Origin of the sequence: Acinetobacter sp. 226-1, assembly GCF_030329325.1 — a bacterium.
Classification (GTDB): Bacteria; Pseudomonadota; Gammaproteobacteria; order Pseudomonadales; family Moraxellaceae; genus Acinetobacter; species Acinetobacter sichuanensis.
The window spans coordinates 1-57,671 of sequence record NZ_JACANU010000002.1 but is presented as its reverse complement, the minus strand read 5'-3'; the positions used below and the strand labels follow the sequence as shown (position 1 = coordinate 57,671).

The following is a 57,671-nucleotide window of genomic DNA, read 5'->3' as shown; positions in this document are numbered from 1 at the left end:
GTTTACGCCTATTAGGTCATGACATTGTGACCCACCAAGAGCCGAACTTAAACAACAAAGGCACACATGCTCGATATGAATTAAATGAGGTGCAAGCATGAACCCTTCTATTTTTAATTTTAATGAACACGGCGTTCGAGTTGTTTATGGTGCAAATGGTGAACCTTTGTTTTGTTTACCTGATGTTTGTAAGGTGATGAATATTTCTCGCTCATCTGACTTGGTACAAGTATCAAAGGGGTATGTTAAAAACGAAACCCCTAAGCGACAAGGAGCATTAAACCCTACTGGAGTGCATAAAATTCGCATTTCAACTAATGGCGGTATGCAAGAACTCGCTTTTATCAATGAAGAAAACTTATATCGAGTTATCTTCCGATCTAACAAACCCGAAGCATTGAACTTCCAAAATTGGGTATTTGCAGAGGTATTACCAACAATTCGTAAGACTGGCAGTTATTCAGCACGACAAACCGCTTATGAGGAATTAAACCGCCTTTGTATGCAAGAAAAGGTATCAAAGGATAAAGGTACTTTTCACAGTCATGGTATGCACCGCCGTAAACATGAAAAACACTTAAATGCCAAACGTATTGAAACATGTAAGGCAAATATTCAACTTGGTTTTGAGGGGTTACACAATGACTGAGCATGTAAACCCTGAGTTTTTCAAAGCCTTTGACCACTACAAAGCAATGCTTAAACAGTATGGGGAACGCCACCCCATCACTGAACAGGCTTTTATGATGACCTTGCATTACACGCCTGAACACATCAAAGCGGAAATGAATGCCAAAGCCAAAGAATTAAACCTACTGCCACCGCCAAGCGGATACACCGATGAGGGCGACCCAATGTATAGCCTTGAAGATATTGCCAAGCATTTAGGCATAAGTTTTGAAGAAGCTGAACAGCAGTTATTAAAAATGATGGATAACCGTCAACAGGTGGGGTTATCCAATGACGGCATTTTGATTAATTCAGACATTCATATTAACCGTGTGCAGTAGGTGAAAGTATGAATCAAATAATAGATTTTAAAGCCAAAACTCAAGCCTTAGATGCACTCAGATTTGAGCGTATCTATTTAGATATGAGCAAATTTGCTCACATTTATTCTGACAGTATTTTAAATCCTATGTGGGTATGCCCAAAACTGGACACACCCCTACAATATTTTGAGGCATATAACATGCTGTTTTCAAAGATTAATCCAAAATTGGCTTTACGCTTAAACATGAAAAATAAATCACTTAATATTGCCAACATGCCAAAGTATGGTTATAGTTCCCTTGCTTTGAGCAAAATCTCAAAGTTAGCTTTGGTCGGCTATGATTCAAACGGCGCACAGTCCGAAAGGGCTTTTTTTGTGCGTAATATCTCTATGCGTTCGCATTTTATGGTGAAGCTGTGGAGGGACACGTTTACGTGTGTAGGTATCCGTTTGAACCTATCGACCAACCCTTTACAGCTTTGCCACCCTCATTTGGTCGTGAATGGTAAAGCTCCTTTAAACTCAAACGGAGCGCATAATCATGCCTAATCAAAATAACACCCAAAAACCGAATCCAATCAATAAAGATTATTTTCCATTACTTTGCCTCACAAGCGAATTTTTTGTACCCCATAAAGATGCCAATCACTTGAATGCTCAGGATGTTATTTTTGATCTTGTGAACAGTGCCAAGAACATGTCTATAGCAACATGGAACTGTTTTGAAGATGGTGAAAAATTGGTTATGAAAGGTGAAATTGTTGCCAATCTTATATCTGAGATTCAAACAAAATTAGAAATGATTGAAAAAATCCTACCATTGGCTTTTGAGGGAGATGAAAAAGATAAAAAGGCGGTGACACTATGAATATCACCACCTCCACCATCAAACCCGATTCGATTCTAGCAAATTGTACGTTGCTTAATCCATCGGATGACACATATTTAAACCATCCCATCATTGAACGCTTTGGCAGTCCATCACAGCCGATCTATGTTGATCAATGCAAGGTAGACATTAACGGTGTGATGTATGAACAGCCTTTGATTCTACCAATCTATAACGCTCAATTGGAACTCGTACAATGTGCGGTATTACAGGATAAACAGCGAGTTCAAGTCATCCCTGATGGTTTAGCAAAAGGCTTTGCCTACTATGGTCATTTGCACCAGGATAAACCTGTCATTATTACCCATAATGTAGAGGCATTTTTTAAAGTGGCTCAGACAGATTATGCCGTTGTTTTGGTCATGTTGCCTAATCTCACCAGTAAGAACTTAACAAAACTCAAAGCATTTGATTTTGAACAGATCCAGTATGTCATTCAGCAGTTGTCTAATGCAGGCTATCAACAGTTATATATGCCTGTTAGACCTGAACATATACAGCTTGAGCCATTCAAGCAGCTTGAACACAACACGCCTGTCCGTTTGCTCAATCAATATATCAAGATTGGTGAAAGCGAGTTTTTTACTGAGTTCAATAAAGATAATGACATCGAGGAGGTATTAGCATTTATTCATGAGGCAATTTCTTTGTTGCCTAAACAGAACCAGTGGGGCGAGTTATTGCCCTTAGTACAAAATGAAGAATCCGTTAATACACCTTATCCTATTCATGCCTTGCCACCATTGGCGAAAGAGGCTGTACTTGCCATTGCTGAATATGTGCAAGCCCCTATTGCAATGGCTGCCCAATGCGTCATAGGTGCCATGTCCCATATTGCCCAAGCCCATGTCAATGCACCACACCCATTTAATGCTCAAGGTGAACCATGCAGTCTGTATTTACTCACTGAGGGACAAAGCGGAAGTCGTAAAAGTACCAGTCGAAATATGGCAGATAAAGCCATTATTCAACATGAACGTAAACAATATGAACAATACCGCCGTGACCTTGAGCAATGGAAAAGTGGACAAGCCTCATTAAATAAAAAGGATCGTGAAGCCTATTGCGCTGAGAATCCGCCACCACATGACCCTAGTACGCTTTACAGTGATATTACCCTTGAATCTATTGCGGGGCTTTACGTGGACGGTGTACTTAATAACGCTTCTATCGCCAGTGATGAAGCAGGTCAATTTTTTGGTGGCTATACCATGAAAGGTGACACACGTACTCAAGCCATTGGAGGCTATGCCAAGTTGTTTGATGATGGTTTTGTAGAGAGAACGCGCTCCAAGTCCAATTTAAACGGTAGTGGTCGTGCTTATGACGTTCGCTTGACGTTTAATCTACAAGGGCAACATGAAGTATTAGCTGATGCCCTCAAGGACCCAGTACTACGTGGACAAGGATTTTTACCTAGATTTATTTTAACCATTCCTGAGAACTTGGCAGGAACACGCCTACAGGATGCAATCTATCAAAATAAGAATGCCAATATGGACCATCGCTTAATTGCTTACTGGACACGTTGTGAATACTTATTAGATGACTGTCCGCGTCCTCATGCCGATCAAGAGCTGTATAACGGTCGCTACGTCATTCCAATGAATGAACAAGCAAGAGAAATTGACCTTGCCTTTTACAATATGTTTGAGGAATTACAGGGTAAAGGTAAACGTTATGAATACCTACAGGCGTTTGCCAGTCGTGCGAGCCAATTAGCACGGCGTTTGGCTACCGTATTTGCTTATTTTCAGGGTTTACAATGGATTGATGCCAGTACCCTAAAAGGAGCCTGTGAAGTCGTTAAGCACTCATTAAATGAATGGGCAATGTATGCAGATATTGAGGTCAAAACCGAAAGTGATGCAGAGAAGTTGATTAAGTGGTTCGCTAAATATTGTTCTAACAAAAATATAGAAAGAATGACTTATTCAAGTTTTATGAATAGCTGTCCTCGTCCAATGAGAGGTAGTAAGCAAAAACTAGAGCCTGTATTAGATGAACTTATTGATAGCCACTATCTAAAAGTAGAGGAAATATCCAAGATTCGTTATGTTTCAATTAACCCTATTTTGCTAGGAAGTATGGCTTAATGGCTTAATGGCAATGAAAGCCTTTCTATCAAAGGCTTTTCATTAAGCATGATAGTATTTTATATGGTGGCATAATGGCTTAATGAGTGAATAAATCATCATGATTAAGCCATTATGCCAATCGCTTTTTAGGATGTTGGCTAAGTGAAAAACCTTACCACATAAGGGTTACAGCTCAATTAAGCCATTAAGCCAAGATTTCTAAGAAAATATATAAAAATGAAAAAATTAAACGGATGTTGGAGTCATTCAACGCATATCAACTAAATGAGTTAGACCATTATGTTTTATGACATAACAGTGATTAATTTCCATTCACTTTATGACAAGGGATATTCATCAATTTTTTATTTTGGTTTAAAACTTATTTTTATTGGATCATTGGGACCTCCTAGTGTAGCTGAATAAGGACCAAATTTAGGATTAAAGCTTGGATGCCAAGCCAGTATTTCAGTATCTGAAATCCATTCTAATTGCAAATCACTTAATGGCATTTCACTATAAAATTTAATATAAGTATTTACTGATGATTGGCATTTTGAACTACCTTCCGATGGTACAGCAATTTGTAGTTTCGCAGTTCCCCAAAATGAACCATTTTGTTGACATTGTAATACCTCAATACGATAAGTTTTGTCTGGTGAAGGTAATACAAGTAATAACTTATTATGTGTACAAGCTGTCATTAAAATTGCAGATAAACCTATAACTAATTTTTTCATAACACCATTCCTTATTTATGTTAAATATCCTTATCACCATGATAGTCAATTAAGTTTTTATATCAAAGCGGTGCAGATCGGGAGATAGTCGAAGTTCGGGCGGATGTATTGCAGTTAATTTAAAAAAGAAGCTCCTTAAATATGAGGAGCTTTTTAGTATCTGCATGGTCATTTTAACCATTCAGGTTTTAACTTGCTGAGATTCTAAATGTGACCAAGTTGATCTATCACTGAAATCATGATGATTGAAAGCTCGTCTTTTTTGACGACCTTAATAAATTGCAAAACGCAATTTTACGCTTTGCTTTAAAAACAATAATTTGATTCTTAATTTAGGTTGACAGACTACAAATCAAAACACACCCAAAAGAGCCTTAAGCGATTACATAGAAAGGCTTTCAGTTATTTTGCATAACATGCGTTTTGTCAACGTGCGTCAACGTAAATTATTTAAATTTAGCAATACAGCACCTTTGGAATTTACCTTGACAGCAACTCGCCAAAAAAGACTATAAAACTCGACCAAACCCTTGTTAGACAAGCATTACAGCTATTTTATTAAAACTGCATTCCATCAAGGTACATCAAGGTAAATAAATTAATTTCGTATCACTACTTATCACAAAATCTTGCATGACAGACCCTATTATATTTGTTTGACAAGGTACTCAGAAAAACAACCATAAAAACACGCTAAAAGCCAAGCTATATAAGGCTTACATCATTTTTCATAAATATTCGTTTTGTCATGCTACGTCAAGCAAGATTCACCAGTAATCAATAAAACAGCACAGCATAAAAACATGAATACTTTTCTATTTCATCAACGTAATTTTTTTGTTTTACGAGAAAACCTTATAAATATGGCTCAAGCCTATATACATCAATGCTTACAGTGGATTTTTAAATATGCCATCCGTAAAGCTACGTAAAACAAGATTGATTTAATGACTGGTGCAGTATGGTGGATATGTGCAACTAGATTGGCTGTTTTGTGCATACTATGAGCGTGTTTTATTTTGCTTTACAGCCTCTATTAATAATTCTTATAAAACTACCCTCTAAGCCATACACACCAATGCTTTCACACACTTTTATAAATTTGCATTTCGTATAGCTACGTATAGCAAGAACACGCCCTATTAGATTTGAAATCTCAAAGGGTCACATTTCAAATGGCATCCTTATACATACCATGTAGGTACATGCCAAGGGGGTACTATTTTGATGAACCACAAATAAAAACAATTAAAAGCACCCTATAACCTATATACAGCAGGGTTTACGCTTAATTTGACGATTACTTATCTCATCAAGATTCATCAAGAAAACTGGTGTAATTACACCTAATTAAAACCTATAGATATTTTCCTTGATGAGCTATCAATTAATAACGGTATAAAACAGCCTATAAGCTATACGTGGCAAGGTTTACCACTATTTTAAGTAAATCCCATTTCATCAAGGAAATTCAAGGAAAACTGTCATTAAGCGAGTTTAAATCAAGCAAATAACTAGCTAAAAAGTCAGTGAAAATGTCAGAACATATTTAATATTAATCAATTATTTACATAGTTTTTTAGCTAGTTTGTGTCAGATGTTGTGTCGAACTAAGCAAGATTTCACCTGAGTTAATCAAGCAACAGGTAAGTATGTTTTTACCATCATCGATAGGTTTAAATATGGTGAACTCGCTGTTATGTGCTATTTCCATCATTTCCACAAGGTACAACAAGGAAGAATTGTAAAAAATAAAATACGAAATGTAATTCACTTCATCCAAGTACATCCAATAAGATCGAAAAAAGCACTGCCGATAAAAGGTACTGCTATTATCTCATCCTCCATTTGAGGGAGCAGCTTGGATATGCCTGTCCATCTTTTTTGACGACAAGCTTTTAGGCGGTTGTTTATAGTTGTCATCGCCTACAGATCAAAGCAGTTGAACTCGCCATTTGAAATGTGAAAAAACATAATGAACCTGAACAAGTCACCAGTAGAATAAAACGCACTGGAGCGCATGAGGCAGAGCAGCCGAACCATTCACCCATCATTCATCAAGTCAAGACCCTCAATTTTTAATCTCGAGCGTATAAAAATATGTTTATAGAGTTGGTCATTAATTTTAAGGCATGGTTATTTTGACCATCCCCCTACCTTTTTCAAATCTTTAAATTTATGGAACATTGGTTCATCTCCCAAATTGACCACTGAATTGATATTGTTGTAATGATTATTTTTATGTGAGTTTGACTTCCATTATGTCCACCAAACTGAGCTAAAAAATGCCTAGCAACAGACAATTTGTATCCCCATATGTATCCCTATATTTTTATATAAATTTTAATCATTAAATAACAATATCTTAAATACTCAGTTCAATTGTCGCCATCGCAAAATATGCCAAGTTTTAAAGATAAAAGGCTTGATTCTAAAGGGATTAAGCCTTTTTTCTTGCCTGAACATAACCAAACATAAATAGTTATAGTGTACATACACCGTGTACACTGTCTTGTACATTACACATTTTATTTATTCAACTTCACCTGTCACAGGGTTATAGCTCCCCATCATTCGTCCCGAAGGATCATAAAGTACAATTTCTTCAACACCTTCAAACTCAGCATAACGTTGATTTACCAAACGAAATAATCTGTTTGGATCATAAGCCTCTATCTCATCTTCAATTTGTTCGACCTCATAATCAGAACATGTTTTTGTAAACTCCAGTAAAGCTTGCTCCAAACGTTCTGCATTCACTTCATAATCTGGGTTAATACCACCACGTAAATCCGCACGATAAGGTAACCAATCCGTTGCATAGGTTGACAAAATAAATATTACTTTATGGTTTTTAAAATAAGTGTTAACAAAGAAACCATCCTCTACAAAAATTTTATTGCTATTATCCAACAACAGAGTCAAGCCACTAATATCAACTGTAAATGGAATTTTTTTTTCTGCATGATTAAACTTATAAAATAATTGATACCAATAGTTACTCTGCTTATAATCATCCTGATCTGAAACTGAATATTTTTCAAAATTATAATCAATTGAAGAACTTTCTTTAGTTTCTGCATTATCATATAGTTCTATAAGTTTTGGAAAAAAAACCCCATACTTTTCTAATATTATTAGCAAGCTACATAAGTTATTAATTAATTGATCTTTAATAGAATCATCTTCTATCGAGTTTATTTCTTTCGTAAACACCCATGTTCCAAAAGGTTTTCCAAATATTACCATTGTGTTTTCTCAACTAAAATTAAAACCATAAATCTCTTTCACCTGACTAGAAAAACTCCTTGCTGTTCATTTATCTTCTAAAAGTTTGATACAGTGTATCTTGATTTCAACCAAACTACGTCGATGATAACCAGACCATTTTCTCCAAGGTGATCTTCCAAACCTTTGACTATTTTCAATAACTCATTCCGCTCTATAGATCTCGCTTGCTCATCTTTTCAAGGCTTTGCATTTTTTTTGGTGAGCTATTTTGACCAATATTGTTTGCTGATTTCTTTGGATGGTTCGATTGTTCAAGTCACATGAGAATGTATTCAAAATACCTCAATTTTTATTCACAGACATAAAAACAAGCCCGATAAATATCGGGCCTTTCTAGACAGCTATTTATTAATGTGAATGCCCTGCCCCCACATTACCTTTTGGTCTTGGGCATAACCAAATGATTAAACCTGCGAAAATAAAAACCATCGCAAAGATTAAAAACACATGATTCACTGAAATGGTTAAAGCTTCTTTATCCACCAAGTTTGAAATTGTACCAAGTGCCATTTCTGGGCTAAAGCCGCTATTGACCAAATTCCGCTGAGTCTCTTCAACATGCATTGTAGAAACAATTTCGCTGCGTGCTATTTTGGTATGATCATCCCAAATCGTTACCGCAATGGATGCCCCTATCGCTCCTGCCATCGTTCGCATAAAGTTCATTAAACCTGCTGCTGAAGCAACTTCATCAGGGCGTACCACACCCAATGCAATATTTGAAAGGGGAATAAAGAAAAATGGTACCGCAAAACCTTGAATAATTTGCGGTAATGCCAATGCCATAAAGTCAGCATCACTGGTCCAGAATGACCGCATCAAGGTCACACCACCCAAAATCATAAGACCAAAACTTGATAAAGCACGTGGGTCATATTTGGTCGCTAACTTCGCCACAATAGGTGACATCATCAAACTACCAAAACCCATGGTTGCAGTCAGATAACCTGCCCATGATGCGGTATATCCTAAGTTAATTTGTAACCATTGTGGAATGAGTACAATGCTGCCAAAGAATGCCGCGAAGGCAAAAGCAAGAGATAAGGTCGCAATGGTAAAACCACGATATCTAAAGATTTGAATATTCACAATTGGATGTTTTTCGTAATATTCCCAAATAAAGAAAGCAATAAAACCAACCACCAAAATAACGGCTAAAGCACAAATTAGACCACTACTAAACCAATCTCGTTCATGCCCCAAATCGAGCATTAACTGTAAAGCGCCGATCCAAACAATCAGCAAAGCCAAACCAATCCCATCAATCGGCAATTTTGCAGTTGGTGTTTCCGCAACTTTGAGCAGACGCATAACACCTACAGCACACAACAACCCGACAGGAATATTGATAAAGAAAATCCAATGCCATGACCAGTTATCGCTGATCGTACCACCTAAAATCGGTCCTAAAATTGGACCTACGACAGTCGTCATTGCCCACATTCCCATGGCTTGCGAATGCTTTTCGGGAGGGAAAATATGCATCAGTAAAGTTTGGCTGAGCGGCATAATCGGTCCACCAAACAAACCTTGACCAATACGACAAATTACCAACATTGCTAAACTATTTGATAAACCACATAAAATTGAAAATGTCGTAAATCCAATCAAACAAATGCTAAAAACGTGAACAGCGCCAAAACGCCCTGCCAACCATCCAGTTAATGGAACACAAATTGCTTCAGCAACCGCATAAGAGGTAATCACCCAAGTTCCTTGTGAACTTGAAACTGCCAAACTGCCTGTAATATGAGGAACAGATACATTGGCAATGGTCATATCTAAGACGACCATAAAGTTTGCCAATGCCAAGAAAAAGGCAGCCAGTAATAACTTAGCGCCCTTTAACTCACCTTGAAATGTTGAGCTGTTCATAGGCGATTACTTCGCTGATGAGGTATCAACCTCAGCTGTCATCGATAATCCGACACGTAGAGGATGCTCGGCTAACTCTTTAGGATCTAACTTGATACGCACAGGTAAACGCTGTACTACTTTAATCCAGTTTCCTGTGGCATTTTGCGCAGGAATCAAAGCAAATGCAGAACCCGTCCCCCCAGAAAAACCGATTACAGTACCGTGATATTCAACTTTTTTACCATATAAGTCTGAGGTTAGAGTCGCTTTTTGCCCGACTTTCACATTTTGTAATTGGCTTTCTTTAAAATTTGCATCGACGTACAACTCAGATAATGGCACGATTTTCATTAGACTTGCACCCGGTGCGATACGTTGTCCAACTTGAATACTACGACGCGCAATCACCCCATCCAATGGCGCTTTGATCTCTGTACGCTCTAAATCTAAAAGTGCCTGATCAAGTTTGGCTTGAGCCACTAAAACATCTGGTGTTGATGTTTGTGATGTACCTTTAATGAGTGCTTCATTTGCATCTAAATTACTTTGTGCTGCTTTACGTTTTGATTCTGCTTGAGCTAAAAAGGCTTTAGCAACATCGACACTGGCTTTTGCATTATTCAAAGCACTTTGCGACTTGGTAAATTCTTCTTTAGAAATCGCTCCTGAAGCACTTAATTGTTGACGACGGGCAAACTCTTGCTGTGCTTGCTGATAACCCACTTCAGCTTGTGCCACTTGTGCTTTTGCACTGTTAATATCATCAGCACTGACTAAAATTTGTGAAGATAATGAACTGCTATTTGCTGAGCTTTGTGTATATTGACGTTTCGCTTTCGTCAACTCTGCCTCTGCCTGAGCAACTGCGATTTTGGCATCACGATTGTCAATAATTGCTAAGACATCCCCTTTCTTAACTTGCTGTGTATCACTCACCAGCACTTTTTCAACTTGACCACTGACCATTGAGGTAATTTCAGCAGTTTCAGCCCCAACATAAGCATTGTCAGTTTCAACCTTATTTCCGAAAAAAAATGTCCAAAGTGCATATAAGATGCCAATAACAAGCACCAATAATGCAAATATTTTCAGCATTTTTTTACGTTTTTGTTTTGCTTCATCATCTGCTGGAGATGGAGTTTCATTTGGGGAGGCATTCGTCATCTGCGCTTCAGTCATCGCATATTCCTAGCTTTTAGGAACCTCATCACCACATTACATCAAACTAGAGATCGAACTGAATCATGGTTTTAATGTTCAAAATCACTTGAAATGATGCCAATGAAAGCGTCAAGGTTGTTTTAAAAATGTGGGGGTCAATTTTACAGGTAAAAATCATAATATGAGAATAAAAATATTTACTCTAGAGTTTATCGGTTGATTTTATAGAAAACTATTGATATTCATCTTATTTTTTTGCAAGACTCAGTGATCAAAATCTAAATTTCGACCACTTATATTGACAAAATAAATACAATGTGTACTGGGCAGTACACTATTTTTTAGTAAGCATATGATGCAATCGCTGTTGCTATCGCCTTACCTTCATCATTCACCATGGTCATACGCATGGTGCAGCCTTTACGCCCCATTCTCAACGTTTCAGCTTTAGCAATAAAAAACTTTCCACGACCTGGTGATAAATAATCGACACGCATATCTACAGTGGCTAAACGAGAAACCTTCTTCAATGTATCTGGCAATTGATCAGGTTCAGCTCTTTTATATAACTCACCCATTGCCACAATTCCACCAATACTGTCGAGTAAAGTTGCAGCGACGCCACCATGTAAAATTTGAAATGCAACATTGCCAATCAAAAAAGGTTGCATCTCAATGTAGCCTTCGATTTCATCATTGACCACACGCATTTGCATGGTGTTATGTGCAAAATAAGGTGAACTATTAAATGCTTTGGTTAACTGTTTCAGAACAACATTTAAATCAGCTTTAGCGCCTAGATGTAAATTTCCAGTCCACTTTTTTTGTGACTCGCTCGAGGTCGAATCAATTTTAGGAGAATCACTCATAATAAATACAAAACCAATCTTAAGAAAAAAATGCAGCTTTTCCCCAAAAAATATGTGAAAGGGCTACAATAATGCTTAGTTTAATACTGAATATTGAGATTGTTATGACTTATACGTTCAATCGTCCTGCTTTTCCAGCCACTCGTATGCGCCGTATCCGTAAAAATGACAAGCTCCGTGCCATGGTCAGAGAAACTCAACTCACAGCAGATCATCTCATTTATCCAGTATTTGTACTTCCTGGGCAAAATCAAACCCAGGATGTACCTAGTATGCCAAACGTACAACGTTTATCTGCGGATTTATTGTTGAAAAAAGCAGAAACTTTGTTAGAACTTGGTGTATCTAAACTCGCATTATTTCCAGTAACACCACAAGAAGATAAAAGCTTAACCGCCGAAGCTGCATGGCACGAAGACGGTTTAGTGCAAAATACCTTACGTTTACTAAAAAAAGAACTACCAGAAATGGTTCTAATTACAGATGGCGCATTAGATCCGTACACAACGCATGGTCAAGACGGTATCATTGATGATACAGGTTATGTACTGAATGATGAAACCGTACAATGTCTAATTAAACAATCACTTAGCCATGCTGAAGCAGGTGCAGATGTTATTGCACCAAGTGATATGATGGATGGACGTATTGGTGCAATTCGTCAAGCTTTAGAAAGCAATGGTCATATTTATACGAGCATTATGGCGTATTCAGCAAAATATGCATCTAGCTTCTATGGACCTTTCCGTGATGCTGTTGGTTCTTCATCCAACCTTAAAGGTGGTAATAAATATAACTATCAAATGGATGTTGGTAACCGTGCAGAAGCTTTACATGAAATCGCTTTAGATATTCAAGAAGGCGCTGACATGGTGATTGTTAAACCTGGTATGCCTTATCTTGATGTTGTTCGTGAAGTCAAAGACACTTTTGGCGTGCCTACTTTTGTTTATCAAGTCAGTGGTGAATATGCGATGTTGGCTGCTGCCATTCAAAATGGTTGGCTTTCTGAAAGCGTGATTATGGAATCACTCATGTGCTTCCGCCGCGCAGGTGCAGATGGAATTTGGACGTACTATGCAGAACAAGCAGCACGCCAATTAAAAGAGATGAAGTAAGACTTTCTACTTCTTATTTTTTAATTTAAATTCTACTCAGTATTTAATTCGCGGTAGGTGGCATGGATGCCACCGTTGGACTGGGGGAAAAGGAATTCCCCTCAGTCCAACAAAAGATTTTTGTTACTTTTCATCTCTGAAAAGTAAGGAATTACCTACGCAAAGGTACATGCCCTCAAATCAATATTTGTGGTTGTACTCATTTTTTAGTGTTATGAGTTGAAATCTAATCCAGATCATTTCAACTTAAAAAAGTGGTATTGATTTTCATGCATATCGCCATCATTGGTGCAGGAGTAAGTGGCTTACTCACCGCCCTCGAACTTGTTGAACAAGGTTGCACAGTCACCATATTTGACCAACAACATGCAGGTCATGCAGCCTCATGGGCAGGTGGAGGAATTCTTTCTCCAATGTATCCTTGGCGTTATCCACGAGAAGTGAATCATCTCGCACAACATGGTAAACAACTCTATCAAGATTGGAATCAAAAACTTTTGCCTGAAACAGGTATTGATTTTGAAATTCATGAAACAGGAATGTTGATCTTTGATGAAGCTGATTTTGAAATTGGTTTGAATTACAAAGATCAATACCAAGAACCGATGCAACATTGTGAGTATTTACAACGTGAATCACTGGAAGCCGTTAACCCACATATTGCCGAACAATTCCAACATGCGATTTATTTCCCATACTTAGCAAATGTACGTAATCCAAGATTACTCAAATCATTAATTTCATATTTAAAACAGCATCCTAATGCCGAAGTGATTGAAAATACTTGGATTGAAAAGTTTAATCTTCAAAATAATCAAATTCAGTCTATTCAAACCTCAAATGGTCAACATTTTGCAGCAGATCAATTTGTGATGACGACAGGTGCTTGGTCAAATACATGGTCAGCACAACTAAAATGCAGCATTCCTGTTGAGCCTGTACAGGGGCAAATGATGCTTTTTAAAACCCCTGAAAACTGGTTACCGACCATGTGTATGAACAATGTCATGTACCTTATTCCCCGTATGGATGGACATGTTGTATGTGGCTCAAGCATGAATCATCTTGGTTTTGACCAACGTCCAAGCATTCAAACACAGCAAAATATTTATAAAGCCTGCCTTGAAATGGTGCCTGAACTCGCCAATTTCCCAATCGTAAAACAATGGGCAGGCTTGAGACCAAGTTCACCTACAGGGATTCCCTATATCGGGCAAATGCCAAATATAAAAAACCTTTGGGCAAACTTTGGGCACTATCGTAATGGGCTTTGTATGGGACCTGCATCAGCACGTTTGCTACGTCAGATGATACTCAAACAAGATACCTTGGTCGCCCCATATGCGTACTCAACTCAACGCTTAACCCAACTTGACACAGTATGATGATGCCAAACTATGAATGGATCGTTTGTTTTAACGCACTGTCCAAGTCTGCATATTGAAATTTAAAGCCTTCATTCAGTAAAGCTTTGGGTTGCACATATTGACCATTTAACACCAATTGAGACTGCTCGCCCATCAAGAGTTTCATCACAAAACTCGGTAATGGCAAAAATGGTTTACGCTTGAACACTTTGCTAGCAACATTGACAAATTGCATTTGATCAATATGATCAGGTGCAACCACATTATAAATTTTTTGGTCTGATGCGCTTTGAAATAAAAATAAAATCGCTTGAATCACATCATCAATATGCACCCAAGTCATCGGTTGACGTCCTGAACCAATTCGCCCGACTAAATTTAATTTAATTGGCAATAACATTTGTGGAAGAATGCCGCCATTTTTACCAAATACGACGCCTAAACGCATGATTTTGGTGTTTTGCAATGGATCAGACAACGCTTCAGCTTCCCATTTTTGGCAAAGTTCAGACATAAAAATCGCTTGAGGAGATGAAGATTCATCACAAACATTTAACCATTGCTCATTCAAATCAATCCCATAATAGCCAATCGCAGAACCTGAAATAATACATTTAGGCTTAATTTGATATTGTGCGAGCGCTTGATACAATTTTTTTGTGGTATCGACTCGGCTCTGAATCAGTTTTTGTTTACGTGCTACTGTCCAACGACCTTGACCAATACTCTCACCTGCCAAATTCACCACATAATCTAGTGAAATATTTTCGAGTGCAGTGAGTGAATCAATCCATTGTAAATTTACATGGTTTGAAATATGCATTTTCCGTGACAATGCAATGACCTGAAAATGATGCTGTAACAAATAGTGCAACAAATGGCTGCCAATAAAACCTGTTGCACCAGTGACTAAAACGGTCTGCATGAATTAAATACTCTTTTGATTATTATAAATTCCATTCAAGCATACTTTTTAAACACTCATAAAGCTGCATTATTTACCTATGAAAACATTTTTGCTGCCATACGTTGCGCCTGTTTACCATAAAACCAGTAAGTAATCAGAAATAATGGAATCGCTAACATTAATAACATCATTGCCGAAATCATTAAAAATTGTGGGCTTTGCATATAGAGTAAAAAATTATTCCAGACTTCAGCATCATGACGTGCAAAAATCATCACCCCAATGAAGATGCCAATAAAATTATATGTCCAAAAAATCAGACTAAACCCGATAGAGAATTTTTTTTGTTCTGCTTTACTTGGAGCGCGCTTTTGCTGCTTTAGAAATAAGTGTAAAACAATAATCATAGAAATCAGATAAGGTAATGCGGTTAAAACACCTGCAACCTGACTAGGTAATAAAGCGACCAAAACGCCAACCACCATTGTCAACACCAAACAAAGTACAAAAAACCATAAAAAATATTTACTTAGTGATGTCATACGGGAATTTCCACAACTCAAAAATACATTATAGGAAAATTTTTTAATTTTTTTTCACTTTCTTGTCAACCAAAGCAAAAGAGCTGTCGTTATATAAGTATAAGGTTGCAGCAACCGCGAACAATTTGCACTGGCATCCGCAGATTTGACTCGGTAACCTTCTATCCCATGAGACCTATAAACTCATGCTTCTTATAATTTGATTTGGAACAGCAGCCTAAATCAAATTAAGCGAAGTATTTTGACCGACGATTTATTCATCACTCGAATCGTCGGTTTATTTTTGTCTGTAAATTCTGTTTTTTGATGCTCAATCATTTTCTCATCGAATCACTCAAATTCAAAGATTAAACAGCTCAGTTCTCATTTTCTAAGAACTTGACCGTATAAAGCGTTGCCGAATTTTTCGATTTAAAGGTGCTGAATAATATTTTTCGATCATCCAACTTAAAATAAACACCAAGATAAAATAAATCGGTAATAACATTAATTTTTCAGCAGGCAGCGTTTCTTTAGGAAAATAAACCACTTTAAATAACCCTAAAACAATTAAATGAAATAGGTACATTTCATAACTGCGTTGCCCAATCCAGACCATCGTTTTTGAGGTGATAGAAGATGCTTTTGATGCAGCATTTTGCGAGAAACAGAAAATTAATATTGCAGTGAACAAAGCAAAGACCGAAATTCCCCATGTGCTGACTTCTTTGATGGGGGCATAAAAATAAAGCATGACCATCATGCTTGAAACAATGCTCACAATCAGATTTTTATAAGCGAGGATTCCTTTAAAATTTTGCACGACAATCGCAGTTAAACAACCTATTGCTATTCCATCAAAACTGGAAAAATAATGGTAAAGATAAGCACCATTTTCTGCACCAAAATGCAGTGAACGGAAATAAGGTGCATAAGCAATAATAGCAAACAACAGTAAAATAAAGTGTTTTTGACTACGCCCTAAAAGCAAACATAAAAGTGGAAATGCGAGATAAAAAACTTCTTCGACAGACAATGACCACAGCACACCTAAAGCATAATTTACCCAACCATTTTCAATAATCAGAATGTTCATCCAAAAACTAAATGCTGCAAATATAGTTAAGGCATAAGACACTTCTATACCATTCGGTGCTTGGTTGATAAAAGGTTTTAACCCAAAACTTCCCAATACCGTCACCATAGCCACCAATAAAACCAAACATGGAATAATTCGTGCAACACGGCGTATATAAAAGTCTTTAAGTTTGATGTGTACCAATGAACCATGACGTTGCAAACTATGCTGAGTAATTAAAAAACCTGAGATCACAAAGAACATGGTCACGCCATAATTGCCATTACGAGCAATTAAGGTACTTAGGCTCTCACCAAAAATCTGTATCCCTAAAAAGGTATCATGTAATTTATATGGAATATTAAAATGGTGAATTAAGACCAATAAAATTGAAATACCACGTAATACATCTATTTTATAATTTCGCACAGATATCCTTTACCTTACACTTTTATCATTCATAGAATATTTTTCATTTTATTTTAAATTAAAAAATAAAGTTGATCTGAAAATAAACACAATCATAGCATTGACAGGATTTTAAATTCTGATTTCAATAGCCATATTAACAACACTAAATATTGGTTTTCTATAAAAATGTTCAGTAAGCTTATGTCTAACCTTGGTTTACAAGGTGTTGAAGTCAATACTTGCATCTATACATCTACACCACAAGCAGGTCAAATCGTGAATGGTGAGATTATTTTTAAAGGTGCTGCATCTAATAAAAATATTAATGGTATTTATTTGAAACTCATGACCTCTGCTGAGGTTGAAAGCAGTGATCATGAATTTAACCAAGATTTAACCATTCAACAATGGCATGTGAGTGGTGCTTTTGAACTTCAAGCAAATCAATCACATAGTTTTCCATTTTCTATACAATTACCTTTTGAAACGCCAATCACCGAAATACAATGTCGTCATAACAAAACACGTGTATGGCTACATACCCATTTAGACATTGATTGGGCGGTTGACGCTACAGACAAGGATAATCTAAACATCGCTCCTACACCTGCGATGCAAGCATTTTTACAAGCCATGCAACAATGTGGCTTCTTTTTAGTAACTGCTGATGTAGAAAAAGGTCAATTACGTGGTGGTCACTATTTTTCTACCATTGGTTGTTACCAAGAGCTTGAATTTTTACCAACACAGCATTTTAGTGGAATCAATGAAGTTGAAGTCTCATTTGTCGCTCAAGAACATCAAACCCATGTCATGCTTGAAGTTGATCGTAAATTTCGTGGCGATCAACTACGTAGTATCACCATTCCACATCATCAAATTTCGACACCACATTTGGTTCAGCAAATTAAACAACTCTTGAATATTTAATTTTTATCACATGTGATTGCTGAGTCACGCTTAGGCAATCACATGTAAAAGTGCTGCAAAAGTTTTAATTCGTGCTTTGGGCTGTGCTTCATCCAGTTCCTGAGCCGAACCATAACCATATTCCACTGCAATAGTTTCAATGCCATGTTTACGTGCACCAAAAATATCATGCTCACGATCACCGACCATTAAACATTCTTCAGGCTTGAGCTGCTCTTTTTCCAAAATATAAGCGATCAAATCCCCTTTGTTAGTACGCTCACCATTCAGTTCACTACCATACGGATATTCAAAATATTGTAATAAATTAAAATGATCTAAAATCTGACGTGCATAAATTTCAGGTTTTGCTGTAGCTAAAAACAGTCGATAGCCTTGATTCTTTAGTGTTTCAAGCGTTTGTGCCACATCTTCAAAAACATGATTTTCAAATAGACCTGTAACAGCAAAGCGCTCACGATAACCAAGTAATGCTTGTTCAGCCAAAATATCATTGGCATCAACACCAAGTAATTTTGCCAAAGAAGCTTTCAGCGGTGGACCAATGATCCAATCGATATTTTCAGACTCAGGAATCGGATGCCCGACTTTTGCCAGACCATAACGTGCCGAAGTGGTAATACCGACTTTAGGATCAGTCAATGTTCCATCCAAATCAATCAGAATATTTTTAAGCACAGATTTACCTTTTACTAAATTCAAGCGATGCAAAATTACAGTCGAGAGTTTTGCTAAAGTTGCCTATACTAACTCAAATTTATAAATTTAAGGATATCATTGTGCGCCCTACTGTATTGTGTTTTTCTGGTCTCGATCCTTCTGGTGGCGCAGGTTTGCAAGCAGATATTGAAGCCATTGGACAAAGTGGCGCACATGCAGCAATTGCCTGTACTGCGCTGACCATTCAAAACTCGCAACAGGTTTTTGGTTTTGAAGCCACTTCAAAAGAATTACTGCTGGCACAAGCCAATGCCGTGGTTCAGGATTTACCCATCAAAGCGGTCAAATCTGGCATGTTAGGTACTACTGATAATATTGCAGCCTTAGCTGAATTTTTACGTGAACATCCTGATTATTTATATGTGCTTGACCCTGTGTTAGTCGCAAATAGCGGCGGCTCATTGGGCAATCAGGAAACTTTGGTTAAAGCCTTTGTCGAACTGGTTCCATTGGCGACTGTACTCACACCAAATACCGTTGAGTTACGTGCTTTAACAGGTGAACAAGACTTAGAAAAAGCCACAGCCAAGTTATTTGAAATGGGTGCCAAAGCAGTCTTGGTCAAAGGTGGACATGAAGACACGCCTGACCATATTCGTAATGCTTTATATGTGAATGGTGAAATGATTTCTGAAACAAAATGTCCACGTTTAGAGGGTGAATATCATGGTTCAGGCTGCTCGCTTGCAAGCTTTATTGCAGGTCGTCTGGCGTTGGGTGATGCTTTAAATGTTGCGGTGAATCATGCTGAAACTTGGTTATTTGGTGTGTTGAAAAATGCGGATTCACCGATTGAGGGTGGACAGAAAATACCAAAACGATTCTAATCTTGCTTGATATTCAAGCTTCAGTACATTGAAGCTTGAATGATTTGATTTAAAATTATAAGAATTAAAACAACAGAAAGAAAACTCTTTGGATAAAGTGAGATATCTAGTTAAATAAATTTTCTTGTAAATTAATTAAAAAATTATATTGAATAGACTCTAGAAAACATCATATATTAAAAAAATAAATTCACTACCCTACCAAGATTAGGGCTAATATACTGCATATGACAAATGAAAAAACCATAATTATTGAAAAATTAAAACAACTTCTCACCCAAAATTTTATAGAAATTTATCGAGAAGCTTATGATCCAGAGGTAGAAGAAAAAAATATTTCTTCAAATATTATTCATGATTTAAAGTTAATAATTACGACATTTATTAACTTAATCAAAAATAATCGAAGCTCTCAGGAAGATTTATTAGAGCAACTTTCACAAAGCTTATTAATATTAGATCGCTCAAAATATAATGATCAAGAAGCTTTTTTTATCAGTTTTTACCTTGATAAAATTACTTATACAGCTGGACTAGAGGATACTAATTACAAAATTTTATATTGGGAATGTGGCGAAGACAAAGGGTATTGGTACAGATTAAGAAATGCTGTCTATTCAAAAAACTTTGAGGAAGCCACACATTTATTACACATTAAACCATCGCTCATCAATATTAAAAATAGAATAGGTGAAACAGTTTTGCATTTCTTAGCTGTGGAAAATGATCTTGAAGGTGTTGAATGGTTATATCATCAAGGCTTCAGTCTAGATAACAAAACAGAAATTACAAAAGAACCTATTATCTTTGAAATCGCAAGTTTAGGTTATTTAAATTTAATTAAATGGTTCCATGATCAAGGTGCTGATTTTTCTGCTACAGACTATCAAAATCGTAATATTATTGAATACTTAACCTATTATCATGAAAATAATATTGGTGATTACTCTGAAACGATCAAATACATTCAACAACTAAAAAATTAGATAATATTAAGTGGAGTACAGAATTTATGCTGACTCCAACTTTAATAACACATTCTTATTCTCCAAGCCACCTGCAAAGCCAACTAATTTTCCATTTGCGCCCACCACCCGATGACACGGCGCAATAATTGAAATCGGATTTTTACCATTTGCCGCACCCACCGCACGAACAGCTTTGACATTGCCGATCTGTTCAGCAATGTCTTTATAACTGCGGGTTTCTCCAAATGGAATGGTGAGTAATGCTTGCCAGACTTTTTGTTGAAACTCTGTCCCTTCAAAGTCTAAAGGCACGTCAAACTTTTGACGCTGCCCTGCAAAATATTCATTCAACTGCTTTTGCGTTTCAAGCAAAATCGGATGCTGTGTATTTTCAATCAACTCAGCCAACCGAACACGTTTGGGATCTTCATTTTCCCAAAGGACTGCCACCAAAGCGGTGTCCGTGGCGACCAGCTTTAAAACGCCCACAGGAGAAGGCATTTCCATAAATGATAATTTCATCGACTTCTCCTTGAACAAATACACTTTAAGATGATGAGAGCTTCATCAATACTAACCCAGAAATGATTAAAACAGCAGCCAACATTCGCATGGCAGTAGCAGGTTCGCCTAAAAAGAAAATACCGACGGCAAATGAACCGACCGCACCGATTCCAGTCCAAACGGTATAGGCTGTACCCAATGGCAAAGATTTCATGGCATAGGACAATAGCGCAAAACTTGCGATCATAAATACAATGGTCAGAATACTGGGCATGAGTTTGCTAAAGCCATCTGACACTTTCATAAAGTATGCCCAGACCACTTCCAATAAACCCGCCACCACAAGTAATACCCAAGCCATACCAATACTCCTCAAAATCAATGTATTAAAATCAAAAAAATCCAAGTTAACCACATCAGTCAACTTGGATCAGAAAATAGAGGGTTTAAGAAGAAGACAGTTTCATCAGAATCAAACCCGATACAATCAGTACCGCCGCCAACATACGCATTGCCGTGGCAGGTTCGCCTAAAATAAAAATACCAACAAGGAATGAACCAATTGCCCCGATTCCTGTCCAAATCGTATAAGCCGTTCCCAAAGGCAATGATTTCATGGCATAAGCCAATAAACCAAAACTCAGGATCATAAAGAAAATCGTAATGACGCTCGGGGTGAGCTTTGTGAAACCTTCGGACATTTTCATGGTATATGCCCAAACAATTTCAAAGATGCCTGCAAAAACAAGAATGACCCAAGCCATGACCAGCTCCAAATTTAAATTAGAGTCAGGTCGTCCTGACGAGTTTTCTTGGTGCAGATTTTGATGATATCGCACAAAGGGAGGTCGTTCCTCCTTTGAATAAACACATACTAACGTATTTTGCCCCAGAAATGAGCGTGTTTTACAAATCTTGACCCAAAATACACCTATATAAAGTAGGGTTTTAAAAAATTAAAACCCTAAAACATCTTCAGCTTTAAAACATCAAACTGAAAGTTTAAAACTTAAACCGCACCCCTGCACCATAGCGCCAACTCTTTTCAGCATCAGTCTTAACTTGCCATGGTGTTTCATCATTGCCCTTACTGTATTCATAGGCAATATCCAGATACGGCATGACTTTTTTACTGATCTCATATCGGGTTTCAATGCCTGTGCTCAGACTGCTTAAACCCGATTTTTTTGTATATTTAGAATCATCACTGAAAACCACATCGAGATCCAAATAGGGTTTAAAAATCAGTTTTTGCGTCAACAGCAAATCTCGTTCGGTTTCCAGACTCATTCCTGAATAATGGTCTTCTCCTGCATAAAAATAAGCATCGGTTTCAAAGAAATACGGCGCCATACCATGCAAGCCGATCACCGCATCGAGTTGTTCTTCACTATCTTTAACATGATGATCCAACTCGACCTTTTGAGATCGGTAACGAACACCTGTCTGAACATCCCAAAAATCTGTAATCATACGGCTATATAATACTTTGGCATCAAAGTGCGCATCATGAGATTCCGCTTTATCTGTATGAATCTTAATAAAGAGCTTATTTTCATCCGTCCCGATTCGGGTTTCGATCTCGGACTTTAATGCACCTTCACCATCTTCATTGACCAGCCATTTTGTATCTACCGTACTGATGGCATAAATCTGTGCGCCATGTTCCTTACGATGATCATGTCCTTGATGTGCTGTACGATTTTCAGTAGATACCGCAGGATTCTGATGTTGCTGATGCTGTGAATGATCTATTTTTGAATGATCCATCTGCGTATGATTCATTTGCGAGTGATCCACCATTTCACTATTTGGCGTCGTTGTGGTTGGCGATGCTGACATCATGTTATGCCCTTCATCCGCCATTGCCCAACTACTCATCATCAATAATGAACTTGCCAAAACAGTATGCGGAAATAACTTAGTGGTGTGCATGTTGATCTCCTTGCTGTTCAGCTTGATTCGAAGTGTTTGTCATAGCTTTTTGAATCGGTGTGGTGGTGGTTTCTCCCTCGGAAACATTGGCAACAATCAGTTTATTCATCATTCCTGCGCTCATGTGATAAAGCAAATGACAATGAATCGCCCATTCTCCCAGTTCATCCGCTGTTAATAATGCAGTCACCGTTTTTGCAGGAGGTACAACAATGGTGTGCTTATTCGGCATATCGACCGCAGGCTGACCATTTTCCAGTTGCATAAACATGCCATGTAAATGCATCGGGTGCGCCATCATACTGTCATTGATAAATTTGATGCGAATACGCTCGCCATACTTCACTTTTAAAGGTTCAGCATCGCTAAATTTTTTACCATTAATCGTCCAGATATACCGCTCCATCGTTCCGCCCAAACGAATCACCAATTCACTTGTCGCTTCACGGGTATCAGGTTGTGGGGTTAAGGATTTCAGGTCGCTATATTGCAACGCTTTATCACCTTGCGGGGTCGATGCATTTGCCCAGCCTTCGACCACAGCATCAGATTTTTTTGTCGCTGTTGGTTGATGTTGTGAGTGATCCATCTTCGAATGATCCATACCTTGCATATCAGCACTGCCATGCCCCATATCTGCCATATTTAAAATGGCACGAGGACGTGCTTGTGGCAGATGAATGCCATGCGTATTTTCTGTCAATTCATTGTGCAACGTCCCAATGGCAAAACCTGAACGGTCAATCGACTCTGCTTCAATCTGATAATGTCCAGTCTTCGGTTCAACCACCACATCATAAGTTTCGGCTGTCCCTATACGGAACTCATCCACAGGCACAGGCTGTACAGGCTGACCATCTGCACCAACTACCGTCATTTTTAAGTTCGGAATACGTACATCAAAAAAGGACATGGCTGAGGCATTGATAAAGCGCAAACGGACTTTTTCATTTGGTTTAAACATGCCTGTCCAGTTTTGTTCAGGGGTTTTGCCATTGATCAAAAAAGTATAGCCCGTGACATCAGACAAATCTGTTTTCAGCATGCGCATCTGATTCCACATTTTGCGGTCAGACCATGTAGCTTTGACACCATCACGTTGCACTTGCTTCCATACATCGCCCAAAGTTTCACGCCGATCTTGATAATATTCAGCCGAAATTTTCAGATCTTTTTGAATTTGATCACTGGTTTTGTCATGAAAATCGGACAGCATCACCACATAGTCACGCTCGGTTTGTTCATGTGCAGCGAGTGGCTTTTTGTCCTTTGGATAAATCACCAAAGCGCCATATAAACCATCCTGTTCCTGACCTTTGGAATGCGCGTGATACCAATAGGTTCCACTTTGTCGGACCTTGAATTTATAGACAAAATCACCTTGCGGTCGAATCCCGTTAAAACCATTAAAGCCCGGAACGCCATCCATAATGCCTGGCAATAACAGCCCATGCCAATGGATTGAAGAATCCTGATTTTTTAAATTATTATGCACATGGATGACTGCATCATCGCCTTCCTCAAACTCAAGTAAAGGGGCGGGAAACTTGCCATTGACGGTGATGCGTTTGACCGCTTTGCCTGTGACATTGACCATTCCTTCATCAATGTTCAGGTGATATTCCTTAACAGCTGCAAAACTCCATGTTGAAGACAACACAGCTACAGCGACAATAACGCTTTTTGAAAATTGAATAGACATAACTCAACCTAAATTTCTGAAATTATTTTGAAAATAATGCTTCGGAAAAACGGGTTAAGCTTTAGGAGGACGTAGAATTTCCTGCCAATACCCTGCAAGGTGCTGAGCTTGGTAAGCAATGGAAATCACATTGCGGTTTTGTAAATGTTCAGGCGGACTCAACTGAGGAATGTCCGCATTAAACCACACGATGGAAGACTGACACGAATACAGCGTACATTCCTGACAGTCATGCTGTAACTGTTTGCTCTGAACCAACTGTGCATGACAAGCTTTCAGATTTTGCATCTGCTGATCATGGCTCTGATCATGATTCTGCGCAGCATCAGACATGGCTTGCTGTTGCAGATCTGTGCAATGATTTTTCATCTCCTGCACAGACATGCCCTGCATCATCTGTGCATGAGAACGCTGTTCATTTGGATGATTGTTTGACTGATTTTGTAAATTTTGTTGTGAATCCTGTTGATGTTGCATCTGCATACCCATTTGCATGGTTTTTACAGAAGCCATAGACACACCACCCCAGCCAATGGCAAAAACCATCAGCAAAACAAACCAAGCCTGTTTGCAGAGTTGCGTCAACATGTTTATCAAAGGAAAACCAAATTCGATTTAAGCATATACAACTATCATGCAATGCGCAAACCTACTTCACACATCCATAAAATATTTCTTTGTGTATAGATGAAAGGTTTAAAATCTATGTTGAAATTTTAAAATCAATAGCTTGAATAAAATGCTCATAATAAAAAAGAACTCAGATGAGTTCTTTCTTAAAATTTATAAAAAATAATATCGCTTTTTAAAGCTCAACCATCAATTGATTACGCTTTTTGAGCGCCAACTAAAGCCAGTTCAGCGCGCATTTCATTAATGACTGCTTGATAATCTGGTTTACCAAAAATTGCTGAGCCTGCCACAAACATATCCGCACCTGCTTCAGCAATTTCACGGATATTTGCAGGCGTTACACCACCATCTACTTCTAAGCGAATATCGCGTCCTGAAGCATCAATAATTTTACGTGCTTGACGTAATTTATCCAAAGTCATTGGAATAAATTTCTGCCCACCAAAACCAGGGTTTACACTCATCAATAACACTTGATCAACTTTATCTAAAACATAATCAAGATAATGCAAAGGAGTTGCTGGATTAAAAACTAAACCTGCTTTTGCTCCACCATCTTTAATCAATTGTAATGAACGGTCAATATGATCAGTCGCTTCTGGATGAAAGGTGATGATATCTGCACCCGCTTCAAGAAAATCACCAATCATACGATCTACAGGCGATACCATCAGATGCACATCAATTGGAGCTTTAATTCCATATTTTTTCAATGCCTTACATACACCTGCACCAAAAGTTAAATTGGGTACATAATGATTATCCATTACATCGAAATGAACAACATCAGCACCTGCTGCAAGTACATTTTCAACTTCCTCACCTAAGCGAGCAAAATCAGCAGATAAAATTGAAGGTGCAATCAAAAATGGCTTGGACATGGATCAACCTAGCGATAAATATGGAATCATGAAATTATAGCAAACTTCCACAGACACATTGCTAAAAGACATGAAAAATGGACAATTTCAATGAGATCATCGCAAATCTGTAACGAAGCGTTCCATTTATGCAACACATTTTACACGTTGTTTTTGTTAGTTTATCAACTCAACATGGAGCAAATGAGAATGAAAAGCAATACTATTATTTCAACAGATGACGCTAAACGCATTGCAAAACGTCTACTCAACCACTGGAAACATAAATTTGAAGTTGCCGAAACTGAAGAAAATTTGAGTATTTTCATGCCTGATGCAACTGTTGTACTGACACCTGAAGCACAACAGTTATTCGTAGAATTACGTACAGATCGTGAAGATTATAGCCGTTTAGAGCAAGTGATCTTAGATCATCTCAATCGCATGGCACAACAAGAGTTTAGTGTACAGTGGCAACATCAAGCTTAATGGCAAGCTTGATGTTTATTTCGATATAAAAATAAAGATCCCATGAGGTTAAGGAGACTTTTTCTGTTGTTTTTCAAAGTCTCTGACCATTTGAATACGTTTTGCAGTTGCAGGATGTGACTCAAAGATTTCAGATACTTGAGAAAATTGATCATCTTTTTCAGATTGTTCATTTTTCTTTTGTTTTTGATCTTTTTGTTGCGTGGCTGTTCCTTCTTCTTTTTCATATTCATCGCTTAATCTTTGTAAAAAATTAGCAAAATGCGCAACTTCAATATGTTGACGATCCATTAATTTCAATGCATATAAATCAGCTTCTTGCTCAAATTTACGTGAATATTTTGCGCCTAACATTGCTGTAGGTAAGGATGAAAATAAATCTGAACTGTCCCCTGTAATCGCAATATATAATATGCTGATCCCTAGACTAGATAAACCTTGTTGCAAACTATGGCGTTCGATTAAATGCCCTTGCTCATGGGCTAAAACCCCTAAAATTTCTTGGTCACTATGTGCCAACTCAACCAACTCATCCGTCACTAAAATTGTATTATTTGGCAATGCAATCGCGTTCGCACCTAATCGTGTTCCCTTTCTAAATACAAGTTTGGCAGGTTGTCCTTCTGCTATTTGTTTGAGGTATTGCTGTCGAATTTGTTCTTGTTGCTCTTTACTCAACTTTGTCGGTTCAGTCCAATATTCATTGACATATTTTTCAGCTTCATCGCCTAAACGCTGCATACTATTTTTAGGCAATTGAAAAGCAATATAATGTGAAGCGCTTGGAATGCCCCATTTTACTAAAGCAAAGCCAAAAAACACCACAAAAATGACACTAAACAAAATAAGCGAAGGAGAACGTTCCAATTTCCAAATCGAGCCATAAATTTTTTTAGGTGCAATCTGAAACCAATCAGGTAAATGGTCTTGAAACTCAATGCGAGCATCATCCTTTAACTCAACTACAGGTTTTAGCTGCCCTAAAGCACCTATCAACTGCATATCAGCATAAGAATAGTTTCGTGTTTGCTCAGCATAACGAACTTGAATATGTTCATCATCTATCGCAAAAACCTCAGCTTGGTGTGGCTTTGACACAACACCATCATAAAAAATTACCTGTACAGATTGCATCATCTGATTATTAGCTCATTCAATTAAAGTGAAACATCAATGTCAAAAATATCACTGATTTCTTCTGCTAAAGCACTATGATCTGCTTGTGCTAAATTCATCATTTGGTCTGGATCATCAAGGAGTACTAAACTTAAAGAATCAATTTGATATCGATAAAGACGAATAGCAGCCCAAGCTGACATCAAACCTAAAGAGAAAATTTTAGCAATCCAATTTGTACCAACAATCCAAGCATAACGCCATTGGTTGCAATCCGTTTCAAATTTACTATTACCAATAATCGTGTTATTCCATGTCGTCATAAAAATACGAGCACTCATTAAAGGAAATATGAACAAGCCTGCAATGACATACACAACCCCAAAAACTGCAAGAAAAGCTTGTGGATTTGATAAAGCACCAAACACGCTAGAAATAATTCCGACAACCATTAATAAACCCATAAACATAAATACAGGAATATAAACAGCGCCCATATAGGCTGACCAATCTGCTTGTAATTTAAATTTTAACTGTCCTGCATATAGATTATTAATACAATAACTTTTATATAACCAAATCAAAACAGGAAAAAATAAACCTAAGGTGAAAATATAAATCGCAACACATTTCAAAAAAACACCATAGGCTTGTTTGGTTGTACCTGCAAAATAAAATCGACTATTGGCATATTTACTATTTCGCGCAGTAAAACGAATGGTTGCACGAATCAACCATGGCACAGCCAAATAAAGCACGATAAAACCAATCAAAGTTGCGGTCATCGAATATTGAGAAATAGCCGAAATTGCGCCATAAATCCCAAGTGCAATCAAACGCCCAATCAGAATTTTTTTCGGTACACCTGTAAAGTCAAAACGTCGTCTAAAAAATTCAGTATTACCATAAAAATAACGTAGACGGCGTACTTTTGCCCACGGTGCATATAAACTCAAAGTCACAATTGTTAATAAAATATTAACGATCCAGATACCAAAATACTCCATCGCATCGCCATGAAACTTGAAGCGATAAACTCGCCCCTGCGCTGAAGGATTTGAGGTGGTATTACTTGAATGATCAGAGAAAGGGTCGGAGGTTTTCGTTAAATCTAAACCACCTTGGCTTGGAAATGGTGGAGGTATTTGTTCTTGCATAATTATCTCTTATTTTTAATATGTGACTGTCACAAGACACCAAAAGAAGGATTCAATAAAATAAATCAAAAGCAGTTTAGCTACTTTTGAACTTAAAATAAACTATACGCATAATGTCATTTAAAATACGACACAGTGAATAAAATAATACAAACTATCTTATTCACTGTATTGGATCTATTCGTTATTTTTGTAATTGCAAAGCATGAAACTGTAAATGTTCATCGATAAAGCTTTGAATGAAAAAATAGCCATGATCATAGCCATCATGCATACGTAATGTTAGTTTTTGCCCAACTTTATGACAAGCGGCTTGATAGTTTTCAGGATGTAATTGACTATAAAATTGATCATTTAAGCCTTGATCAATCAGAACCTCACTAAACAAAGCACCTTTATTCAACACCAACTGAGTTGCATCGTGCTTTGCCCATTCAGTTTGATCTGCTCCTAAATAATTTGAAAAAGCCTTTTCTCCCCAAGGACAAGCACTAGGCTCACAAATTGGAGCAAATGCAGAGACAGAACTAAATTTCTCAGGATATTTCCATGCTAAAGTCAGCGCGCCATGTCCTCCCATAGAATGCCCAAAAATACCAACCTTTTGTTCAGCAATCGGGAATTCTTTCATTAACAAAGGATATAACTCTTTGACTAAATAAGACTCCATTTGAAAATGTTCAGCCCAAGGTTGTTGTATTGCATCTAAATAAAAACCAGCACTTTGACCAATATCCCAAGAATCGCCCTGTTCTACGTCATCACCACGTGGCGAAGTATCTGGACTAATTAAAATCAGCCCCAACTGCGCAGCCAAACGCTGTGCATGTGCTTTAATCACAAATGTTTCTTCGGTACAGGTTAAACCTGCTAAATAAATCGCAGCAGGACATTTTTGCATTTTTAATGCTTGTGGCGGTAAAAAGACCCCAAACTTACTGACTTGCTTTAAAGATTTTGAAGTTGTTTGATAAATTCGTTGTTCGCCATCAAAACACTTATTTTTTTGTAAAAGTTCCATATCATTTCCTATCCTATTGTGTGGTTACAGGAATTACCTGAGCTGTTTTTTTCTCATGGCTATTCATATGTTCTACATCAACAACGGCTTGTGAATTAGTTTGAGGAAATAAATGTTGCTCAAGCTGTGGTAAAACTAATTCAATATTTTTCCCCATCACCCATTGTGGTTCAGAAGGCTCAAAACCTTGAGCACTTTCCCATTTTCCAACAGTTTCGGCTGCTTGTTGAAACGCGGCTTTGAGGGTTGTTTGCTCACGCATTGCCTGATCGAAAAACGCTCGACCAAAATATGTATAATCTGCTTCATTTGAACAGCCAAATGAAGCACGATCTGCTGCCGATGCAGTAATAATTAAAGTATCAGGTGCTTGTAAAGCAGGAATAAAACTCCCTGAATAACATGCAGAAATAACGATAACTTTCCAACGAATCCCCGATTTATCTAGGGTATCTCTTAACCATTTTGGATCAACATCATTTAAATCTAATGGATCATTTTCCATTTCAAATTGATTTTGCAAGCCATGCGATGTCATATATAAAAATAACACATCACTTTCACGATTCATTTGCTGTCCAATACGACGTAAAGCCAGCTCCATACTGGTTTTAGATGCTAAAGGAATCGTAGTACGTGTAGCAGGGTTATTAATCAGTTCAATCGAACGTCCAAAGGTACCAAAACGTGTATCAAACTGCTCTTTAATCCGTTCGATTTCATATTTAAATACATCTTGATAACCTACACCTGCTACACCAAGAAAATACCAATGTGTTTGTGCAAACTCGCCATATTGAATTTGATCTAAAGCTTTATTTAAAACACGACTTTGCGCATAAAAAGCATTTTCTGCAAAAGTTGCAGGGCTTTCTTCAACCTTCCAAATCGGTTGATCTTTGACTGACATTTGCCAAACAACTAAAGTAAATAAAGTTGCCAACATAATGAGCGCACGTTCCCACCATGGCCATTGTAATTCACGTGCAAAAACCCAGACAACAGCTAAACTTTGCCAAACAAAAAGCACCATAAAAATAATGGGCAAATAATCATAAGTAAAATCAGGTAAATATTCTAAAGAACCTAAAAACTGAATAAAACTTTGCAAAAATGCAATATGTGTATCTAAAACCAACCATAACAAGGCGGGTACTAACATTAAACGTGGGTTTTCAGTACGTTGTGATAGAAAAATCCCGACAATTAAAGCAATAAAAGGCCATAAAGCGTAGCTAATTAAACCTTGTCGATTAAAAACACCGCCATCTCCAGCAACTAACCAACTAAATAAACTGTTTGCACAACCACCCAAAACTCCCCAAAAAATCAACTGTAATATTGAAGGACGTACAATTTGTAAAGACTTACGTGACCCTAAAAATAACCAAAGTCCCGCACGCTGATTACTTTTGAAATCATGCCAAAAATTAATTGAGGGTTTGAGGTCTATCATAAAGATTCTATAATTGCAGGTGACTTAAATCAGCATAGCTAGTTTATGCTTGCTTAAAATATTATCAATGTGTATTTCAACTATATACCAATTTTCTGATGTTTTTTGAGGCAGTTACCAAACTCCCCCAGAAGTGACCAAGTGACTGAGCTAGACATTGAAATAAGCGTCAAAACGACAAGCATCGCCTTGCCATTGATGGTTAGGTTGTTGATCGTTTAAAAATACAGCAAGCCTTGGTCTTTTTACCACAACTCGCTTCGCAATATCTTGTGCTAAGACTAAAAGATGATCTCCTAAATCCATCTCTCCATCTTCAGGCAATAATAAATGCAACAATTGCATTTGTTTTTTGACTTGTGCTTGTTTTTTTACAGCTTGTTGATTTTGGTCACGCTGTGGAAACATTGGATCTAGATAAATAACATCGACATGATTATTTTGATCAATTTGCTGTTGTAAATAATCGCCAGAATCAGAAAAAACCAAATGAATCCGAGCAACAACTTTTGCTAAAAATGGATCATTTTCAGCTTGTGCTTTGCTGTCTTCCAGTAAGGTAAATAGAATAGGATGACGCTCAACTAAAGTCACCTCAGCCCCTAAACTCGCCAATAATAAACTATCATGACCTAAACCTGCTGTTGCATCCAAAAGCTGAGGCTTTTCAGATAAGTTACAAGCACGTGCAATCATTTCCGACTTTAAACTCGCACGTTTTAAGCGTGGAATTTCAGCTTTCCAATCAGGCTGCATTTTCATGCCATTCGCACATAAACTCAGTCCTGACTCATCTACACATAAAGCAATTTCTGGATTTAAACGAAGAAAGCGAGCATTTAACTTTTCAATCACTTCAATATTTACCAACACTCCACGTAAAGAAAGCACAGACTGGTAAGACTGTGCTTTCTCAAAAAATGTGGTTTCGGTAAATAAGCGAATTTCGCTTACCATAATTTCCAACCTGTTAATGCAAATAACAAAATAATCAAACCTGATGCAATACGATACCAAGCAAAAACCATGAAATCACGCTTCGCTACATAAGCAACGAGGACTCGAATCAAGATCAAAGCTGAAACAAAAGAAACCAATGTACCAAAAGCCAATACAACCCAATCTTGAGTACCTTGGAATACATGATAACTTTGATATAAATCAAGCAGCCCTGCACCCACAATGACAGGAATACCTAAGAAAAATGAAAACTCAGTCGCTGCTTTACGTGATACACCCAACATCATCGCGCCAATAATCGTTGCACCTGAACGTGATGTACCTGGCACTAAAGCTAACACTTGGATTAAACCAATATAAATAGCTTCTTTAATTGAAATATTTTCAACTTCTTGTGCATTTACTTTCGGTGGATTTTTCTCTACCCACCAAATGATTAAACCACCAATAATCAAGCCAAGCGCAATTGAAATATCATTAAATAAATATGCTTTTACTGTCTGACCAAATGTGAGCCCAACCAGCATAATCGGGATCGAAGCAAGAATTAAACTAATTCCTAAATGGCGACCTTTAGGTTCACCAGAAACTAGCCCTGTTGCCGCTCCCCAAAGTTTTGCCCAATATTCATAAATAACGGCTGCAATCGCCCCCATTTGAATTGCAATGACAAAAACATCACTTTTTTCTTTGGTCCAAAAATTCATTAATTCTGATGCAAGAATTAAATGCCCTGTACTTGAGATTGGAAGGAATTCTGTGATCCCTTCAACAATTCCCATAATCGCTGCTTTTAAGAGCAGTAAAAGATCCATATTCAATCCTAAAAATTAAGGTTTACCTTGTTCTGGAATTTTTTTCCACGCATCGTCACGCAAATAAACAGGCAATGCTAATTCAGCACTCAGCCAATCTTGTTGTAAAGCATGCTGACGTGCGATCGTTGCAATATCTTCAGCATTCGCAACTAAACCTTGAAATTCTATTGCATCAGGCTTAACTAAAGCTGAACCAGAACCCACCAAGGTAAATTTTTGATAGTCAGAAGCTTGCTGATAATCTAGTAATTTTTCTTCATCTACAAGTTGCATAATGTTATTTTCATTTAAACGAAAACTTGCCATATAGACTTCTTTCATACGTGCGTCAAGCACAGCAGAAACCTCAGCTAAACCCAATAAACGATAAGCTGCTTGTGCTAAAGCTTGTAAAGTAGATACAGGAATCACAGGAATATCATTTGCCCAAGCCAAAGCCTGCGTGACTGCGGCATTAATACGTACACCACTAAATGAGCCAGGACCACGACTAAAAGCAATAACAGTTAAATCAGAATTTTGCGTTTGTGTTTGCTCAAAACCTTGCTCTATCATTGGCAAAATGGTTTGAGTTTGTGCCTTTGCCCGCGTATCAAGTTGAAAAAAAAGTGTTTTAGTTTCATCAACTATCGAAACGGAACACTGCTCATTGGCAGTTTCCAATGCCAGCAATTTCATGCACAATTAACCTATCTTAAAAATGCTGACTATAATACTCCACTCATTTACTTCGTGCGACCATTTCTGTCCAGATTCATTGATCTGACATAAAAAAACCAAGTCAAAACTTGGTCTAATCTGCATCCATCTATTGCGTGATTGCATAGAGTTAAAAATGTACTTCTTCTAAATTTACAAAATCTTGAAAATGTTCAGCATAATGCATCGCACTCATTTTCAAACGAATCTCAGCCTGATCATCTAAAGTTTTAATCACACGAGCAGGAGAACCAACCACCAAAGAATTATCAGGGATCACTTTACCTTCAGGCACCAAAGCATTTGCACCAATAATACAATTTTTCCCAATCACAGCATGATTTAAAACAACTGCATTAATTCCAATCAAGCTATTATTTCCAATGGTACAACCATGCAGCATCGCCTGATGACCAATCGTAACGTATTCCCCTATATTTAATTCAATACCCGCATCTGTATGTAATACTGCATTTTCTTGTACATTACTAAAATCTCCAATACGAATACAACTGTTATCTCCTCGCACCACTGCACCAAACCATATACTGACTTTTTGCCCTAGTTCAACTTGCCCAATAACGGTTGCATTCGGTGCAACCCAACCATCAAAAGGTACATGTAGCGCTTTTGGAGCATATCCCTTAAATTTATACATCATTTTATGCAATTCCTTTAGTTAAAATGTTGCTATTTTTTATTCATTACTCTTGAACGAAAAGTTGGTGAATTTAATAAAAATGGCCAATTTTTTTGATAATTCAAACCATACTGAAATAATGAAATTAAAATACGTGCCGTAAGCCCCCACACAATTTCATTTTCAACTCTTAAACTTGGAAAATAAACGGACTGATGAGCTAATCGTACCTCATAAGGAATCGGCTGAGACTCCATTAGCTTTCTTAAAGGTGCATAAAAAATACGATCAATTTCAGTTGGTTGTGCAATTAATTTCAAATCTGGTGGAATCAAACCAACCACAGGCTTAACAGACATACCACTTTTTGCGCGCTCCATAGGTAAATCACCCAATAAAGTCACTTCAAAAGGATCCAATGCGGTTTCTTCCCAAGCCTCACGTAAAGCAACCACAATATTACTGGTATCATTTGGGTCTCTTTTTCCTCCCGGAAATGACACTTCTCCTGCATGATTTTTTAAATAAGCAGAACGACGAGTTAATAATATTTTTGGATCTTCTTCTTGAGTGATGGCGATTAACACAGCAGCCTGTGCAGGGTAAGTTCGCTTAGCGAAACGTAACCGTTGCTGTAAAACTTGTGTTAATAATTGCTCCTGCATAAAACCTCACTCGCTTTTTTGTTATTTTTACATCATATATGAAATTTCATACAAGGGGCTATAAATGATGCGAAATTCAGAAAATTCAGTTATGCTGAGTCATCATTCATTTTTCAATGAAGCTTATGAGTTTTTGTACAGCCTGTGGACATACAACGATAGAAAAAATTCCTTTGGGTGATCATCAAGTTAGAAAAGTGTGTACCCATTGTGGCACCATTCACTATGTAAATCCTAAAGTGATTTGTGGCGCCCTTGCACTTTGGGAAGGTAAAGTTTTACTTTGTCGTCGTGCCATTGAACCGCGTTATGGACTTTGGACATTACCTGCGGGTTACATGGAATTATTTGAAACCATGGAACAAGGTGCAGCACGTGAAACTCGCGAAGAATCTGAAGCTGAAATTGAGATTGAACAACTTTACTGTATGTATAATATTCCACGTATTGGGCAAATTTATGTTCTATTTAAGGGAAATATTAAAGATGGGCAGTTTGGTGCAGGCGAAGAAACGATAGAAAGCCGTTTATTTGCAGAAGAAGATATCCCATGGAATGAACTTGCCTTTCCGAGTGTAGAAAGAACGCTTCGTCATTACTTTGCTGACCGAAAAAACAATCAATTCCAACTACATCTAGAAACATTAGGTTCACGTTTAGATCATACTGGCTAAACACCTTATACAATATTTGCAAATAAAAAAACCATCTCGAAAGATGGTTTTTTATTTCAAACGATAAGCTAATTATTGTTTAGTTAGAATTTTATAACAGCTTGGTAACTCAACCCCTAAAGTACCACTTGCACGTGCAGCTAAAGCTTTTTGTGCATCGCTTAGTTTATCTTTATGTGCTGCGTTATAAACTGTTTGATAAACTGAATGCATATTTGCCCATTGTGCTGTAATCGCTTTATCGCCTTCCCAACCTGTAATATTAATCCCACGATCTGTTGTTTCATCGGCCAATAAACGTTGTAAATTCAAACGGACACCGCCTGGAATAAGAGTCCCATCACCACCAACGGAAGTACTTGGTAAATATACGATCGCATCATTTAGTCCTAATAAAGCACCGTCTAGATTACCAAAAATAGGGTTCGCTAAAATCATACGAATCGTGATTGATTTATCTGGATCTGTGGTCGTATAGTTTGCGGCACCCGTTGTACCAATTCGATACTGTTGAACACCTGTTGTTTCATCTTTATAGGTAGAAGCATTCACATTTGTACATTGATCTGAGGCTAAATTATTTGCTGTAGCATTTGGACCAATATTGGTACGAATATCACCATGTTCATCAATAACAATACCTAACTTCATAGGCGCAATCTTTGTGTCTGTAAAGTTAAATATAATATTGGCATATAACGGGAAAATATATTTTTCACCTGTTTTTACCGTATTCACTGTACGGAATACGCGTTTATCTAAATATGTTGCAGGATTTGACTTATAGACATCAATCGTTCCAGCAAAACTCTCATTATTTAAAGTTTGACGCCATTTTCCATATACTGTTTCATCTGTAGGTTTTGTTGAAGTTCCTGTCACACGCTCATACATGTCGGCTGTACCAGCGATATTTGTGCCATTTGCCAAAGCACCCTGCGTTAACTCTAAAGTGTCTGTATTACTATTGGCTGTTTTAAAAATAAATGGTTTTGTGATTTTATTACTAAACTGATTGAGTAAAGCGCCTTGGGCATCTGCATTTAGCTTTTTAGGCTCAGCTTGAGTTAACAAAAAGTATTTTAATATTGAAGAACTAATTGGGTTTTCAGTATTCGTATTCACTGGAATACCTGTCCATTGGACAGTATATCCTGTGGTATAACCTTGACGTGTCGTTAATAAATATAAGTTTGCAATTGACTCTTTTTTACTATTGGTCAGGCTTGCTCCACTGAAACCACGAATATCAACATTACTACCCGTAAATGTTAAGAAGTTAGTGGTATAAACGCCAACCTGATTTTGTTTAACTAGACGCTCTGTCACATTTTGGGCACTTGCTGCATTTACTTTTTCAACATCCATCCATGGCTTAATAATTTCAGCATAACTGCCATTTGATAAATTTAGTGCAACAACATCTGATTTAATATTTCTTAACTTTTCTTTTATGTCTTTAGACAAAGTAATCGGTTGTATATCACCCACAATATTTGCATCTTGTGTTACACCAACAGTCTGTAAAATGCGAACCAGCGCGGTCATCACTCGATATGTTTCATCGTTAGCATTACTTGTTACAGCCGCTTTCCCTGTCATTGCACTCGCTAAATCTAATAGACTAATTTGTGCAGGTTGACCATTTATTTTTAATGGACGTATTTTTGCTAGGTCTACAGTACCTAAAGATATTTTATTAGCAGACTCAACACCTTGAATATAAAAGCTCACTTTATCTGTAGAAGGACAAGCTCCCATTGCCACACTACTGACCAACTCAGTCACAAAATGGTTATTGGTGTCACTGCTACAATCAAAGTTTAAACCAGCAACAGGATAATCAATAACAAAAGATTGACATTTATTTGTACTGGTCTCTTCACATCCATTGGTTGATGTCGCCACACCTTTATTTGGATCTTCATGAATCGTGGCACTTTCACCACCGCCACAAGCTGTCAATGCTGCAACTAAACCAGTTAATGCGAAAGGGAGTATAAAATTTTTTTTCATTGTTTAATCCTTACTGAATAACACTCAGCTTAATTTGTCCTTGATTTGTTAATTCACGATCTTGAATATCAATAGCTTCTGATAAAGGCGTCATAAATAAGTAATATGCTGAATTTGGCTTTTTCAGAATACCTTCTAAAGAAGAATACTGTGTTGCACTTTCATTTTGCTCATCATTCTTAAACCCACTTACGCCTTCAACAACACAACCTTTTTCATCTAAAAAAACCACCAAAGGCCAATAGTAACTTGGCTTTTTCTTTGAAGATGCATATGAGGAAAATAAAATATTCTCAATATTCTTGTCTAACTTTACAACTTCATATGCAAAATTTTCTTTGATCGGAGCAACTGGGAAAAAGCTGACTTCCTGATTTTTCAAAGAAATTGTTTTTGCCTTATCTATCTTTTTACCTGAAAAACAAGACTGCTCTAAAGTCTGGATCACTTCATCTTTAGGTAAACGATAATAAGTTGTAGCTAATGCAATGGCTTTATGTTCTTTGTGTTTTGGTTGACGAATTTTATCAAGTAAAGATTGGCTTAACCCTTTTTGTCTTTCAACAGTTTCGAAACGTCCTCCTGCCATTGCTCCCGTTTCAGGCATGACATAAAAACGTTTTTTTCCTTCTAAATTAAACTCATGATCTTCTAAATATTCATTATTGACATACTTAACACCATCAATTTCTGTAATATTGACATTATCGTTAGAAGCTGACACCGTTTTATTGTTTGGTACAGTTTCTACTTGCTGCTGAGTTACAGGCTGATTTTGAACTGTAACTGAAGTGGATGCATTAGAAGAAACAACATGATCTGATTGTTTAGGTTGAACAGGTTTTTCGACTTCCTGTATAGCTACATTTTGTTTTTGTTCCGCTCTAATCTCTCTTTTCACTTCTACATTTTTAGCTGTAGTTACAGTTTCATTATTCAGCTTAACTACTGGAACTGATTCAACCTGCTGTGGTTTTTCAGGCTTTACGACAATTATTTTTTCAGATGGAGAAACCGCTTGCTCTTTTTGAGTTGAGGCTATGGGCTTATGTTCAACCTGAGATTGAAGCTGTACTGTTTCTTTTTTATCGGATTCACTTGGTTTTTGGACGACCATCGGTCGTCCATCTGGACCAATAATAGTATAAAAGTTAGCAGCATAAGTTACAGATATACAGCTCATCGCTAGAAATACAAAACTTAATCTCATCATGCTAACTCTCTTCTTGTGCAACAACATTACCATCTCGTTCTATAATTAAGACCTAAAATGGTGACTTTGGTATTGGTTTTAATATCTAAACCTGCATAAGGATTTAATAATAAATTATCGACCCCAGTTTGGTTTGCCATACTACTGGTATTCGCAGGAATATTATCTCGGCTACGTAAAAAACCTACAGATAAATCAATATCTGTATCTTCATCAAAACGATAGCCCAATCCTAAACCGAATAATTGTGCATTATTAATAGGAACTAAAGTATTACGTTTATCATCAGGAATTGCACTTGCACGTGGCTCATAACCTGCACGAAGTTTCAGACGATCTGTTGCTGAATACTCAACACCAATCCCCCAACTCCAAGGTGATTTAAATCCTAAAGGAAGTGATAAAGAACTATCTGTTACCTGATTTGATAGTAATTTTGCAATTTTAAGTGCTGAAATTTGACGATCGAATTCAAATTGGAATTTCTCCCATGCTTTGAAATCTGTCCATCCCAAGTCAAAATTCACTTGTAAATCAGGTAAGACCTTATATTTTATCCCTGCTTGAAAATGCGCAGGATATTCTAAATCCATTGCAATTAAGCCAGACTCTGTTGGAGGAATATAACCAGGAAAGCCTAAAATAGCAGCTAAAATTTGCCCTGTTGCAGAAGAGTTCAAACCTTTAATTAATTCACGAGGTGCATTGGCATTATCAATAAAATATTTACCCTTCATGCGCATTTTTGCTGCACTTTGATAAACCATACCAAAACCAAACTCTTCATTCGGCTCCCACATTAAACCAAGATTATAACTTGGACTTAAACTCTGCTCTAAAGAAACCTCCATCGCAGCAAATTTATTAAATGGGCTAACCGCTTCATTACCATTACAAATACCAAATAAAAGTAAATCTGTAATAACGTTTGAATTTTCTCTAAATGGTGCACAAACAGCTTCATCAACCATTCGTAACACACCAATCATTTCATTTGGGAAACGGAGGTCTGTTTTTAAGGCAATAGCATTATAAGACATTCCAATAGATGCACCGATTGATAACTCATCACTCACTTCATAAGCAATAGATGGTGATAAATATGTAATACGCTCAATCGCAACTTGTTGCCCCATGAAATTACCAGCATTACCATTTTCCGAACCAAAGCCAGCAACCATCGGTGCATAAACAGCCGTTGCATACGTCAACTTTGAACCAGGTGGGTTATAAGAAACACCACCTGTAGGTGCAAGTACAGGCCAACCCGCACCTAAATCAACAACTTTTTTCAAAATTGGAATATATAAACTGGCATATTCCACATCACCTTTTACAGAGCTCTTATAGTCCGTACATAAATTTGACTGATTATCTGGCGTATCATTACAAATTAAAGGATCATCAGAATAACCAAAAACGTTATAACCCTGAGGTGCAGAAAACTCTCGTTGCACATCAAAGTTAGCAACAATGCCTTGTACATCTGTTTGCAAACCCTTGAGCTTAGTTAACGCAGCAGGGTTAAAGTGAATTGCACTAATACCAGGAGGGTCAGCAGTAACAGCGTTCCCCATGGATAATGAACGAATATCTACAGATAAGTTCAAACCTAAATGTGCAAAAACTTGAGTTGAACAACCCGTTAAGAAAATAGCTGTAACTAACGGGCGTAAGCGTGGGTATTTCATACCACCTCTCCATTAGCTCGCTTTTTTCTTACCGAAACCTAAAATATCTAGTGGGAATGATAGACCTAGAGAAATATCAGGTGAATCTTCAGTTAAACCAATTCCTAAAGTACCATTTACAATCGTTTCTGGTGATACACGCACACCTAAAGCAATCGAGAACATACCACTCGATTGATCTGCTGCTTTATAAGATTCGCCATTGGTATAAGTAAACGATGTATTTGTATTGAAGGTTTGTTGATATGACATCGTCATAGAAACATCGTAGTTAAATGAATAAGCAAATCCGAAGGAGAAACCACCCGTAATCCCTGGTTCAAATTCATCTAAAATACGTGCACCACCATCACCACCACCACGCACTTGATTTAACCCCGTTTCTTTAAAACCATAGTTACCTGAAACGGAGGCAAATAATACAACTGGATCTATATATTTACGGGTACTCGCACCAACACCAACCGAGTAATATCCCTTACCTGTTGACAATTCTTTGTTTGGATTAATTTCGTATGGGCTATCGCCTGTTTTAGTTGATAAATTTCCAAATAAAATCAGTGGTAAACGACCCGCTTTTAATGGAAAAGGTTCCCAACGTGCACCAAAGTTAATATCACCTAAACCCGCAGCAGTGGTATCTTTAATATTATTTGACTTAGCAACAAAAGGTAACGATGCACTAAAAGTTAAATTATCAAGTACGCCATATTGTGCTGTAAATGTATTGGTAATGGTATGGCTTGCATCTTCATCTATACGGAGTTGATATAAATCACCATCATTCATTGCAGCATTAATCTGCTGATCACGATAATATGAATAATCTAAATCATAAAAAGCTGAAATTTCACCTTTTTTAATTAATGAATATTGTCTTTCATTTGATGTAAATACTTCTTGCAAGTTTGTTTCTTGAGTTGCATCACCCTCTTTCTGCTGTAAAGCATTAGCCGCTTGAGTGCCAGCAGATGGTACCAGTGATGGTGTAGCATCTTTATCAATTTCGACTTTATCAGAAACTGGGGCAGCTTGTGTTGTTGCAACTTCTGCCACTTTATCTTGAGGTAAAGTCGCATCTGTGCTTGCAGTAGCAACTTGATCATTTACCTCACTGCTTTGAACAGTCTCTGCTGTTTCTGAAGCATTGTCGGTTTCTGCTGCATATACTCCACCTATCGCAAGTTGAATACTAACGGCTAGTAAAGTTCTTCTCATCCAGTGATTATTCATTTTATTCCTACCTAAAAGTGTGATTATTTAAATTTTTTCTAATCTGCTTTTACTTACGTTTATAATATAGTCGCATGAATGATGTAATTGGCTGACCTTGTGTCTCTGAATTATCACCACGGTCAATGACTCTACGCATTGTAGATGCCTTATCTGCTATTTTATTAATATAATCATATGAGTATTGCATATCAACAAGTGCATATCGATTAATTGTAGCATCTTCAACATGTCTTAAATCAGCATCCTGCAAGGCTAAAAAATCTTTCTGCTGATCTTTAGGTACATTAATTAAGAATAATGTATTATTTTCCCAAATTTCTTTAAAACGATTTTCATCGAAGCTAATATTCCCTAAAGCAGGGTCGGCGACATAAACTCGACCATTTTTATACGCCTTAAAGACAACAAAATGTTTAAAACCCGCATATGAAATTGGCACGATTGCTGGCTGTTGTTGCTTGACTAAGTCTGAGAACTCGCCCTTATAGCCACCACTTTCAATGCCAAGCGCAGAAACAAAACGTTTCATATCTAATAGCGAAAAACTACGACGCTCTACGATACGATTATATTCACCGTATCGTAATAAACCTTCCATTGTCTGCTGTTCAGTAAGATTCGTACCAACATATCCATTTAATAATGTTGTTAATGCTGCTGATCCACAACTATAGTCATATGCCTGACGGACAATGCCACGAAATTGATTTTCTAAGGCAGGTTTGATTTGAACCATCTCACGATGGTTTCGAGAAAAAGAGGCATTACGAGGATCGGCAAGCTCTGTATAGTACACAGCATCGGTTGGTTTTTCTTTGATATCTAATGCATGGCTGGCAAAATAGTATATTAATGCCGAACCTAAAGTAATCTCTAACATATTCTTAAACTATTCAAGTATCGGCAAACAATTGCCTGAAGTGTTAATTTTATTTTTAGAGTGAACACTCTACTTCCATGTGCTTTTAAGATACCTGTTTTTTCAAAAAAAAACAGCTTTTTTTTACTTTTGTTTGATTTGATCATTTTGTTAAAAAAAAACGCGTGAAATTCACGCGTCTTTTTAAATCAGATCAGATTAGTGACCAGAAATTGTGATTACAGCACCTGCATTTGCAGCACCTGCACCATTAAATACTTTCAAACCAGAGATTGCAACATCACCGATTGAACCAGAACCAGTACCAGTACCTGGAACAGCTGCTGTAGCACCTGACTTAGGTACAAAACCTGTACCACCACCTAACACAACTTGTTTGATATAAATATCTGTACCTGCTGCATTTTTAAGAGCAGTAATTGCTAAACCTTCTGGTTTTACAGCAACATCTGCATCTAAAGCAAGATCAGTACTACCCGTATCATTTAACTTAATGCCACCTAGAACAATATAACCACCATTTGCAGCATCTTTAATTGCTAGGTCGTTAATCTCTAAACCACCAGTCATTGCACCGTCTAATTTGATCATTGCGCCTTGTGGCGTATTACCTAACTGGATATTTGCAGCCAATTTACCAGTTTTAAGTGATAAACCACTTAAAATTTCAGCGCTACCTGTACCCGCTACATATGCACCCGCAGCACCAGTTGCATCATTAACTTCGATTTTACCTAGATCAATTGTTAAACCAGAAACTTCTGCAGCAACGTTTAGGAAAGGACTACCTGCACCACCATCTGTGTCAATTGTGATATCTGCTAAGTTATGAGAAGCCAACAAAGATGCAGCATTAGCACCAACAACAACATTATTTAGTGTAATTGCACCTGTTGTACCTGTACCACCAAAACCAGGATCACCAGCAGCACCTTTAGCAGCTAAACCATCGCCATCAAAAACATGTAATTTATCAATTTCAATTTTTGAAATACCAATACCAATTGAAATACCATCTTGACCAGTTGTTGCGCTTAATGCTGCATCATCCATAGCTTGCATAGCCATTGCATTCGAACTGATTGCTACCGCAGAAACTAAAGCAACTTTAGTAAATAATTTCATCTGTACTCTCCCAAGAGCATTTTTTTTCATTTTTAACCACTCGCCGTCGCTTCACGTTGTTTTTGTTTTTTTACAACAGAAACTTTCTTCCTTGAGTAGTCCGATTTGCACTATTAAATTAACCTTATGTTATTTTTTGTTCAATAGTTGTTTATCAAAAAACAGTAATTCCCGATAAACGGCGTTTTTGTGACTCAGTGTACAAAAAATATCGTATAATCATAGCACCTGTTCTATTAGTTTTAAAGATGCTAACTCAATCAATTTTCAGTATAAATTTAGATATTCAGGAACTTACACCTGCTGATATTTTACAACGACTAAACGAACTATTTGGTTGTGTTTATCTTGAAGATGATCATCATCCTGTTATTGCTTTTTTGCCTCAACAATATTTATTGCATCAATCTGGACATTATGCTTATTTTGAGCGTACAGAAAGCTTTAACTATATAGAAAAACAAAAAAAATCAAATGTTTATGAATTTATAAAAATTATACCAACCACGTCAACCAAACAAACAAAAATAGGCTTTTCAGGTGGCTATATTGGCTTTATTGACTATAACTTTTCAGCACAACAAAATATAAACAATCAATATAAATCTCAACCTAATTTATTTTTAGGTCAATATTTAAGTTATTTAAAATACCATCAAGGACAATGGACTTTTTATAGTCAAGAAGATAATCCTCAAAGGATATTAGATATATTAAAATCTAAACTCAATATTTATTCTCATCCACCTACAGGATTTAAATTAAATACATTATGTATGGCAAAATGGACTAAAAATGAATATATTCAAGCTTTTGAAAAAATACAAAACTATATTAAAGCAGGTGATTGTTATCAAATAAATTTAACCCAAGCGTTTACTGCAAAAGCTCAAGGTACATTAATTGATACTGCTAAAAAATTTTGGCAATTAACGAATGCACCTTACTCTGGTTATTTAAAAATAGATGATTTTGAATTATTAAGTTGTTCGCCTGAATTATTTATTGAGTTTGAGGATAATCATAAAATTTTGACTAAACCCATCAAAGGGACGATGCCACGTTATGATGATCCAATTTTAGATGAACAGTCTAAGAACACGCTCATTCACTCTAAAAAAGATCAAGCAGAAAATGTCATGATCGTGGATTTATTACGTAATGATTTGAGTGTTTATGCAGAAATAGGATCAGTGAAAACGCCGAAGTTATTCAATATTGAGTCATTTAATCAGGTTCATCATATGGTGAGTGAAATTACTGCAACCTTAAAGCCTGAAGTCAACCCTTTTGATGTTTTGATGTCTGCACTTCCTGGTGGTTCTATCACAGGTGCACCCAAAATTCGTGCAATGCAAATTATTGAAGAGTTAGAAAGTAGTCCACGTGGCGCGTATTGTGGTTCATTGGGTTATTTTAATTTTGATGGAACAGGTTCATGGAATATTCTGATTCGTTCTATTCAAAAATATCAGGATCAGGTATCCATCTGGGCAGGTGGAGGGATTACCATCGCATCGGATTGTGATGCGGAATATCAGGAATGTTTTGACAAAGTTTCTGCATTACTGGATTTAATCAATACATGGTATTTACCTGAAAATTCAAAAGAAAAAAGCGAATCCTAAGATGCACTTTAAGCCCCTCTTTTGAAAAGAGGGGTTTGGGGAGATTCCTAATCAACCTAAAATATCATTCTTCAAGGTATCAACAAGACGTTGATTTTGTTCGTCTGTACCAATGGTAATGCGTAAGAATTGATTGATGCGTGGCTTATTGAAATAGCGCACAATAATACCTTGTTCACGTAATTTACTCGCCAACTCACCTGCATCATCGCTTGGCAATGTCGCAAAAATAAAATTCGCTTTAGAAGGCAAAACCTTAAAACCAAGTTCAGTCAGTTGTGCTGTCAGCTTGTCACGGCTTGCAATCACCTTTTGGTTTTGTGCTTCAAAATAAGTTTGATCTTCAAATGAAGCCACCGCAGCAGCAATGGCAAAACGGTCAATTGGATAAGAGTTAAAGCTATTTTTCACCGCTTCAAGTGCCGCAATCAAATGTGGCTGTGCGATTGCAAAACCAACCCGTAAACCTGCAAGTGACCGTGATTTGGAGGTGGTCTGGCACACCACCAAATTGTCGTATTTTTCAACCAATGTTACCGCAGACTCTGCACCAAAATCGACATAGGCTTCATCAATCACCACCACTCGATCAGGATTGGCAACAAGCAATTCTTCAATTTTAGTTAATGACAATGCAATACTGGTCGGCGCATTTGGATTGGCAATAATCACGCCGCCATTTGCTTGTTTATAGTCAGCAATATCTATTTCAAAATCGTCATTCAATGCAATTTGTTTGCTGTTAACAGCAAAAAACTGACTATAAACTGGATAGAAACTATAGCTGATATCTGGGCTTAAAATCGGTTCGTCACGGACAAAAAATGCTTTGTAAATATGAGCAAGCACTTCATCCGAACCATTTCCAACAAAGACATTTTCAACAGCAACATTTTGCTGTTTAGCAATGGCTTGTTTTAATGCGCTTGCATCTGGATCTGGATATAAACGCAATGCATCCGCTGAGTTTTCTAATACGGACTGTACTGCTGCAACCACTTTTGGCGATGGTGGATACGGATTTTCATTGGTATTCAGTTTCAATAAGTTCTGAATTTTAGGTTGTTCACCCGGTACATAAGGTTCTAACTCACGTACTGATGGGCTCCAGAAACGCATTTGTTCAGGTGTAATATTTGACATTTTATTTTCTCTAATACACTCAACTTACAAGATTGTAAGCCCTCTCCTTTCAGAGAGGGTTTGGGAGAGGTTTATCATTTCCCAAAATGAATTATTAATACTCCCCCTCACCTAACCTCTCCCCAAGGAGAGGAATATTCATTACTGAAATAAGGGGGTTATTTTTTTAATTACTGATAACGATATCTCGCAGATCTCGCATGTGCATCCAGATTTTCCTGCTGTGCAAGAATATCCGCTGTTTTGGCAAGTGATTTCACCCCTTGCTCAGAACACATGATCAAGCTTGAGCGTTTTTGGAAATCATAGACGCCAAGTGGTGAAGAGAATCGCGCTGTGCCTGATGTTGGCAATACATGGTTTGGACCTGCACAATAATCGCCAATTGCTTCAGGGGTATAACGCCCCATGAAAATCGCACCTGCATGACGGATCTGTTCCGACATTTGCTCGGCTTCATCCAGACATAACATCAAATGTTCTGGAGCAACCTGATTAATCAATGCCTCACCTTCTGCACGATCTTTGACCAAAATCAAAGCACCACGATTGGCAATTGAAGTTCGTGCAATTTCAACTTTTGGCAATGCTTCAAGATGTTCTTCAATGGCTTGTGCCACATCATTCAGCAACTGTTCATCTGGAGTAATAAATACTGCTTGTGCAACGGTATCGTGCTCCGCTTGGGACAATAAATCCATAGCGAGCCATTTGGCGTTATTTTCACCTTCTGCATACACTAAAATTTCAGAAGGTCCTGCAATCATGTCAATACCGACCTGACCAAACACCGCACGTTTAGCAGCAGCGACGAAACGATTTCCCGGACCTGTAATTTTATCGACCTGAGGAATGGTTTCAGTGCCATAAGCCAAAGCCGCAACAGCTTGCGCACCGCCAATCGTAAAGACACGATGCACGCCAGCCAAATGTGCAGCTGCAAGTACCAATGGATTTAACTCACCATTGGGCGCAGGTACCACCATAATAATTTCTTTTACACCTGCCACATGCGCAGGTACAGCATTCATGAGCACTGAAGATGGATAAGAAGCCAAACCACCCGGTACATAAATTCCAACCCGATCGAGTGGAGTGACTTTTTGACCCAATGTGTTGCCTAAAGCATCAACATAAGTCCAGCCATCCTGTTTTTGTGCTTCATGAAATGAGCGAATACGATCGGCTGCCATTTCCAATGCTTCACGTACTTCTGTGCTTAAACCTTCAAATGCCGCTTTAAGTTGCGCTTGTGACAGTTCTAAATCTGAAAATTGATGCGCTGGATGTCGATCGAACTGTTGAGTGAGTTTCAGTATATGTGCATCACCATGATGGCGTACATCTGCAATAATTTGGTCTACTGTTTTTAAAAGCTCAGGATCACTCACTGTTTCAAAAGCCAACAAATCAGCAAAGTCTTGCTTGAAGTTCGGCTCTTGAGTCGATAAACGTCGCATCAATTTACCCACAAGGTTATTTAAGAAAGATTTAGTTTACCTTGTTTTAGATGATTTGTGGGGAAGATAACATGGTCAATTTTATTCACTTTGATAGGAAAACTGGATAAATGAAAAATCTCAACTATTTAAAATTTATCACTAATTCATCTCAAGTCGTTTGTTTCAACGAGTGAAAGCAAAGTAGAATGTATTTTATAACAACATTTTATTTAAATCTAAAATCTTAAATTGATAAAAATTACTTATGAGAAAATCTATTCAAATCAAACTTGCGCAACAAGCTCAGCGGAAAAATACATATTTTTCTTTAGTATTTGCAATCTGTACGCTGAGCATCCTATTCTTTGTTGATGTCTTTAAGACACTGGAATTTTTGGCTTTTATGCCATTCGCTTACTTAATTTTCATTAATCTTTCAATATTTATGAAAAAATCCGACCAAGATAAAATAAATAAAGAACCTCCTTTTCTCATTTATATCAGCATTATTGCGTCACTGATCATCTCTAATCTTTACCTTTTCACCAATTATTCCAATTTTAAATCGATCAATGCATTAACAGCTACTCAATTCAACACTGCAAAAACAGTCGCTGAAGGAAAAATTCATGTAAATAAATACACCGTAGGTTCGGGTAGAAGCTCTTCAATCTATACCGATATAGAATTATTAAATCTGCAAGGACATCCGCAACTCAAAATTAAATGTGATTTTTTTGATACAAAAGAAGCATGTCCAGATTTGATCAACAAATTGCCAAAATTAAATACTTTGCAGAATATCCTTATTTTAGTCTACAGGAAGCGCTGCTACTCAATTTAGAAACTGAAACAACAACATGGTCATATACTGAACTAACGCAATATTATCAAAAGCAAAAATATGCGAGTTATTTTTATTTATTCATGATTTTAATCGCGAACATCTTGATCCTTAGGACATATATACTTGGCTCAAAAGCAAATTCTTGAAATATGAAAATAAAATTTAGACAAATAAAAAACCGCCCTTTTGGGCGGTCATTTACACTTAAATCTATTTAAGCTTTTTTCGCATTTTCACGTTCTTCAACTGCTTTTTCAAGCTGAGCAAGAATTGGGTTCAATAACGTTTGTTTGCGCTTAAAGCTGGCTTTATTAACAATCAAACGTGAAGATACTTTACAAATCTCTTCCAAAGGCTCTAAACCATTGGCACGTAAAGTATTTCCAGTATCGACCACATCGACAATGTAATCACCTAAACCCACCAATGGCGCAAGCTCCATTGAGCCGTAAAGTTTAATTACATCGACTTGCTCACCAAGGCTCGCATAGTATTGACGGGTTAAATTGACATATTTAGTGGCAATTTTTAAACGACCTTTAGGACGTTCCATACCAACTTTACCTGCGGTCATCAGTTTACAGTTAGCAATTTTAAGATCTAATGGTTCATAGACATTTTGTGCGCCATGCTCCATCAATACATCTTTACCTGCAACACCAATATCTGCCGCACCATTTTCTACATAAGTCGGTACATCTGAAGCACGTAAAATCAAAATACGTACATGCTTATGTGTCGTTGGAAAAATTAACTTACGAGATTTATCTGGATCTTCTAATAAGTTGATTCCAGCGGTTTCTAGTAAAGGTAAAGTTTCTTTTAAAATACGACCTTTACTTAGTGCTAAAGTTAAACCATGATCAAAATTGCCCATTACGTCAAAGTTTGGATCATCGTTTCTCATATCGCTCATTAACTTACTCGCTCACTCGCTTAATTTGGGCACCTAGACCTTGTAATTTTGCTTCGATATCTTCATAACCGCGGTCAATATGATAAATACGGTCAATCAAAGTTTCCCCTTCAGCGGCCAAGGCAGCTAAAACCAAAGAGAAAGAAGCTCGTAAATCTGTTGCCATGACAGGTGCAGCAGATAATTTTTCCACGCCTGTCACGACAGCATCATTACCTTCAACCTGAATATTTGCACCCATACGTGCCAATTCAGGTACATGCATAAAACGGTTTTCAAAAATCGTTTCTGAAATGGTGGCAAAACCACGACCAATCGCATTCACTGCCATGATTTGTGCTTGCATATCAGTTGGAAAATCAGGATGTGGTAAAGTCTGAAAGCTGACTGCTTTTGGACGTTTACCCATCATATCAAGTTCGATCCAGTCGTCACCACGGGTAACTTCTGCACCCATTTCTTCAAATTTATCGAGTACTGATTCAAGTAAGTTTGGATCGGTATGTGTGGTTTTTATTTTACCGCCTGTGATCGCAGCAGCCGCAAGATATGAACCTGTTTCAATACGATCTGCAACCACTGAATATTCACAACCATGTAAGCTTTCAACACCTGTAACCACTAAGGTATCTGTGTCTAAACCTTCAATTTTTGCACCCATTTTAATGAGCATTTGTGCAAGGTCGGTAATTTCAGGTTCACGTGCAGCATTACGGATTGTTGTAACACCATCTGCAAGTACTGCCGCAGTCAAGATATTTTCAGTACCGCCAACTGTCACCATATCAAAGACGACTTCACCACCTTTTAAGCGACCATCAACTTTAGCATGCACATAACCTGCTTCGACTTCAATTTGAGCACCTAAAGCTTCTAAGGCTTTTAAATGCTGATCGACAGGGCGTGAACCAATAGCACAACCACCAGGAAGTGAAACTTTTGCACTGCCATAGCGCGCTACTAAAGGACCAAGCACTAAAATTGATGCACGCATGGTTTTAACAAGTTCGTAAGGTGCAAACTGATTGTCAAGTGTAGACGTATCCGCAATAACGGTATCGCCTTCATACTTCATCGTGACACCTAAGCCACCGATTAGTTTTACTAAAGTATTAACATCCTTAAGATTAGGCACATTTCTTAAGGTAATGGGCGTATCAGCCAAAATCATTGCCGCTAATAAAGGCAATGCTGCATTTTTCGCGCCCGAAATACGGACTTCGCCTTCAAGTGTTGTGCCACCTGTAATTAAAAACTTATCCATTTATTATTAAGCTCCAAAAAGACTAGCTTTGCGCCATTCTTCTTTAGTCATTGCACGAATTGTTACAGCATGCACTTCACCACTGGCAATGTAAGAGTTAAGTGGTTGATAAACTGCTTGTTGGCGTGCAACAGTACGTTTGCCTTCAAATTGATCATCAACAATACGGAGGTCAAACTTACCTGCTTGTCCACTGACAGCAACTTCAGCATCAGGAAAAGCTGCTTTAAGGATTTCAGTGAGCTGTTCACTATTCATTGCATGACCTCTTTATAGGACTGACAGTGTAAAAACCGAGTATTTTACTATAAACTCATCACAATATTGCATTATCTTGTACAAAAATTATTGATAAAAAAAAGAGGTATATTTCAACCTCTTTTCAAATAAATAAAATGATTAGCTCGGTGCAAATATCGCTTGATAATTTAACTGCATTTTACGATGTCGCTCCAATTGTCTTTTTAATTTATCTGTAAGTTTTGTAATTGCATTATACATATCATCTGCACAGGCTTGTACAAAGAGTTCCACCCCCGGCAATCGTACAATCGCTTCTGCAATATGATTGGCACTGCCTTTTTTTGATCTTTTATCTAACTGATGATCCTTACTCAGTTTGACCTGCATGCTGTTAACCTGATCGATATGTTTGGTCATTTCAGCAAATTTATTACGAATATTCTCTTCAATTGCAGGCGTAATACTTAAATGATGTCCACGAATTGTAATTTGCATAATTCTATCCCTCTCCTTCTCTCAGGATATGAAATGTCATCACCAAAATGATTGAACTATAACAAAGTAATATTCGTAATGTATTAATTCATCATTTTGGTAACCTATATAAACAAAAAGAGATTCATTATTTCGTCATAATGAATCTCTAGAATACTCACACTTTAAATTTTAGATCAAGACTTTTCTGTCTGAAGACGATGGAATATGTAACGATTCACGATACTTTGCAACGGTTCGTCGTGCTACATCCACACCATCCTCTTTAAGCAAATCTGCAATTTTATTATCTGACAATGGCTTACGAGGATTTTCATCGGCGACTAATTTTTTAATTTTTGCACGAATTGCCGTTGAAGAAGCTTCTCCACCTGATGTTGTTCCGACATGACTTGAAAAAAAGTATTTTAATTCAAATAAACCACGTGGAGTGAGTAGAAACTTATTGGTCGTGACACGGGAAACTGTAGACTCATGTAATTCCACTTCATCTGCAACATCACGTAGCACCAAAGGTTTCATTCCTTCTGCGCCGAGCTCTAAAAAGTCACGTTGATGTTGCACAATACAAGTCGTCACCTTGAGTAAGGTTTTATGCCGTTCATCAACACTTTTAATAAAATTCTTCGCTTCTAGCATTTGGTTACGCAAATATTGATTATCATCACTTTGATCAGCACGTTTGATCATGCCTGAGTAAAATGGATTAATACGTAATTTAGGCAAAATATCAGGATTAAGTTGCACATGCCAATGATCATTTTTCTTAGATACAACAACATCTGGAATCTGATAATCAGATTCTTTTTGATCAAACTCCGCTCCAGGATAAGGCTTCAAGGTTTTTAATAAATCCACCGCAGACTTTAATTGCTCAGCATCTAAACCTGTTTGTTTAATCAGTTTATTTAAATCATTGCTTAGCAACAGTTCATAATGCGTTAACAAAAGTGAAGCTTCTTTTTTAAACAAAGTTGTATTTGGCAATGCATCTACTTGTACAAAAAGACATTCTGCTAAATTTCTTGCTCCGATCCCCATAGGTTCAAGACGTTGAATATGCTTAAGCACAACAATAACTTCGTCTTCCTCGACCTCTATTTCATAATCCATTTGCTGTAATAAATGCTGTACTGAACTCACAATTTCATCAAGACTCGCATCTAAAAAACCTTTTTCATCTAATGCGTCAATAATGCAATAGGCAATGAGTTTATCAACAGGCGAGAAATGCAATAAATTAATTTGTGCAAGCATATGCTCTTTCAATGAAGCATTGGCATAACGGTTATCTTCCCGATCATCAAATTCAGGACGTTCCATTGCTGTAGATTGGTGTGTATAAATATCATCCCAATTTGTATCTACAGCCAACTCATCAGGTAAATGATCTGCATTTAAACTTTCAGATAACTCATATTCTGGTTGTTCTTGTTTAAGATTTTCTAAACTTTCAAGGTTTTCATTATTTTCATCTTCAACTTTTTCAAGCAAAGGATTACTATCTAATTGAATTTGGATTTCTTGTTCAAGCTCTAAACTAGAAAGTTGTAATAATCGAATGGCTTGTTGCAATTGAGGTGTTAATGATAATGAATTTGCAACTTTCAACCCAACCGATAATTTCATCTTGCGACATCCTTAAAATCACATTTCTAATAAGCAAAAATCATGCCTTTTTATTGTTATAGCACAGCAATTCACCTGTTCATAGTAAAAATAGCAGCTCAATATTCAAAAATTTCAGAAAAATAGTGCATATTAAAATGAATAAGTTTTTATTATCCTTAGTTTTGATAAGAAATTATGCACAGTTTCATCTTTGTTTTATTTAAATCAAGAATAATACTCAATGCAATACATCCGTACCAATTTTACTATACAAAATGAGCATCCACTCCAATCGTTCAGTATCTATTCGTTTTTTGCACAAAATTTATATTGTTTATTACTTTACTTATCATAAATGAACGTATAAAAGTAATGATATAAGAAATATGAAGGATCCTTATTTCTAAATAAAAAGTTTGGCATAAGACGTGCTTTGTTTTTACTGAGCATGATGAATTGACATAAATAAATTGTGATTGGAGTGATCAAAATGAATAAAAACTCAACCAAAGTTTTAACAACGGTTTTAGGTGTCTTAATTGCAGGTAGTGCATTTACTCAGGTTCAAGCAGCCGACACACTTGCAAAAATTAAGCAATCTGGAAAAGTCATCATCGGTTATCGTGAGTCTTCTGATCCAATTTCCTATGTAGTGGGTGGCAAACCTATGGGTTATGCCATTGATATCTGTAATAATTTTGCAAATGAGTTGAAAAAAACTTTAAACCTACCAAATCTTAAAGTGGAATATAAAGCGGTGACATCGTCAACCCGTATTCCTGAGATGCTTGCAGGCAATATTGATATGGAATGTGGAACAACTACAAACTCTATCCAGCGCCAGCAACAAGTCAGTTTCTCAACCAACTACTATGCAACAGAAGTTCGTATGGCTGTCAAAGCCACTTCTCCAATTAAATCAATCGCAGATCTGAACGGTAAAGCGGTGGTTACGACACAAGGAACAACTTCTGACAAATACATCAAAATGGGTGAAAAAGGCGAAAAAGTCAACGTAAACAACGTTTATGGTAAAGATCACTCAGACTCATTTGCAATGGTTGCGTCAGGTCGTGCTGCTGCTTTTGTCATGGATGATAATATTTTGGCAGGCTTAATCGCTAAATCATCTAACCCTAAAGATTTCAAAGTTGTGGGACCTGTACTTTCATCTGAGCCTTACGGCATCATGATTCCAAAAGGCGATGCTGCCTACAAAGCGATTGCAGATCGTGTGGTTACAGGTATGTGGAAAAATGGGCAAATGGCTGCACTATACAAAAAATGGTTCTTATCCCCAATTCCACCTAAAAATATTAATATGAATATGCCAATGAGTTCGTCCTATAAAAACTTGATGGCTAAACCAACAGATGCAGGGATTAAATAGATCATCTCAATTTAAAAAGAACATATGGATCAAAACATTTTAACGGCTTTGATCCATTAACTTCATGAAAAATTAAAATGACAAGGAGCACACATGGCAGTAGGCTCACTTAACTGGACATCATATTGTCTACCTTCAAATGAATATAGTTTAGAGAAAGCCGCGTGGGCAGAATCTATTTGTAAAGCTATTGGGGGCGAAAGCTATTCAGCAGTCGCAGATGCACCGACATGGCTACAACTTCTTGGTTCTGGTGTTTGGACAATGGTCTGGACAGCCGTTGCTGCATTCTTTATTGCTTTTTTATTGGGGTCACTTATTGGTATTCTAAGAACATTACCAAATCAAAAATTAGCATTTATTGGTACTTGTTATGTGGAATTATTTCGAAATATCCCATTAATTGTACAGCTTTTTTTCTGGGCTTTTGTATTTCCAGAGTTACTACCAAAAAGCTTAAGTACAGGCAGCGGTGAAATGGTCAATGGAGGCTGGTGGCAAAACATTCTCAATGATAATCCTGCTGTAATTGGGGTATTTGCACTTGGACTTTATACGGCAGCGCGTATTGCAGAACAAATACGTTCAGGGATAAATACTGTTTCTCGTGGGCAAAAAAATGCTGCCTTAGCAATTGGTTTAAATCAAAATCAAAGCTATCGCTATGTCATACTCCCTGTTGCATACCGTATCGTTTGGCCAACCCTGACTTCAGAAGCAATGAATATTTTCAAAAACTCAGCAGTACTCTATGCTTTAAGTATTTTGAATTTCTTTGCTTATACCAAAACCATGCGTGAAGAAACCTCACAAGATATTGTCATTCTCATTCTTTCCACACCTGTATATTTGATCATCACTTATACCATTAAGTTAATCATGGCTTGGATTGAAAAACGTATGACCGTTCCTGGTTTAGGCTCAGGAGGTAAATAGCTATGGATTTTAGTATTTTACAAAACCAAGATGTTCTTCAAACATTTCTTGCTGGGTTTAAATTTACGGTTACAGTCACTATTTTATCGATCATTGGTGGGATACTCATTGGTACGCCCTTAGCTATGATGCGTCTATCAAATAACAAAGTGGCGAGTAACTTTGCAAAAGTATATGTTGATTTCTTCCGTGGCGTGCCACTGATTCAAGTCATTTTTATATTTTACTTTTTGCTTCCCAAGTTTTTTGAGTTTCAGTCAGATACATATTATGGACCTCTCTTTTCTAGTGTAGTGACTTTTGCAATTTTTGAAGCGGCTTTTTTCTCAGAAATTGTTCGTTCAGGGATTCAATCCGTCTCTAAGGGACAGGTCAATGCAGGATATGCACTTGGTTTTACCTATGGGCAAACGATGTCCAATGTGGTACTTCCACAGGCTTTTAGAAATATGTTGCCTGTATTACTAACACAGTCCATTGTGTTATTCCAAGATGTTTCCTTGGTTTATGTAATCAGCGCACCCGACTTCTTAGGCAATGCAAATACACTAGCGAACACATATGGTGCCGAAACTAAAGCAACATTCTACTTGGTCGTTGCAATCGTTTACTTCTGTATCTCCTTTGCGCTTTCAAGACTCGTAAAGCATTTACATCAAAAAATAGCAATAATTCGATAATTGGAGAATCAATATGCCAATGATAGAAATACAACAGATCTCAAAATGGTATGGAGATTTTCAGGTTTTAACTGACTGTACAACATCAATTGAAAAAGGTGAAGTTGTTGTGGTCTGTGGACCTTCTGGTTCAGGGAAATCTACACTGATCAAAACTGTAAATGCATTAGAACCTTTTCAACAAGGAAATATTATTGTCGATGGAACAGCGCTTAAAGACCCAAAAACAGATCTTGCAAAATTTCGCTCACGTGTCGGAATGGTTTTCCAGCACTTTGAACTATTCCCACATATGACTGTTTTGGACAATTTAACCATTGGACAGATCAAAGTACTCAAACGCTCTAAAGCTGAAGCTGAAAAAAAAGCCTTACAATATTTAGATCGTGTGGGTTTAGCTGCACATAAAAATAAATTTCCTGGTCAACTTTCAGGTGGTCAACAACAACGTGTTGCTATCGCACGTGGTCTCTGTATGGACCCTGTTTGTATGCTCTTTGATGAACCAACCTCTGCGCTAGACCCAGAAATGGTAGGTGAAGTACTTGAAGTGATGAGCAGCCTAGCCAAAGAAGGCATGACCATGATGTGCGTGACACATGAGATGGGCTTTGCACGTAAAGTATCTAGTCGTGTGATTTTTATGGATCAGGGTAAAATTTTAGAAGATTGTGCAACAAATGACTTTTTCAATAAATCTGAAGAACGCCATGAACGCACTAAGTTTTTCTTAAATAAAATTGCAATGGTGGTTTAAATTATTTTACTCCCTTTCCAACGCCGATAAAAAAAGCCCCGTCGCTTTGAGGGGGCTTTTAGATTTAAAAGCTGGCGATGACTTACTCTCACATGGGTAACCC

The 57,671-nt window shown here is 37.3% G+C and carries 57 protein-coding genes and 1 pseudogene (1 of these 58 running past the window's edge); 19 read left to right on the top strand and 39 right to left on the bottom strand.

All coding sequences use genetic code 11. The features are described 5' to 3' along the window. The 6 genes from HX124_RS03705 to HX124_RS03680 all read left to right on the top strand — a co-directional run. On the top strand, nucleotides 1-101 hold the end of the coding sequence (locus HX124_RS03705) for a helix-turn-helix domain-containing protein (protein WP_286381999.1). Its footprint begins 109 nt before the window's first position; the window shows 101 of its 210 coding nt (coding positions 110-210); the start codon falls outside the window, past its left edge; it ends in the stop codon at nucleotides 99-101. Then, the gene (locus HX124_RS03700) at nucleotides 98-649 is read left to right on the top strand and encodes a BRO-N domain-containing protein (protein WP_286381998.1); all 552 of its coding nucleotides are present in this window, start codon (nucleotides 98-100) and stop codon (nucleotides 647-649) included. Before HX124_RS03705 ends, HX124_RS03700 begins: the two co-directional genes overlap by 4 nt. Beyond that, on the top strand, nucleotides 642-1,010 hold the full coding sequence (locus HX124_RS03695) for a hypothetical protein (RefSeq protein WP_286381997.1): 369 nt from the start codon (nucleotides 642-644) through the stop codon (nucleotides 1,008-1,010). The genes HX124_RS03700 and HX124_RS03695 overlap by 8 nt, the downstream gene beginning before the upstream one ends. A gap of 227 nt (nucleotides 1,011-1,237) precedes the next feature. Continuing rightward, nucleotides 1,238-1,543 carry a hypothetical protein gene (locus tag HX124_RS03690; RefSeq protein WP_286382265.1) on the top strand — a complete coding sequence of 102 codons (306 nt, stop codon included), beginning with the start codon at nucleotides 1,238-1,240 and terminating at the stop codon, nucleotides 1,541-1,543. Next, complete coding sequence (locus tag HX124_RS03685) at nucleotides 1,536-1,862, top strand: hypothetical protein (RefSeq protein WP_286381996.1); 327 nt, start codon at nucleotides 1,536-1,538, stop codon at nucleotides 1,860-1,862. Before HX124_RS03690 ends, HX124_RS03685 begins: the two co-directional genes overlap by 8 nt. After that, entirely contained in the window at nucleotides 1,859-3,979 is a 2,121-nt protein-coding gene (locus HX124_RS03680; RefSeq protein ID WP_286381995.1) for a DUF3987 domain-containing protein, read from the top strand. The genes HX124_RS03685 and HX124_RS03680 overlap by 4 nt, the downstream gene beginning before the upstream one ends. A gap of 347 nt (nucleotides 3,980-4,326) precedes the next feature. Here the strand turns inward: HX124_RS03680 and HX124_RS03675 are convergent, their stop codons facing one another. From HX124_RS03675 to HX124_RS03650, 6 genes and pseudogenes are all read right to left on the bottom strand, one after another. Continuing rightward, nucleotides 4,327-4,701, bottom strand: a complete 375-nt coding sequence (locus HX124_RS03675; RefSeq protein ID WP_286381994.1) for a hypothetical protein — start codon at nucleotides 4,699-4,701, stop codon at nucleotides 4,327-4,329. 2,532 nt (nucleotides 4,702-7,233) lie between these two features. Beyond that, a complete protein-coding gene (locus HX124_RS03670) occupies nucleotides 7,234-7,950 on the bottom strand; it encodes a hypothetical protein (RefSeq protein ID WP_286381993.1) in 717 nt (238 codons plus the stop codon). A gap of 69 nt (nucleotides 7,951-8,019) precedes the next feature. Further along, a pseudogene (locus tag HX124_RS03665) lies at nucleotides 8,020-8,189 on the bottom strand (IS5/IS1182 family transposase); the annotation flags it as partial. Nucleotides 8,190-8,340: 151 nt separating this feature from the next. Further along, on the bottom strand, nucleotides 8,341-9,867 hold the full coding sequence (locus HX124_RS03660; protein WP_286381992.1) for a DHA2 family efflux MFS transporter permease subunit: 1,527 nt from the start codon (nucleotides 9,865-9,867) through the stop codon (nucleotides 8,341-8,343). A gap of 6 nt (nucleotides 9,868-9,873) precedes the next feature. Beyond that, the gene (locus HX124_RS03655) at nucleotides 9,874-11,028 is read right to left on the bottom strand and encodes an HlyD family secretion protein (RefSeq protein WP_286381991.1); all 1,155 of its coding nucleotides are present in this window, start codon (nucleotides 11,026-11,028) and stop codon (nucleotides 9,874-9,876) included. Between the two features lie 323 nt (nucleotides 11,029-11,351). Continuing rightward, the gene (locus HX124_RS03650; protein ID WP_107009423.1) at nucleotides 11,352-11,879 is read right to left on the bottom strand and encodes a thioesterase family protein; all 528 of its coding nucleotides are present in this window, start codon (nucleotides 11,877-11,879) and stop codon (nucleotides 11,352-11,354) included. Between the two features lie 104 nt (nucleotides 11,880-11,983). On the opposite strand from HX124_RS03650, the gene hemB reads away from it, so the two are divergent. Beyond that, the gene (gene hemB, locus HX124_RS03645; protein WP_171405154.1) at nucleotides 11,984-12,997 is read left to right on the top strand and encodes a porphobilinogen synthase; all 1,014 of its coding nucleotides are present in this window, start codon (nucleotides 11,984-11,986) and stop codon (nucleotides 12,995-12,997) included. A gap of 269 nt (nucleotides 12,998-13,266) precedes the next feature. Next, nucleotides 13,267-14,382 carry a glycine oxidase ThiO gene (gene thiO, locus HX124_RS03640; protein ID WP_286381990.1) on the top strand — a complete coding sequence of 372 codons (1,116 nt, stop codon included), beginning with the start codon at nucleotides 13,267-13,269 and terminating at the stop codon, nucleotides 14,380-14,382. A 10-nt stretch (nucleotides 14,383-14,392) separates the two neighbouring features. On the opposite strand, the gene HX124_RS03635 is transcribed toward thiO, so the two are convergent. The 3 genes from HX124_RS03635 to HX124_RS03625 form a co-directional block, all read right to left on the bottom strand. Further along, entirely contained in the window at nucleotides 14,393-15,289 is an 897-nt protein-coding gene (locus HX124_RS03635) for a TIGR01777 family oxidoreductase (RefSeq protein WP_286381989.1), read from the bottom strand. A gap of 77 nt (nucleotides 15,290-15,366) precedes the next feature. Next, nucleotides 15,367-15,813, bottom strand: a complete 447-nt coding sequence (locus tag HX124_RS03630) for an ABZJ_00895 family protein (protein ID WP_286381988.1) — start codon at nucleotides 15,811-15,813, stop codon at nucleotides 15,367-15,369. A gap of 370 nt (nucleotides 15,814-16,183) precedes the next feature. Continuing rightward, the gene (locus HX124_RS03625; protein ID WP_286381987.1) at nucleotides 16,184-17,299 is read right to left on the bottom strand and encodes an acyltransferase family protein; all 1,116 of its coding nucleotides are present in this window, start codon (nucleotides 17,297-17,299) and stop codon (nucleotides 16,184-16,186) included. Between the two features lie 168 nt (nucleotides 17,300-17,467). Between HX124_RS03625 and HX124_RS03620 the strand changes: the two genes are divergently transcribed. Further along, a complete protein-coding gene (locus HX124_RS03620) occupies nucleotides 17,468-18,211 on the top strand; it encodes a sporulation protein (RefSeq protein ID WP_286381986.1) in 744 nt (247 codons plus the stop codon). A 30-nt stretch (nucleotides 18,212-18,241) separates the two neighbouring features. Here the strand turns inward: HX124_RS03620 and HX124_RS03615 are convergent, their stop codons facing one another. Continuing rightward, nucleotides 18,242-18,889 (bottom strand): HAD-IA family hydrolase, encoded by a 648-nt coding sequence (locus HX124_RS03615; protein ID WP_286381985.1) that lies wholly within the window; start codon nucleotides 18,887-18,889, stop codon nucleotides 18,242-18,244. A gap of 101 nt (nucleotides 18,890-18,990) precedes the next feature. On the opposite strand from HX124_RS03615, the gene HX124_RS03610 reads away from it, so the two are divergent. Then, nucleotides 18,991-19,758: a hydroxymethylpyrimidine/phosphomethylpyrimidine kinase gene (locus tag HX124_RS03610; protein WP_286381984.1), complete on the top strand. Its 768-nt coding sequence runs from the start codon at nucleotides 18,991-18,993 to the stop codon at nucleotides 19,756-19,758. A 227-nt stretch (nucleotides 19,759-19,985) separates the two neighbouring features. Continuing rightward, complete coding sequence (locus HX124_RS03605) at nucleotides 19,986-20,744, top strand: ankyrin repeat domain-containing protein (RefSeq protein WP_286381983.1); 759 nt, start codon at nucleotides 19,986-19,988, stop codon at nucleotides 20,742-20,744. Nucleotides 20,745-20,768: 24 nt separating this feature from the next. On the opposite strand, the gene HX124_RS03600 is transcribed toward HX124_RS03605, so the two are convergent. From HX124_RS03600 to rpe, 7 genes are all read right to left on the bottom strand, one after another. Beyond that, on the bottom strand, nucleotides 20,769-21,248 hold the full coding sequence (locus HX124_RS03600) for a methylated-DNA--[protein]-cysteine S-methyltransferase (protein ID WP_286381982.1): 480 nt from the start codon (nucleotides 21,246-21,248) through the stop codon (nucleotides 20,769-20,771). 25 nt (nucleotides 21,249-21,273) lie between these two features. After that, a complete protein-coding gene (gene sugE, locus HX124_RS03595; protein ID WP_107009412.1) occupies nucleotides 21,274-21,591 on the bottom strand; it encodes a quaternary ammonium compound efflux SMR transporter SugE in 318 nt (105 codons plus the stop codon). 85 nt (nucleotides 21,592-21,676) lie between these two features. Next, on the bottom strand, nucleotides 21,677-21,994 hold the full coding sequence (gene sugE, locus HX124_RS03590) for a quaternary ammonium compound efflux SMR transporter SugE (protein ID WP_107009411.1): 318 nt from the start codon (nucleotides 21,992-21,994) through the stop codon (nucleotides 21,677-21,679). Nucleotides 21,995-22,232: 238 nt separating this feature from the next. Further along, nucleotides 22,233-23,165, bottom strand: a complete 933-nt coding sequence (locus tag HX124_RS03585; protein WP_286381981.1) for a copper resistance protein B — start codon at nucleotides 23,163-23,165, stop codon at nucleotides 22,233-22,235. Then, the gene (locus HX124_RS03580; RefSeq protein ID WP_286381980.1) at nucleotides 23,152-24,867 is read right to left on the bottom strand and encodes a multicopper oxidase domain-containing protein; all 1,716 of its coding nucleotides are present in this window, start codon (nucleotides 24,865-24,867) and stop codon (nucleotides 23,152-23,154) included. The genes HX124_RS03585 and HX124_RS03580 overlap by 14 nt, the downstream gene beginning before the upstream one ends. A 54-nt stretch (nucleotides 24,868-24,921) precedes the next feature. After that, nucleotides 24,922-25,455, bottom strand: coding sequence for a hypothetical protein (locus tag HX124_RS03575; protein ID WP_286381979.1), 534 nt, complete (start codon nucleotides 25,453-25,455; stop codon nucleotides 24,922-24,924). A 239-nt stretch (nucleotides 25,456-25,694) separates the two neighbouring features. Continuing rightward, complete coding sequence (gene rpe / locus HX124_RS03570) at nucleotides 25,695-26,381, bottom strand: ribulose-phosphate 3-epimerase (RefSeq protein ID WP_286381978.1); 687 nt, start codon at nucleotides 26,379-26,381, stop codon at nucleotides 25,695-25,697. Between the two features lie 189 nt (nucleotides 26,382-26,570). Here rpe and HX124_RS03565 point away from each other — a divergent pair, with 189 nt between their 5' ends. After that, nucleotides 26,571-26,849, top strand: a complete 279-nt coding sequence (locus HX124_RS03565; protein WP_107009407.1) for a DUF2218 domain-containing protein — start codon at nucleotides 26,571-26,573, stop codon at nucleotides 26,847-26,849. A gap of 48 nt (nucleotides 26,850-26,897) precedes the next feature. On the opposite strand, the gene HX124_RS03560 is transcribed toward HX124_RS03565, so the two are convergent. From HX124_RS03560 to HX124_RS03520, 9 genes are all read right to left on the bottom strand, one after another. Beyond that, a complete protein-coding gene (locus tag HX124_RS03560; RefSeq protein WP_286381977.1) occupies nucleotides 26,898-27,986 on the bottom strand; it encodes a M48 family metallopeptidase in 1,089 nt (362 codons plus the stop codon). 20 nt (nucleotides 27,987-28,006) lie between these two features. Then, the gene (locus tag HX124_RS03555; RefSeq protein ID WP_286381976.1) at nucleotides 28,007-29,122 is read right to left on the bottom strand and encodes a YjgN family protein; all 1,116 of its coding nucleotides are present in this window, start codon (nucleotides 29,120-29,122) and stop codon (nucleotides 28,007-28,009) included. A 184-nt stretch (nucleotides 29,123-29,306) separates the two neighbouring features. Further along, complete coding sequence (gene fghA, locus HX124_RS03550) at nucleotides 29,307-30,143, bottom strand: S-formylglutathione hydrolase (RefSeq protein ID WP_286381975.1); 837 nt, start codon at nucleotides 30,141-30,143, stop codon at nucleotides 29,307-29,309. A 13-nt stretch (nucleotides 30,144-30,156) separates the two neighbouring features. Next, on the bottom strand, nucleotides 30,157-31,599 hold the full coding sequence (locus tag HX124_RS03545; protein WP_286381974.1) for a C13 family peptidase: 1,443 nt from the start codon (nucleotides 31,597-31,599) through the stop codon (nucleotides 30,157-30,159). Nucleotides 31,600-31,749: 150 nt separating this feature from the next. After that, nucleotides 31,750-32,556, bottom strand: coding sequence for a class I SAM-dependent methyltransferase (locus tag HX124_RS03540; protein WP_502872803.1), 807 nt, complete (start codon nucleotides 32,554-32,556; stop codon nucleotides 31,750-31,752). Next, nucleotides 32,550-33,374, bottom strand: coding sequence for an undecaprenyl-diphosphate phosphatase (locus tag HX124_RS03535; RefSeq protein WP_107009401.1), 825 nt, complete (start codon nucleotides 33,372-33,374; stop codon nucleotides 32,550-32,552). The genes HX124_RS03540 and HX124_RS03535 overlap by 7 nt, the downstream gene beginning before the upstream one ends. 15 nt (nucleotides 33,375-33,389) lie before the next feature. Further along, nucleotides 33,390-34,055, bottom strand: a complete 666-nt coding sequence (gene tsaB / locus HX124_RS03530) for a tRNA (adenosine(37)-N6)-threonylcarbamoyltransferase complex dimerization subunit type 1 TsaB (RefSeq protein ID WP_286381973.1) — start codon at nucleotides 34,053-34,055, stop codon at nucleotides 33,390-33,392. A gap of 151 nt (nucleotides 34,056-34,206) precedes the next feature. Further along, on the bottom strand, nucleotides 34,207-34,737 hold the full coding sequence (locus HX124_RS03525) for a gamma carbonic anhydrase family protein (RefSeq protein WP_107009399.1): 531 nt from the start codon (nucleotides 34,735-34,737) through the stop codon (nucleotides 34,207-34,209). 29 nt (nucleotides 34,738-34,766) lie between these two features. Continuing rightward, nucleotides 34,767-35,381 carry a CoA pyrophosphatase gene (locus tag HX124_RS03520; RefSeq protein WP_107009398.1) on the bottom strand — a complete coding sequence of 205 codons (615 nt, stop codon included), beginning with the start codon at nucleotides 35,379-35,381 and terminating at the stop codon, nucleotides 34,767-34,769. Between the two features lie 125 nt (nucleotides 35,382-35,506). On the opposite strand from HX124_RS03520, the gene HX124_RS03515 reads away from it, so the two are divergent. Further along, nucleotides 35,507-36,055 carry an NUDIX hydrolase gene (locus HX124_RS03515; protein WP_107009397.1) on the top strand — a complete coding sequence of 183 codons (549 nt, stop codon included), beginning with the start codon at nucleotides 35,507-35,509 and terminating at the stop codon, nucleotides 36,053-36,055. A gap of 72 nt (nucleotides 36,056-36,127) precedes the next feature. Here HX124_RS03515 and filF read toward each other — a convergent pair whose 3' ends face one another. The 6 genes from filF to filA form a co-directional block, all read right to left on the bottom strand. After that, nucleotides 36,128-38,071, bottom strand: coding sequence for a putative pilus system protein FilF (filF, locus tag HX124_RS03510; RefSeq protein WP_286381972.1), 1,944 nt, complete (start codon nucleotides 38,069-38,071; stop codon nucleotides 36,128-36,130). A gap of 10 nt (nucleotides 38,072-38,081) precedes the next feature. Continuing rightward, nucleotides 38,082-39,284 carry a putative pilus assembly protein FilE gene (gene filE, locus HX124_RS03505; protein WP_286381971.1) on the bottom strand — a complete coding sequence of 401 codons (1,203 nt, stop codon included), beginning with the start codon at nucleotides 39,282-39,284 and terminating at the stop codon, nucleotides 38,082-38,084. Between the two features lie 26 nt (nucleotides 39,285-39,310). Beyond that, complete coding sequence (gene filD, locus HX124_RS03500) at nucleotides 39,311-40,975, bottom strand: putative pilus system OmpP1/FadL family transporter FilD (protein WP_107009394.1); 1,665 nt, start codon at nucleotides 40,973-40,975, stop codon at nucleotides 39,311-39,313. 12 nt (nucleotides 40,976-40,987) lie between these two features. After that, a complete protein-coding gene (gene filC / locus HX124_RS03495; protein ID WP_286381970.1) occupies nucleotides 40,988-42,208 on the bottom strand; it encodes a putative pilus system protein FilC in 1,221 nt (406 codons plus the stop codon). A 49-nt stretch (nucleotides 42,209-42,257) separates the two neighbouring features. Continuing rightward, a complete protein-coding gene (gene filB, locus HX124_RS03490) occupies nucleotides 42,258-43,091 on the bottom strand; it encodes a putative pilus system C39 family peptidase FilB (RefSeq protein WP_286381969.1) in 834 nt (277 codons plus the stop codon). Nucleotides 43,092-43,289: 198 nt separating this feature from the next. Then, nucleotides 43,290-44,216, bottom strand: coding sequence for a putative pilus system protein FilA (gene filA, locus HX124_RS03485; RefSeq protein ID WP_286376600.1), 927 nt, complete (start codon nucleotides 44,214-44,216; stop codon nucleotides 43,290-43,292). Between the two features lie 248 nt (nucleotides 44,217-44,464). Between filA and HX124_RS03480 the strand changes: the two genes are divergently transcribed. Then, nucleotides 44,465-45,844 carry an anthranilate synthase component I family protein gene (locus HX124_RS03480; protein ID WP_286381968.1) on the top strand — a complete coding sequence of 460 codons (1,380 nt, stop codon included), beginning with the start codon at nucleotides 44,465-44,467 and terminating at the stop codon, nucleotides 45,842-45,844. A gap of 51 nt (nucleotides 45,845-45,895) precedes the next feature. Here HX124_RS03480 and hisC read toward each other — a convergent pair whose 3' ends face one another. Beyond that, entirely contained in the window at nucleotides 45,896-46,987 is a 1,092-nt protein-coding gene (hisC, locus tag HX124_RS03475; protein ID WP_286381967.1) for a histidinol-phosphate transaminase, read from the bottom strand. Between the two features lie 170 nt (nucleotides 46,988-47,157). Beyond that, nucleotides 47,158-48,459: a histidinol dehydrogenase gene (gene hisD, locus HX124_RS03470; RefSeq protein ID WP_286381966.1), complete on the bottom strand. Its 1,302-nt coding sequence runs from the start codon at nucleotides 48,457-48,459 to the stop codon at nucleotides 47,158-47,160. Between the two features lie 235 nt (nucleotides 48,460-48,694). Between hisD and HX124_RS03465 the strand changes: the two genes are divergently transcribed. Further along, the gene (locus HX124_RS03465) at nucleotides 48,695-49,273 is read left to right on the top strand and encodes a hypothetical protein (protein ID WP_286381965.1); all 579 of its coding nucleotides are present in this window, start codon (nucleotides 48,695-48,697) and stop codon (nucleotides 49,271-49,273) included. A gap of 217 nt (nucleotides 49,274-49,490) precedes the next feature. Here HX124_RS03465 and hisG read toward each other — a convergent pair whose 3' ends face one another. The 5 genes from hisG to HX124_RS03440 all read right to left on the bottom strand — a co-directional run bounded on the left by hisG (nucleotide 49,491) and on the right by HX124_RS03440 (nucleotide 53,823). Then, nucleotides 49,491-50,192, bottom strand: a complete 702-nt coding sequence (gene hisG / locus HX124_RS03460) for an ATP phosphoribosyltransferase (protein ID WP_107009386.1) — start codon at nucleotides 50,190-50,192, stop codon at nucleotides 49,491-49,493. Nucleotides 50,193-50,196: 4 nt separating this feature from the next. Next, a complete protein-coding gene (gene murA, locus HX124_RS03455) occupies nucleotides 50,197-51,456 on the bottom strand; it encodes a UDP-N-acetylglucosamine 1-carboxyvinyltransferase (RefSeq protein ID WP_107009385.1) in 1,260 nt (419 codons plus the stop codon). A gap of 6 nt (nucleotides 51,457-51,462) precedes the next feature. Beyond that, nucleotides 51,463-51,714 carry a BolA family iron metabolism protein IbaG gene (gene ibaG, locus HX124_RS03450; RefSeq protein WP_107009384.1) on the bottom strand — a complete coding sequence of 84 codons (252 nt, stop codon included), beginning with the start codon at nucleotides 51,712-51,714 and terminating at the stop codon, nucleotides 51,463-51,465. Nucleotides 51,715-51,855: 141 nt separating this feature from the next. Next, nucleotides 51,856-52,194, bottom strand: coding sequence for a ribosome hibernation-promoting factor, HPF/YfiA family (gene hpf, locus HX124_RS03445; protein WP_286381964.1), 339 nt, complete (start codon nucleotides 52,192-52,194; stop codon nucleotides 51,856-51,858). A gap of 171 nt (nucleotides 52,195-52,365) precedes the next feature. Beyond that, on the bottom strand, nucleotides 52,366-53,823 hold the full coding sequence (locus HX124_RS03440; protein WP_286381963.1) for an RNA polymerase factor sigma-54: 1,458 nt from the start codon (nucleotides 53,821-53,823) through the stop codon (nucleotides 52,366-52,368). Between the two features lie 472 nt (nucleotides 53,824-54,295). Between HX124_RS03440 and HX124_RS03435 the strand changes: the two genes are divergently transcribed. The 4 genes from HX124_RS03435 to HX124_RS03420 all read left to right on the top strand — a co-directional run bounded on the left by HX124_RS03435 (nucleotide 54,296) and on the right by HX124_RS03420 (nucleotide 57,568). Beyond that, nucleotides 54,296-55,195: an amino acid ABC transporter substrate-binding protein gene (locus HX124_RS03435; RefSeq protein WP_286381962.1), complete on the top strand. Its 900-nt coding sequence runs from the start codon at nucleotides 54,296-54,298 to the stop codon at nucleotides 55,193-55,195. A 93-nt stretch (nucleotides 55,196-55,288) separates the two neighbouring features. Next, the gene (locus tag HX124_RS03430; protein WP_286376593.1) at nucleotides 55,289-56,131 is read left to right on the top strand and encodes an amino acid ABC transporter permease; all 843 of its coding nucleotides are present in this window, start codon (nucleotides 55,289-55,291) and stop codon (nucleotides 56,129-56,131) included. 2 nt (nucleotides 56,132-56,133) lie between these two features. Further along, nucleotides 56,134-56,811 (top strand): amino acid ABC transporter permease, encoded by a 678-nt coding sequence (locus HX124_RS03425; protein ID WP_286381961.1) that lies wholly within the window; start codon nucleotides 56,134-56,136, stop codon nucleotides 56,809-56,811. Between the two features lie 13 nt (nucleotides 56,812-56,824). Next, nucleotides 56,825-57,568, top strand: coding sequence for an amino acid ABC transporter ATP-binding protein (locus tag HX124_RS03420; RefSeq protein WP_286381960.1), 744 nt, complete (start codon nucleotides 56,825-56,827; stop codon nucleotides 57,566-57,568). Nucleotides 57,569-57,671 lie beyond the last annotated feature (103 nt).

Coding starts and splice junctions, on each gene's coding strand:
- hemB (WP_171405154.1), top strand. CDS start 11,984: ATGACTTATACGTTCAATCGTCCTGCTTTTCCAGCCACTCGTATGCGC.
- HX124_RS03635 (WP_286381989.1), bottom strand. CDS start 15,289: ATGCAGACCGTTTTAGTCACTGGTGCAACAGGTTTTATTGGCAGCCAT.
- sugE (WP_107009411.1), bottom strand. CDS start 21,994: ATGGCTTGGGTCATTCTTGTTTTTGCAGGCATCTTTGAAATTGTTTGG.
- thiO (WP_286381990.1), top strand. CDS start 13,267: ATGCATATCGCCATCATTGGTGCAGGAGTAAGTGGCTTACTCACCGCC.
- HX124_RS03575 (WP_286381979.1), bottom strand. CDS start 25,455: ATGTTGACGCAACTCTGCAAACAGGCTTGGTTTGTTTTGCTGATGGTT.
- ibaG (WP_107009384.1), bottom strand. CDS start 51,714: ATGAATAGTGAACAGCTCACTGAAATCCTTAAAGCAGCTTTTCCTGAT.
- HX124_RS03690 (WP_286382265.1), top strand. CDS start 1,238: ATGAAAAATAAATCACTTAATATTGCCAACATGCCAAAGTATGGTTAT.
- HX124_RS03565 (WP_107009407.1), top strand. CDS start 26,571: ATGAAAAGCAATACTATTATTTCAACAGATGACGCTAAACGCATTGCA.
- HX124_RS03700 (WP_286381998.1), top strand. CDS start 98: ATGAACCCTTCTATTTTTAATTTTAATGAACACGGCGTTCGAGTTGTT.
- HX124_RS03670 (WP_286381993.1), bottom strand. CDS start 7,950: ATGGTAATATTTGGAAAACCTTTTGGAACATGGGTGTTTACGAAAGAA.
- HX124_RS03660 (WP_286381992.1), bottom strand. CDS start 9,867: ATGAACAGCTCAACATTTCAAGGTGAGTTAAAGGGCGCTAAGTTATTA.
- HX124_RS03465 (WP_286381965.1), top strand. CDS start 48,695: ATGAGAAAATCTATTCAAATCAAACTTGCGCAACAAGCTCAGCGGAAA.
- tsaB (WP_286381973.1), bottom strand. CDS start 34,055: ATGAAATTGCTGGCATTGGAAACTGCCAATGAGCAGTGTTCCGTTTCG.
- murA (WP_107009385.1), bottom strand. CDS start 51,456: ATGGATAAGTTTTTAATTACAGGTGGCACAACACTTGAAGGCGAAGTC.
- HX124_RS03420 (WP_286381960.1), top strand. CDS start 56,825: ATGCCAATGATAGAAATACAACAGATCTCAAAATGGTATGGAGATTTT.
- HX124_RS03580 (WP_286381980.1), bottom strand. CDS start 24,867: ATGTCTATTCAATTTTCAAAAAGCGTTATTGTCGCTGTAGCTGTGTTG.
- HX124_RS03425 (WP_286381961.1), top strand. CDS start 56,134: ATGGATTTTAGTATTTTACAAAACCAAGATGTTCTTCAAACATTTCTT.
- HX124_RS03540 (WP_502872803.1), bottom strand. CDS start 32,556: ATGGTAAGCGAAATTCGCTTATTTACCGAAACCACATTTTTTGAGAAA.
- filF (WP_286381972.1), bottom strand. CDS start 38,071: ATGAAAAAAAATTTTATACTCCCTTTCGCATTAACTGGTTTAGTTGCA.
- HX124_RS03630 (WP_286381988.1), bottom strand. CDS start 15,813: ATGACATCACTAAGTAAATATTTTTTATGGTTTTTTGTACTTTGTTTG.
- hisC (WP_286381967.1), bottom strand. CDS start 46,987: ATGTCAAATATTACACCTGAACAAATGCGTTTCTGGAGCCCATCAGTA.
- filC (WP_286381970.1), bottom strand. CDS start 42,208: ATGAATAATCACTGGATGAGAAGAACTTTACTAGCCGTTAGTATTCAA.
- filA (WP_286376600.1), bottom strand. CDS start 44,216: ATGAAATTATTTACTAAAGTTGCTTTAGTTTCTGCGGTAGCAATCAGT.
- HX124_RS03685 (WP_286381996.1), top strand. CDS start 1,536: ATGCCTAATCAAAATAACACCCAAAAACCGAATCCAATCAATAAAGAT.
- filE (WP_286381971.1), bottom strand. CDS start 39,284: ATGATGAGATTAAGTTTTGTATTTCTAGCGATGAGCTGTATATCTGTA.
- HX124_RS03620 (WP_286381986.1), top strand. CDS start 17,468: ATGTTCAGTAAGCTTATGTCTAACCTTGGTTTACAAGGTGTTGAAGTC.
- HX124_RS03525 (WP_107009399.1), bottom strand. CDS start 34,737: ATGATGTATAAATTTAAGGGATATGCTCCAAAAGCGCTACATGTACCT.
- HX124_RS03480 (WP_286381968.1), top strand. CDS start 44,465: ATGCTAACTCAATCAATTTTCAGTATAAATTTAGATATTCAGGAACTT.
- HX124_RS03555 (WP_286381976.1), bottom strand. CDS start 29,122: ATGCAAGAACAAATACCTCCACCATTTCCAAGCCAAGGTGGTTTAGAT.
- rpe (WP_286381978.1), bottom strand. CDS start 26,381: ATGTCCAAGCCATTTTTGATTGCACCTTCAATTTTATCTGCTGATTTT.
- filD (WP_107009394.1), bottom strand. CDS start 40,975: ATGAAATACCCACGCTTACGCCCGTTAGTTACAGCTATTTTCTTAACG.
- HX124_RS03515 (WP_107009397.1), top strand. CDS start 35,507: ATGAGTTTTTGTACAGCCTGTGGACATACAACGATAGAAAAAATTCCT.
- filB (WP_286381969.1), bottom strand. CDS start 43,091: ATGTTAGAGATTACTTTAGGTTCGGCATTAATATACTATTTTGCCAGC.
- fghA (WP_286381975.1), bottom strand. CDS start 30,143: ATGGAACTTTTACAAAAAAATAAGTGTTTTGATGGCGAACAACGAATT.
- HX124_RS03545 (WP_286381974.1), bottom strand. CDS start 31,599: ATGATAGACCTCAAACCCTCAATTAATTTTTGGCATGATTTCAAAAGT.
- hpf (WP_286381964.1), bottom strand. CDS start 52,194: ATGCAAATTACAATTCGTGGACATCATTTAAGTATTACGCCTGCAATT.
- HX124_RS03605 (WP_286381983.1), top strand. CDS start 19,986: ATGACAAATGAAAAAACCATAATTATTGAAAAATTAAAACAACTTCTC.
- HX124_RS03560 (WP_286381977.1), bottom strand. CDS start 27,986: ATGATGCAATCTGTACAGGTAATTTTTTATGATGGTGTTGTGTCAAAG.
- HX124_RS03535 (WP_107009401.1), bottom strand. CDS start 33,374: ATGGATCTTTTACTGCTCTTAAAAGCAGCGATTATGGGAATTGTTGAA.
- HX124_RS03675 (WP_286381994.1), bottom strand. CDS start 4,701: ATGAAAAAATTAGTTATAGGTTTATCTGCAATTTTAATGACAGCTTGT.
- HX124_RS03430 (WP_286376593.1), top strand. CDS start 55,289: ATGGCAGTAGGCTCACTTAACTGGACATCATATTGTCTACCTTCAAAT.
- HX124_RS03585 (WP_286381981.1), bottom strand. CDS start 23,165: ATGCACACCACTAAGTTATTTCCGCATACTGTTTTGGCAAGTTCATTA.
- HX124_RS03600 (WP_286381982.1), bottom strand. CDS start 21,248: ATGAAATTATCATTTATGGAAATGCCTTCTCCTGTGGGCGTTTTAAAG.
- HX124_RS03650 (WP_107009423.1), bottom strand. CDS start 11,879: ATGAGTGATTCTCCTAAAATTGATTCGACCTCGAGCGAGTCACAAAAA.
- HX124_RS03655 (WP_286381991.1), bottom strand. CDS start 11,028: ATGACTGAAGCGCAGATGACGAATGCCTCCCCAAATGAAACTCCATCT.
- HX124_RS03695 (WP_286381997.1), top strand. CDS start 642: ATGACTGAGCATGTAAACCCTGAGTTTTTCAAAGCCTTTGACCACTAC.
- hisG (WP_107009386.1), bottom strand. CDS start 50,192: ATGAGCGATATGAGAAACGATGATCCAAACTTTGACGTAATGGGCAAT.
- HX124_RS03680 (WP_286381995.1), top strand. CDS start 1,859: ATGAATATCACCACCTCCACCATCAAACCCGATTCGATTCTAGCAAAT.
- sugE (WP_107009412.1), bottom strand. CDS start 21,591: ATGGCTTGGGTATTACTTGTGGTGGCGGGTTTATTGGAAGTGGTCTGG.
- HX124_RS03520 (WP_107009398.1), bottom strand. CDS start 35,381: ATGCAGGAGCAATTATTAACACAAGTTTTACAGCAACGGTTACGTTTC.
- HX124_RS03440 (WP_286381963.1), bottom strand. CDS start 53,823: ATGAAATTATCGGTTGGGTTGAAAGTTGCAAATTCATTATCATTAACA.
- HX124_RS03435 (WP_286381962.1), top strand. CDS start 54,296: ATGAATAAAAACTCAACCAAAGTTTTAACAACGGTTTTAGGTGTCTTA.